Consider the following 57671-nt stretch of genomic DNA (forward strand, 5'->3'; position numbering starts at 1 on the left):
CGTGCCGCCCATGTCGCTCGAGGTGCTCGTGCGGGTCAGCTCGAAGCGGCCCCACTTCTCGTCGGCGCGGTGCGCGGGAGCGGGCAGGTACTCGTCCTGGAAGATCGTCCAGATCTGCTCGCTCGTGACCTCGCCGCCCTCGGCGTCGGTCTTGGCCTGCACGACGCCCGAGAACTCGATCTGGAGGCGGCGCGGCAGGTCCAGCGCGTGGTCCGTCTTGAGCAGGTACGCGACTCCGCCCTTGCCCGACTGCGAGTTGACGCGGATGACCGCCTCGTAGGAGCGCCCGAGGTCCTTCGGGTCGACCGGCAGGTAGGGAACGGCCCAGGTCAGCTCGTCGACGCCGCGACCGCTGCGCTCGGCCTCGGCCTCCATGGCCTCGAAGCCCTTCTTGATCGCGTCCTGGTGCGAGCCGCTGAACGCGGTGAAGACCAGATCGCCCGCCCAGGGGCTGCGCTCGGGCACGGCCAGCTGGTTGCAGTACTCGGCAGTGCGCTTGATGCCGTCCATGTCGCCGAAGTCGATCTGCGGGTCGATGCCCTGCGTGAACAGGTTGACGCCCAGCGCGACGAGGTCGACGTTGCCGGTCCGCTCCCCGTTGCCGAAGAGGCAGCCCTCGATGCGGTCGGCGCCGGCCAGGTAGCCCAGCTCGGCGGCGGCGACGGCGGTGCCGCGGTCGTTGTGGGGGTGCAGCGACAGGATGATGTTCTCGCGCTGCGCCAGGTTCCGGCTCATCCACTCGATCGAGTCGGCGTAGACGTTCGGAGTCGCCATCTCGACGGTGGCGGGCAGGTTCAGGATGACCTTGCGGTCGGGGGTCGGCTCGAAGACCTCGACGACGCGGTCGCAGATCTCGCGGGCGAACTCGAGCTCGGTGCCGGTGTAGCTCTCGGGCGAGTACTCGTAGTAGACGGTGGTCCCGGGGACCGACGCCTCCATCTCGCGGCACTTGCGCGCACCGGCGAGGGCGATGTCGATGATCCCCTGCCGGTCCTTGCGGAACACGACCTCCCGCTGCAGCACGCTGGTGGAGTTGTAGAGGTGAACGATCGCCTGGCGGGCGCCGCGGATCGACTCGTAGGTGCGCTCGATGAGGTGGTCGCGGGCCTGGGTCAGCACCTGGATGGTGACGTCCTCGGGGATCGCGCCCTCCTCGATCAGGCTGCGCACGAAGTCGAAGTCGGTCTGGCTGGCGCTGGGGAAGCCGACCTCGATCTCCTTGTAGCCCATCGAGACGAGCAGGTCGAACATGATCCGCTTGCGCTCGGGGCTCATCGGGTCGATCAGCGCCTGGTTGCCGTCGCGGAGGTCGACGGCGCACCAGCGCGGGGCCGTGGTGATCCGCTTGGTCGGCCACGTGCGGTCGGGCAGATCGACGGTGATCTGCTCGTGGTAGGGCCGGTACTTGTGGATCGGCATGGACGAGGGCTTCTGCGTGTTCTTCATGGGGTCTCCTGGCGCGGATGCGCGCCCGTGTCGGTCTCGCGGGGATCCGGTGTCGGATGCGACCTCGCGAAGGGAACTGCGATCAGGCGTCGACGGACTCCGCGACGAGGGAGGCCTGGGGGTTAGGACTCGTCGCGGCAGCTAAGAAGGAGCAGACCGAAGCGCACGCGGCCAGGCTAGCACTGCGCGGCGCCCGGGTCACCCGCGGGGGCTCAGGCGACGAGGCCGTTCTCGTAGGCGTAGACGACGAGCTGCACGCGGTCGCGGAGCCCGAGCTTGCCGAGGGTCCGGCTGATGTGGGTCTTCACCGTCGCCTCGCTGAGGAACTCGGCCGTCGCGATCTCGGTGTTGCTCAGGCCCCTCGCGGCGTGGTGGAAGATCTCGCGCTCGCGATCGGTCAGCGTCGAGAACGCGGCGGGCGTCTCGCGTCCGCTGCCCGGCGCTCCGAAGTGCTCGAACAGCTCCCGGGTCGCGGAGGCGGCCACGACGGCCGTTCCGGCGTGCACCGTCCGCACGGAGGCGAGGAGGAACCCCGGCTCGGTGTCCTTGAGGAGGAAGCCGCTCGCCCCGGCGCGGATGGCGCGGGCGGCCGCCTCGTCGAGGTCGAAGGTCGTGAGGACGAGGATGCGCGGCGGCTCGGTCCCCGTCTCGGCGGCCCGCGCGAGGATCCGCCGGGTGGACTCGATCCCGTCGACGCCGGGCATCCGGATGTCCATCAGCACCACGTCCGGTGCGACGCGGCCGACGAGCTCGGCGCCCTCCGCACCGTCCGACGCCTCGCCGACCACCTCGAGATCGGGCTGCGAGCTCAGGAGCATGCGGATGCCGGCGCGGAAGAGCGCCTGGTCGTCGACGAGGACGATGCGGATGGGATCGGTCATGACGGGGTGCCTCCGGAGGCGAGCGGCGGGACGAGCGGGACGGGTGAGGTGCGCGACGGGACGACGGGAGCGGGCAGTCGGGCGTCGACCACGAAGTCGTCGCCCACCGGCCCGGCCTGGAGGACTCCGCCCGCGAGGACGGCGCGCTCGCGCATCCCGATGAGGCCGTGGCCCTCCCCCGGCGTCGCGAGCGCGTCCTCGCAGCGGGCGTTGCGGACCGTGAGCACGACGTCGGCGCCGTCGCGGCGCAGGGCGACGTCGAGCGGAGCGCCGGGGCGGCCGTGGCGGAGGGCGTTCGTGGTCGCCTCCTGGGTGATGCGGTAGAGCGCCAGCCCGGTCGCACGCGGCACGGACTCGAGGTCGAGCCCGAGCTCCGAGCGCACCGGTGCACCCGTGCCGCTCACGCTCTCGAGCAGCGCGGGCAGGTCGCGCGCCTCGGGCTGGGGGCCGTCGGCCTGGCTGTGCCGCAGTTGCGCGAGGAGCTGACGGACGTCGCCGAGCGCGTCGCGCGCGACTCCCGAGATGGTGAGCAGCGCCGCATCGGTCTGCTCGGGGCTGCCCGCGCCGAGGTAGCGGGCGCCGTCGGCCTGGGCGATGACGACCGCGAGCGAATGCGCGACGACGTCGTGCATGTCGCGGGCGATGCGGTTGCGCTCCTCGACGGTGTCGAGCTCGCGCTGGGCCCGTGCCCGCTCGCGCTCGGCCTCGTCGCGGAGCGCCTGCCCTTCGCGGGCGCGTCGGGCGGCCCGGGAGAGCAGTCCGATCGTCCACGAGAGTCCGAGCGTCGCGAGGATCCCGCCGAACGACGCCACGAGGGAGATCAGATCCCTGGGTGAACCCTGCGCCAGCCCGAAGGCGACCGAGAGGTACGCCACCGCGACCATCGAGCCGGCGACGGCGGAGACCGCCCCTGCCGTGCGCACCCGCTTCGACGCGGCCGCTCCTGCACCGAAGAGCACCACGAGGATCGCCAGATCGGAGGGAGCGGGCTCCAGCCGGACGCTCATCTGCAGAACAGCGCCGATCCACGCGATGCCGAGGGCGAGTCCGGGCGCGCGGCGGTGCAGCACGAGCGCCACGGCCAGCACTCCGGCCACGAACGGGTGCAGCGAATCGACGTCCACCGAGTACGGGACGACCGAGATCGCGAGCAGCACGAGCGCCTGCGCACCGGCTGATCCGACCGCGAAGGCGTCCTGGGGCCCGGCGAGGCGGACCAGCAGGCGCTCGGTCGGGTCGTCGACGCCGACCGGCGAGCGGACCCCGCGGAGGAAGGACAGCACCGCGACCGCCGCAAGGACCGCGGCGACGAGCACGGCCACCGCGACCAGGACGAGGAAGTCGATGCTCGGCGACGGCTCCGGGGCGTCGATCGACGGTCGGAGCGACGCCGACGCGACGATGCCGCCGATCCCGGAGAGCAGGAGGGCGCCCACCAGTGTCAGCGACCGGGTCCACGGGCCGAGGCGGCGCGCCGTCGACCAGAGAACGACCACTCCGACGACGACGCCGTCGAGCGGCAGCCCGGCGACCGGGACCGCGCCGCCGAGGAGGATGCCCGAGGCGGCGAGGGTCGGCGCGAGCGCGGGCAGGTAGCCGGCCAGTGCGAGGGCGAGACCGAGCAGCAGGCCTGCGGACGGATGCGCGCTCGACACGCCGCTCGCCAGCGCCAGCAGGTGCGCGGCCGCGAGGAGCACCCCCGCGATCGGGAGCGTCGCCGGACGGTCCAGGAGCACGCGCATGCCTCTCACGCTAGACGTCGAGCGCGGCGGCGTCGTCGTCCCGGCGGCTGATCGGCGTGCGCCGACGGGATCAGAAGCCCAGTCGGCCCAGCAGCTTCGGGTCGCGCTGCCACTCCTTCGCGACCTTCACCCGGATCGAGAGGAACACGCGGCGGCCGAGGAGCCGCTCGATCTGCTCGCGGGAGACGGCGCCGACCTCGCGCAGGCGCTGGCCGCCCTTGCCGATGATGATGCCCTTCTGGCTGTCGCGCTCGACGAAGACGTTGGCGTAGATGTCGATGAACGAGCCGTCCTCGCGCTCGACCATGTCGTCGAGGGTCACGGCGAGCGAGTGCGGCAGCTCGTCCGAGACGCCCTCGAGGGCGGCCTCGCGGATGAACTCGGCGATGCGGGAGCCGAGGTCCTCGTCCGTCACGGCCTCCTCGGGGTAGAGGGCGGGCGACACGGGCATCAGGCGGAGGAGCTCCACGGCGAGCACGTCGAGCTGCTCGTCGGTCACGGCCGAGATCGGCACGATCGTGTCCCACTCCCGCAGCTCCGAGACGGCCAGCAGCTGCTTCGCGACCGACTTCTTCGACGAGAGGTCGACCTTCGAGACGATCGCGACCTTGCGGGCCCGCGGGAACGCGTCGAGCTGCTCGTTGATGAAGCGGTCGCCGGGGCCGATCGGCTCGTCGGCCGGGAAGAGCATCCCGATCACGTCGACGTCGCCGAGCGTGGAGGTGACGAGGGAGTTGAGCCGCTCGCCCAGCAGGGTGCGGGGGCGGTGGATGCCCGGGGTGTCGACCACGATCAGCTGGCCGTCGGGCCGGTGCACGATGCCGCGGATCGCGCGGCGGGTCGTCTGGGGCTTCGAGCTCGTGATGGCGATCTTCTCGCCGACGAGGGCGTTCGTCAGGGTCGACTTGCCGACGTTCGGGCGGCCGACGAACGACACGAATCCCGCTCGGAAGGGCGTCGTGGGCGGGCTGGTGTCGGTCATCGTGCGTCCTCGTTCTGTCTGTCCTCGGCGGGGGTGCCCGCTGCCCGGGCCCGGTCGGCACGTGCCTGGGCGGCCCGTCCGTCCCGCGCACGCGTGTCGCGCGAGCGGGGGTCCCGGCTCCGAGTATCCCCGGTCCGCGCGACCTCGGCGGCGTCCTCGCCGCCGTCGACCACGATCGGCACCGGGCCGGTGCCCGACTCGTTCGCGGGATCGTGGTCGGGATCGCGCCGCACCAGGACCGTCGAGATCGTGCCCCGGCGGGCGTCGGCCTGCTCCGCCTCGAGGATCACACCGCCGATCCGGGCGCTGGCTCCGCGATCCGGCAGTCGTCCGTAGGCCTTGGTGAGAAGTCCGCCGACCGAGTCGACGTCGTCGTCCTCGAGGTCGATCTCGAAGAGCTCGCCGAGCTCGTCGACCGGGAGGCGCGCCGAGACGCGGTACACGCCCGGCTCGATCTCCTCGAACAGGTCGACCTCGCGGTCGTACTCGTCCGAGATGTCGCCGACCAGCTCCTCGATGAGGTCCTCGAGCGTGACGAGTCCGGCGATGCCGCCGTACTCGTCGACGACCATCGCGAGGTGGTTCGACTCGAGCTGCATCTGGCGCAGCAGCTCGTCCGCCTTCTTCGACTCCGGCACGAAGAGCGCGGGCCGGGCGAGGTCGGCGACGACGTCGTCGTCGTCCGGGCGCTCGTAGGTGTGGCGGGCGACGTCGCGGAGGTAGAGCACGCCCAGCACGTCGTCGACGCCCTCGCCGATGACGGGGAGCCGCGAGATGCCGCGGCTGAGGAGGAGCCCCATGCCGGCTCCGATCGACGCGGTCGCCTCGATCGTCACCATGTCGGTGCGCGGCACCATCACCTCGCGGACGAGCGTGTCGTTGAACTCGAAGATCGAGTGGATGAGCTCGCGGTCGTCCTGCTCGAGGACGGACTGCTCGGTGGCCTCGTCGACCATGCTGAGCAGCTGCTCCTCGGAGGAGAAGCCCGCCGAGCGACCCGTTCCCGGAGTGACGCGGTTGCCGAGGGCCACCAGTCCGTGGGCCACGGGGCCCAGCGCGACCCGCAGGACGTGCACCAGGGACGCGCTCGTGGCCAGGACCGCCCGGGCGTGCGCACGACCGACGCTGCGCGGGCTCGAGCCCACCAGGACGAACGAGACGGCCGCCATGATCAGGATGGCCAGCAGCAGAGCGAGCCAGAGCTGGTCGACGACCACGACGAGCACCGTCGTGACGAACACGGCGGCGGTCGTCTCGGCGGCGATCCGCGAGAAGTTGACCACGTTGACGTGCGCGCTCATGTCGCCCGCGATGGCGCGCAGGGCGCGGGCGCTGCGGGAGTGGTTCGCCATCTCGAGCACGTCGCTGCGCGAGAGGACGCCCAGAGCGGCGTCGGTGGCGGCGAACCAGCCGCCGACGGCGACGAGCGCCAGAGCGGCGATGAGGAGCTGGAGGGTCAGCACGCCGAGGCCTAGCGGCGTCGCTCGCTGATGTGGAAGCCCACGAGGATGTCGCGCTGGATACCGAACATCTCGCGCTCCTCCTCCGCCTCCGCGTGGTCGAAGCCGAGCAGGTGCAGGAGCCCGTGCGCGGTCAGCAGCAGCAGCTCGTCGAGGACGGAGTGGCCCGCGGCCTCGGCCTGGGTCTGCGCGACCTGCGGGCAGAGCACGATGTCGCCGAGCAGGCCCGCCGGGGTCTGCTCGTCCTCGGTGCCGGGGCGCAGCTCGTCCATCGGGAAGCTGAGCACGTCGGTCGGGCCCGGCTCGTCCATCCACTGCACGTGCAGCTGCTCCATCGCGCCCTCGTCGACCAGGACGATCGCGAGCTCGGCGTCGGGGTGCACGTGCAGCGAGTCGAGCGCGTAGCCGGCGAGGCGCAGCAGCGCCGCCTCGTCGACGGGGACGCTCGACTCGTTGTTGATCTCGATGCTCACGGGGGCGGTGTTCCTCTTCGTCGGAGTGGGTCGGGTGCGCGGGTCAGCCGCGCGGGCGCTTGGGCTGCGCGTCGCCGGCGGAGCGGGGCGAGCCCGCGCGCCGCTCCGCGCGATTCGCGAACTCGCGTGCCTGCTCGCGCTCGTAGTGCTGCGCCTGCTTCTGCTGGTCGTACTCGGTGTACGCGTCCACGATGCGGCCGACGAGGCTGTGGCGCACCACGTCCTCGCTGGTCAGCCTCGAGAAGTGGATGTCGTCGATCCCGTCGAGCACGCGCGTGACGAGGCGCAGACCGCTGGCGCCGGTGGGCAGGTCGACCTGCGTGATGTCGCCGGTGATGACCATCCGCGAGCCGAAGCCCAGCCGGGTGAGGAACATCTTCATCTGCTCGGGCGTGGTGTTCTGCGCCTCGTCGAGCACGACGAACGAGTTGTTGAGCGTGCGACCGCGCATGTAGGCGAGCGGAGCGACCTCGATCGTGCCGGCGGCCAGGAGCTTGGGCACGATCTCCGGGTCCATCATCTCGTTGAGGGCGTCGTAGAGCGGGCGCAGGTACGGGTCGATCTTGTCGGTGAGCGAGCCGGGCAGGTAGCCGAGCCGCTCCCCCGCCTCCACCGCCGGGCGGGTCAGGATGATCCGCTCGACCTCCTTGCGCTGCAGGGCCTGGACGGCCTTCGCCATCGCGAGGTAGGTCTTGCCCGTTCCGGCGGGGCCGATGCCGAACACGATGGTGTTCTGATCGACGGCGTCGACGTACTCGCGCTGCCCGAGAGTCTTCGGGCGGATGCTCTTGCCGCGCGCGGTCAGGATCGCCTGCCCGAACGCCTCGGCCGGGCTGACCGGCCCGCCGCTCTCGAGGATGCGAGCGGACTCGCGGACTCCCTCGGGGTCGAGGTCGTGGCCGCCTGCTGTCATGGTCACCAGTTCTTCCACCAGTCGCGTCGCCGCGGAGACGGGTGCGCGCTCACCCTCGAGCGTCACCTCGTTGCCGCGCACGTGCACCTGGACGTCGGGGAATCGCGATTCGACTGCTCGGATGAGGCGGTCCTGAGGTCCGAGGAGGCGCACCATGGCGACTCCGTCGACGGCGACGACGCGCCGCGTCGGGCCGGGTGTCGTCGAGCCGGTCGCGAGCGACTCGGCGGTGGTCGGAGAGACGGGCTCGTCGCCCGCGTGGTCAACCGGTGGCAAGGGAGCCTTCCGTCAGGTGTCCGCCCAGGACGTGGGCGTGGACGTGGAACACGGTCTGGCCGGCCGCTTCGCCCGAGTTGAAGACGAGGCGGAACTGCCCGCCGCAGTGGGCGTCGGCCAGGGTCTGCGCGACCTGCACCATCTCAGCGAGGAGGGCCGGGTCGGCGGCGCCGAGCTCGGCGACCGTCGCGTACTCCTGGGTCTTGGGGAAGATCAGGAGGTGGACCGGCGCTTTCGGCGCGATGTCGGTGATGGCGAGAACCCGCTCGTTCTCGAACACCACGTCGGCGGGGATCTCGCCCCGGACGATGCGCGTGAAGACGGTGGGTTCGCTCATGCCTTCATCTTAAACGGCGGGCGGCCTCGAACGGGGCCCCGTTCGCCGTCAGCGCGCGCTCCGGCTACCAGCGGCCCAGCCTCGCCGAGAGCACGGCGATGGCCGCGGGGCCGGCGGTGGAGGTGCGCAGCACGGTGTCGCCGAGCGCGACGGCCTCGGCGCCCGCCTCCGCGAGCAGCCGCAGCTCCTCCGGAGCGACGCCGCCCTCGGGACCCACGACGAGCACGAGATCGCGACCGTCGGGCTCGATCGCCGACAGGCGGACCTCGGCCGACGGCTCCAGCACGAGGACGCGGTCGGTCGCCGCGCGGTCCGCGAGCGCGCGCGTCGACGCGAGCGGCGAGACCTCGGGCACCCGAGCACGGAGCGACTGCTTGCTCGCCTCGCGGACGATGCTGCGCCAGCGCTCGCGGCCCTTCTCCTCCTTGGGGCCGCTCCAGCGCGAGATCGAGCGGGCGGCCTGCCACGGCACCACTTCGTCGACCCCCAGCTCGGTCGCGGCCTGCACGGCCAGCTCGTCCCGGTCGCCCTTCGCGAGGGCCTGCACGAGCACGAGCCTCGGCGACGGCGCGGCCGCCTCCTCCACGGACTCGACGACGAGCACCACCCTCGACGGCTCCGAGCTCTCGACGACCGCCGTCGCGACGCGGCCGCGCCCGTCTCCGACGCGGATCGTCTCACCGGCGCGGATCCGGCTCACCGTGGCGGCGTGACGCGCCTCCGCGCCGGTCAGCGCGAGGCGACCGCCGACGACGACGTCGCCGGAGTCGAGCGATTCGTCGATGTAGTGGTGGGCCACGGCCGCGCTCCGATCAGCCGAGGAAGCGGTCGCGGAGCTTCGAGAAGAGGCCCTGCTGGAAGTGGGTCAGCGCGGGCTTCTGCGGCTTGTAGTGCTTTGCGAACTCCTGCACGAGCTCGCGCTCGCGGTGCCCGAGCTTGGTCGGGGTGACGACCTGGATGCCCACGCGCAGGTCGCCGCGGCCGTTGCCGCGCAGCTTCGTCACTCCGCGCCCCTTGATCGTGACGATCTCGGTGCTCTGCGTCCCGGGCTTGATCTCGATCTCGATGTCGCCGTCGAGCGCCGCGAGCGTCGTCGTGGAGCCGAGGATCGCGTCGGTCATCTGCACCTCGAGGGTGGCGAGCAGGTCGTCGCCGTTGCGGCTGAAGACGTCGTGGTGCTTGACCTTGATCTCGAGGTAGAGATCGCCGTTGGGGCCGCCCGCCGGGCCGACCTCGCCGCTGCCCGGCATCTGCAGGCGGAGGCCCGTGTCGACGCCCGCGGGGACGTCGACGGGGATCGTGCGGCGCGCGCGCACGCGACCCTGGCCCTGGCAGGTCGAGCACGGGGTGGCGATGACGGTGCCGTAGCCGCGGCACGTGCCGCAGGGGCTGGCCGTCATCACGTTGCCCAGCAGCGAGCGGACGGTGCGCTGGATCTGGCCGGAGCCGTGGCAGATGTCGCAGGTGACCGGCGAGGTGCCGGGCTGGCAGCACGAGCCCTGGCAGGTCTCGCAGAGCACCGCCGTGTCGACCTCGAGGTCGCGGTGCGTGCCGAAGATGACCTCGTCGAGCGACACCTCGACGCGCAGCAGAGCGTCCTGGCCGCGCTCGCGACGGGAGCGGGGCCCGCGGGACGAGCCCTGCGCACCCTGGCCGAAGAACGTCTCGAAGATGTCGCCGAATCCGCCGAAGCCCTGTGCGCCGCCGGGGAAGCCCTCCTGGGGTCCGCGGTCGTACTGCTGGCGCTGCTGCGCGTCGCTCAGGACGTCGTAGGCGTGCGTGACGAGCTTGAAGCGCTCGGAGGCGTCGGCGCTCGGGTTGACGTCGGGGTGGAGCTCGCGGGCGAGTCGGCGGTACGCCTTCTTGATCTCGTCGGCGGAGGCGTCGCGGGCGACGCCCAGCACTTCGTAGTGATCGGCCACAGGTGGCTTCGTCCTTCGTTCGTGGGTCGGTGCACCGGGCACGGCGGACCTGATGGGAGCCGGGGCGACCGGCGAGTCGGGAAGAGCGGGCTAGTCCTCGCCGAGGAGGCGGGAGAGGTAGCGGGCGACGGCGCGCACCGCGGCGATGTTGCCGGAGTAGTCCATCCTGATCGGTCCGAGGACCCCCAGGCGCGAGACCTGGCCGCCGGCGGTGTTGTAGCCGCTGGTGAGGACGGACGTCTCCTGGAGACCGAAGGGCGCGTTCTCGCGGCCGATGCGCACCGAGATGCCGCGCGGATCCGGGACCATCTCGGCGAACAGGCGCAGCAGCTCCACCTGCTCCTCGATCGCCTCGAGCACCGGGTAGATGCTGCCCGAGAAGTCCTCCTCGGTGCGGACGAGGTTGGCCGCGCCGGCCATCACCAGGCGGTCCTGGCGGTTGGCGCCGACCTGCTCGAGCAGGGTCTGCAGGATCGGGGCCAGGACGTCGCGCCGCTCGGGCGTGAAGCGCTCGGCGGCCGACTGCAGCGTCTCGGCGGCGGCCTGGAGCCCCAGGCCCAGGACGGCAGTGTTCAGCTTGGCGCGGATCTCGCCGAGGAACTCGTCGTCGATGTCGGCGGGGGTCTCGAGGACGCGCTGATCCACCCGGCCGGTGTCGGTGATGAGCACCGAGAGCAGGCGGCGCGGCGCGAGGGCGACGAGCTCCACGTGGCGGATCCGCGCGGCTCCGAACGAGGGGTACTGCACGAGGGCGACGCTGTTCGTGAGCTGCGAGAGCAGCCGCACGGTCTTCACCAGCACCTCGTCGAGATCGGGGCTCTGCCCGAGGAAGGTCTCGATGGCCTGCCGCTGCGCCGCGGTGAGCGGGCGCAGATCGGTGAGCCGATCGACGAAGAGGCGGTAGCCCTTGTCGGTCGGCACGCGCCCGGAGGAGGTGTGCGGAGCCGCGATGAGCTCCTCCTCCTCGAGCTGCGCCATCTCGTTCCGGATGGTCGCAGCCGAGACGCCGAAGGCGTGCCGCTCGACGATCGACTTCGAGCCCACGGGCTCGCGATGGGCCACGTAGTCCTGCACGATCACGCGCAGGACCTGGAGACCGCGCTCCGTCACCATACGACCGACCTCCCGCCGGGCTCCGCGTGCCTCGCGGCACGGACCACCGCGGCGCCGTCGCGCCGCTCGGAGCTTGGCACTCCGCAACTCCGAGTGCCAATCATACCCGCGAGCAGGGCCGCGGAGGGGTCCGACCGCGATCCGCGCGGTGGCGGGACAGCGCGCCGCACGACGTGCCACGATGGACGCCGTGCGCACGGGGGTCGCCCGGCGCGATCACGTCGGAATCAGGAGCCCACATGTCGACCACGCCGCCCCCTCCCCCGCCCCCCGCGTACAGCACTCCCGCGCCGCCGCTGAACCCGGCCGACGAGAAGACCTGGGCGATCGTCACCCACGTCCTCGGCATCTTCTTCAGCTTCATCCCGTCGCTGATCGTGTACCTGGTCTTCAAGGGCCGCGGGCCGTTCCTGGAGGCCCACGCGAAGACCGCGCTGAACTTCCACCTCACGACGCTGATCGCCTACGTGGCGGGCACGATCCTGTCGTTCGTGCTGGTCGGCTTCATCGTGTTCCTCGTGGTGCCGATCCTCGTGATCGTCTTCGCGATCATCGCCTCGGTGCGCGCGAGCGCCGGCGAGTACTACACGTACCCGCTGAGCATCCCGTTCTTCAAGTAGGTCCGGGAGTCGCGGGTCTCGAGACGCCCGCTGCGCGGGCTGCTCGACCGGTGGAGTGACGTCGCCCCCGCTGGTCGAGCAGCCGCCGCGGGCGGCGTTCCTCCTTGCTGGTCGAGTAGCCGCCGCGGGCGGCGTATCGAGACCCACGTCCTCTGCAGGGGTCGGTCTCGATACGCCCGCTGCGCGGGCTACTCGACCAGCAAGCACGAGATCACCGCACCCCCGCTGGTCGCGTCCCCGGGAACGGCGGGTCTCGAGGCGCCGGCTCAGCCGTCGGTCAGGCGTCGCACGACCGCGTCGGCCAGCAGACGGCCGCGCAACGTCAGCACCACGCGGCCCTGCAGTGCTGCGCGCCCCTCGATCAGCCGGTCGGCGATGAGGCCCGCGACCTCGCGGCGGCGCTCCGGATCGATGGAGTCGATCGGCAGCCCGTCCGACAGGCGCGAGCGCAGCAGCACGTCCTCGACTCCGCGCGTCGCCCCGTCGAGCGTCTCCCGGCCGGCCGCCGGGGAGGATCCCGCGCGGAGCCGGTCGGCGTAGGCCGCCGGGTGCTTCACGTTCCACCAGCGCACGCCGCCCACGTGGCTGTGCGCGCCCGGTCCGACGCCCCACCAGTCGTGCCCGAGCCAGTACGACAGGTTGTGCCGCGACCGGTGCGCGTCGTCGATCGCCCAGTTGCTCACCTCGTACCAGGAGTAGCCCGCACTCGCGAGTCGGGCATCCGCCAGCTCGTACATGTCCGCCGTCAGGTCGTCGTCGGGGGTCGCCACCTCGCCCCGCCGGATCTGGCGCGCGAGCTTCGTCCCGTCCTCGACGATCAGCGCATACGCCGAGAGGTGGTCGGGGCGGTTCGCCAGGGCGGAGTCGAGCGAGCGCTCCCAGTCGGCGAGCGACTCCCCCGGCGTGCCGTAGATGAGGTCGAGGCTCACCTGCAGGCCCGCCTCGCGCGCCCACTCGACCACCAGCGGGACGCGCTCGGGGTCGTGCGTGCGCTCGAGGGTCGCGAGCACGTGCGGCACGGCCGACTGCATCCCGAAGCTGACCCGCGTGAATCCCGCGTCGGCGAGCGTGCGCAGGTAGGCGGCGTCGACGGAGTCGGGGTTCGCCTCGGTCGTGATCTCGGCGCCCTCGGCGATGCCGAAGCGGGTGCGCAACCCGTCGAGCATGCGGACGAGGTCCTCGGCCGGGAGGAGCGTGGGCGTCCCTCCGCCGAAGAAGACCGTGGCGGCCGGCCGTTCGGGGAGCCCGGCACGCCGGAGCACCTCGGCGCCGAGGGTCATCTCGGCGACGGCCTGCTCGGCGTAGTCGGACTGCTTCGCTCCGCGCAGCTCGGTCGCGGTGTAGGTGTTGAAGTCGCAGTAGCCGCAGCGCACCCGGCAGAACGGGACGTGGACGTACAGGCCGAGGTCGCGCTGCTCCGCGCCCGTGGCGACGGAGGCGGGCAGGAGCCCGTCGAGCGGAGCGGGATCGGCGAGAGGGAGGGCGCTGCCCACGTCAGCTGACGCGCGCCGGGAGCAGGGCGCGCAGGTACTTCTTGACCTGCCTCTTCTGCACCGCGCGCAGCACGGGCGTGCCGAGCCGGTAGAGGCGGGTGGAGGGACGCGAGAAGACGCGGATGACGAGCCAGACGGAGTCGTCGGCCCGCTTCTCGACCACGAAGGACTCCTCGCCGCTCTCGGGATGCCCCTCGAGCGTGCCGTAGGCGAAGCCGACCTGATCGGGCTCGTCGACGACGTAGACGACGCGGACGGGGGCGTCGAAGGTCCGGCCGAGGAGGTCGATCTTGAGCACGGCGGTGACGCCGGCGGTGATGTAGGGGGTGCCGTCCGGGCCGAACCGCTCCTCCGTGGGGCGGCTCGTGAGGTCGATGGGGGTGCCGGCCGAATCGAAGTTGACGCCGGTGTACTGCACGCCGCTGCCGCTGGTGATGTCCTCGACGCGGATGCCGCTGCCGCGCTGCACGCCCCACGTCATGAGCGACGCGGTCGTGATGGCGAAGCGCTCGTCGCCCGAGCCCAGGCGCGCCTCGAACCGCTCCGCTGTGAAGCCGTCCGGCGGGTACTCGAGGAGGTCGGGGGCGAGGGTGCCGCCGACGGCCGCGTAGGTGACCTGCGGCTGCCCCTCGAAGCTCGAGCGCCGGACGCTCACTTCGCGGCCCCCGTCGCCGGTGCGGCCTCGCCGAGAGGTGAGGTCCTCGAGTCCGTCAGCATCGCCGATCCCGTCCCGCGGGCATGTCCGTCCATTCGACCCAGCGTATCCGACAGTGTGACGGGTGGGCCCGGTGCACGGGAAGAGCCCGGGCCCTCCCGCCGTCGGCAGGGAGGACCCGGGCTCCGGGGAGTCGACTCAGGCGCAGGGCGTGAGCTTCGCGACGGCGTCGGACAGGGTGCCCTCACCGCCGAGCAGGACGACCCGCGTCGTTCCCGCGTTCTTCAGGTCGTTCAGGACGGCCTGCGGGACGCAGTCCGGCCGGACGGCGAACAGGGGCGCGTTGGCGTAGCCCGCCGCAGCCGCTCCCGCGAGGGCGTCGGGGAACTTCTCACCGGTCGCGAAGAAGGCCGTCCTGGCCTTGCCGAAGGCCGCTCGGTTGAGCTGCTCCGACGTGTCGTAGCGGTCCGTTCCGCCGATGCGGGTCTTCTTCGCCACGGTGAGCGAGTTCTCGATGCCGGTGCTGACCGACAGCGCGCTGCCCGCGATGGTCAGATCGGTCACGCGCAGGCCCGAGACGATCCGCTGCGTCGTCACGTCGGCCGACGGCAGTCCGCCGTTGACGAGGACCACCGGGGCGTCGGACGAGCCGGCCGCCGCGCTGGCGCTCAGGGCGTCGGGGAACTTCTCACCCGTGGCGAGCCATGCGTCCGACGAACCGCCCGAGAAGACCCGCGAGATGAGCTGACGGGACGTGTCGTAGCGGTCCACTCCGCCGATGCGCACGGTCTTGCCGGCCGGCGCGTAGGCGGAGAGCTGGCCGAGGAGGCGGTCGCTGACGCTGAGCGCGGAGCCGACCACGACGATGTTCTTCGGCGCGAGGCGCGTCAGCTCATCCGTGACGACCTTGCTCACCGAGTCGGTGTCGACGAGCAGGAGCGGTCCGCCCTGCTTCGCCGCCGCCGGGCCGGCGCTGAGGGCGTCGGGGAAGTTCGAGCCGGTGGCGATGTAGACGACCGGGACGCCGGGGGTCCGGAAGACCGACTTGGAGACCTCGACGGCCGTTCCCTGGCGGTCGGTGCCGGCGAGGCGGGTGACGGTCGGGCCGCCGGCGGGCGGCGGGGTGACCGGCGTGCCGTCGACGGTGAGGGGTGCCCTGACTTGCACGACCGAGCCTGCCGGCTGCTCGTCGCCCTTGCTGACACCAGTGATCACGACGGAGGGCCCGGCGTCGGGCGTGCCCGTCTGACCCGCGTAGCTGTCGTAGAACGACTGCGGGGGGACCACCGAGATCGCCGAGGCGTCGCTGTTCGGAGTGATGGTCGCTGGGATCTCCGCGTTGGCGCCGGCGCCCACTCTCGCGCGGATGCCGGTGAGGTCGAAGAATCCGGGGACCCCGGACTCGAGCACGATGGCGTCGCCCGCGGCAACGGTCGACGGGCGTTCTCCGCCAGCCCAGAAGACGCCGGCGTTCAGCTTCGACTCGGCGACGGAGGTGGACAGATCGACGATGCTGTCGACTCCCGGGGCAGGGGCAACGATTCTCACGAAGGTGTCGACATCGAGGACGAAGCCGGTGTTGGTGAGAGTGGCGTTCTTCGGGATGACAGCGTCCTCGGCGGGTTGAACTGCATCGCCGAGGGAAATCCTGGCCCCGGGCACGTTGAAGGAGCTGAGCGGCTCGTCCAAGGCCAGGGTGACCGAGTTCGTCTTTTCGTTCAGTGTGGCATCGCCCGTGAGGAGGATGCCGTCGCCGTCCTGGATCTCCCATGCGATGGTCTCGTAGGCGGGGTGGGACCACTCGGTGAATGCCGCGGGCTTCGATGTCGACGGCAGGACGATCTCCAGCGTTTCTGTGTCCCCAGGCACGTCCTGCGCTTGCGCAATGGAGTACCGGTGCGCATCCGACCACTGATACGGCGCGGGCGAGACCGGCACCGTCCGGTTGATCGCGGCCGCCGGTCCTGCTGCGGCGAGCGTGCTCGCCGCCACTGCCGCGACTCCGGCGAGCGCTACTGCCGCTCGCACCCTGTTCCTGTTCGAGACTTGCGCGCGCGTGAGCTGCACGGTCCCCACCCTCCGTTTAATCGATGAAGGGCCGACCATCGACGCTCGAGCCCCCCGTGCAGATGACCTGCAGCCGCGTCTGGCGTCTGAAAGCTATCGGGGTATCCGGTGCGGCCGCAACGTCCCCCGTCCGGGGACGTCACACAAGCGGAGGGAGAACGCTACTTCTTGTCCTTGGTCTCGACGTCGCCCGAGAGCGCGGCGATGAACGCCTCCTGCGGCACCTCGACGCGGCCCACCATCTTCATGCGCTTCTTGCCCTCCTTCTGCTTCTCGAGGAGCTTGCGCTTGCGGGTGATGTCACCGCCGTAGCACTTGGCCAGGACGTCCTTGCGCATCGCGCTGATCGACTCGCGCGCGATGATGCGGGCGCCGATCGCGGCCTGGATGGGGACCTCGAACTGCTGACGCGGGATGAGCTTCCGCAGGCGTCCGGTCATGAGGACCCCGTAGGCGTAGGCCTTCTCCCGGTGCACGATCGCGCTGAACGCGTCGACCTGCTCGCCCTGGAGCAGGATGTCGACCTTGACGAGGTCGGCCTCCTGGTCGCCGGCCGGCTCGTAGTCGAGCGAGGCGTAGCCGGCGGTCTTGGACTTGAGGTTGTCGAAGAAGTCGAAGACGATCTCGCCGAGCGGCATGTGGTACCGGATCTCGACCCGGTCCTCGCCGAGGTACTCCATGCCGATCAGGGTGCCGCGCCGGCTCTGGCACAGCTCCATGATCGTGCCGACGTAGTCCTTCGGCGCGAGGATCGCGGCCTTGACGATCGGCTCGGTGACCGAGGCGATCTTGCCGCCGGGGAACTCGCTCGGGTTCGTCACGGTGACGGTCTTCTTGTCCTCCGTGGTCACCTCGTAGATGACGGAGGGCGCCGTGGTGATGAGGTCGAGGCCGAACTCGCGGTCGAGGCGCTCGGTCACGATCTCGAGGTGCAGCAGTCCCAGGAAACCGCAGCGGAATCCGAAGCCCAGCGCGACGGAGGTCTCGGGCTCGTAGACGAGCGCCGCGTCCGAGAGCTTGAGCTTGTCGAGGGCCTCGCGGAGGTCGGGGTAGTCGCTGCCGTCGATCGGGTAGAGGCCCGAGAAGACCATGGGGAGCGGCTCGGTGTAACCGGGCAGCGCCTGCGTCGCGGGCTTGGCCGCGGTCGTGACGGTGTCGCCGACCTTCGACTGGCGGACGTCCTTCACTCCGGTGATCAGGTAGCCCACCTCGCCGACCGCGAGGCCCTTCGTGGCGACCGGCTCGGGGCTGGAGACGCCGATCTCGAGGATCTCGTGCGTCGCCCGGGTCGACATCATCTGGATCTTCTCGCGCGGCGAGAGCTTGCCGTCGATCATGCGGACGTAGGTGACGACTCCGCGGTAGGCGTCGTAGACCGAGTCGAAGATCATGGCGCGCGCGGGGGCGTCGGCGTCGCCGACGGGCGGCGGGATGAGCTGCGTGACGCGGTCGAGGAGGGCCTCGACGCCCATGCCGGTCTTGCCCGACACGCGCAGCACGTCGTCGGGGTCGCCGCCGATGAGGCTGGCGAGCTCCTTCGCGTACTTGTCCGGGTCGGCGGCGGGGAGGTCGATCTTGTTCAGGACCGGGATGATCGTGAGGTCGTTCTCGAGCGCGAGGTAGAGGTTCGCGAGGGTCTGCGCCTCGATGCCCTGCGCAGCGTCGACCAGGAGGATCGCGCCCTCGCAGGCGGCCAGCGAGCGGCTCACCTCGTAGGAGAAGTCGACGTGCCCGGGGGTGTCGATCATGTTGAGGGCGAAGGTCCGGCCCTCGTGCTCCCACGGCATGCGCACGGCCTGCGACTTGATGGTGATGCCGCGCTCGCGCTCGATGTCCATCCGATCGAGGTACTGCGCGCGCATGGCACGGTCCTCGACCACGCCCGTGATGCCCAGCATGCGATCGGCGAGGGTGGACTTGCCGTGATCGATGTGGGCGATGATGCAGAAGTTGCGGATGGACGCCGGATCGGTCGCGGCGGGCTCGAGCCCGAGGTGTGCACGTGGAGACATCGTGGGGCCATTGTCCCACGGCCGGGGTGCGGCGGCGGGCGGGCGCCGTGACGGGCTCCCTCGATGGTCTACAGGTCGAGGCCGTAGGTGCGCGTCGGCTCGACGCCCGGCGGGTTCTCGCGCTCGGCCAGGCGGACGAAGCCCATGCTCTCGTAGAGGGCGTGCGCGGCGACCATGTCGGTCCCGCTGTTCATGACGACGCGCTCGAGGCCGCGCTCGCTCGCGAGCATCACCACGAACTCGGTGAGCAGGCGCCCGAGGCCGCGCCCGCGCGCCTCCGGGGCGACCGCGAGCAGCCGCCAGTCGAGCTCGCCGGGGCGGCCGAGGGAGTAGAGGTTCGCTCCGGGGGCCGCCGTGGTGACGGTCGCGAGGATCCGGCCGTCGGGGTCCTCGGCGACCCAGACCTCGCCCTCGCGGTCGTGCCGGGCGACGTCCGCGACGTCGGCCGCGTACTCCTCCCCCAGCGCGTAGTCGTGGGCGTACGCGGCGAGGCGGAGTCGCGAGACCTCCGCGTGCTCGTCCTCGCGCACGCGGCGCACGAGGATCCCCTCCGCGCTCACGGGCGGACCGGAGCAGGCAGCGTGCGCAGGCCGTGCTCGATGTCGGCCGGATCCGCCGCGAGGCAGATCCGGATCCAGCCCTCGCCCGTGCGACCGAAGGCGCTGCCCGGAGCGACGGCGACGAGCGTCTCGAGGAGGAACGCCTCGACCCACGAGGCGACGTCTCCGCCGGTCGCGTGCGACATGTCGATCCAGAGGTAGAAGGCGCCCTCGGGCTCGCGGAAGCGGATACCGCGCTCGTCGAGGATCGCCGTGGCGAGCCGCAGGTTCGCGAGGTAGTGCGCGGAGGCCTCCGCCACCGCCTCCTGCGGACCGGTCAGGGCGGCGAGTGCCGCGCGCTGATCGGGAGAGGCGACGCAGCTGATCGCCGCCTCCTGCACGGTGACCATCGTCGCGGTCATCCCGGGCGGGGTGACGAGGTAGCCGACGCGCACGCCGGTCATCGCGTACGACTTCGAGAACGAGAAGACGCTGAAGACGCGGTCGTCGTCGTGGCCCAGCTCCTGCGCGATGCTCGCGAGGCTCGTGTGCGGGCGTCCGTAGGTGAAGTACTCGTAGACCTCGTCGCTGATGATCCACAGGTCGTGCCGCCGGGCGAAGTCGAGGAGGCGCTCGAGCAGCGGGCGCGGGAGCACGACTCCGAGCGGGTTCGACGGGCTGTTCACGATGATCACGCGAGTGCGATCGGTGACGATGCGCTCGAGCTCGTCGAGGTCGGGGAGGAAGCCGTTCTCGGGACGGAGCGTGTACGGCACCGGGACGGCCTCGATCATCCGCGCATTCATGGTGAACGTGGTGTAGCCCGGATCCGGGACGAGGACCTCGTCGCCCGCGCGCAGCGTCAGCGTCATCGCCTGGTAGAGCGCCTGCGTGCCGCCGACGGTGAGCCAGACCTGCTCGACGTCGGCCGTGATCCCGTTGTCGCGGGCGAGCTTGTCGACGATCGCGCGCCGCAGCTCGGGGATGCCTCCGTTGGGGCCGTAATCCGTGTCGTCGGCCGCCCACGCGGCGCGCGCGGCCTCGATGATGTGCGGAGCGGTCGGCACGTCGGGCTCGCCGACGCAGAGGAAGGTGACGCCCTCGAGACGGAGGGCGATCTCGAAGAGGCGGCGGATGCCGGACGGCGGCACCGCGGGGATGTGATCGGCGAGACGTGGCATCGCTGATCACCGTATCGCCCGAGCGCGCCCCTGCCCGCTTCCGCCCGGCGGGGCGCGGTTGAAGCGGGAGGACGGGTGCGCTAAAGTTCCTTGTTGGCTTGCGCTCCACCACCGGCACGTGTGTGGAGTGATCAGAAGCCGGCGACCTCCAGTCGCACCGGGACGGCCCGCGCCGCCCGGAAGGGGCACTCCGACGAGTAGCCGGCTGCACACACGCACATTCGAGAAAAGGTAATCCACGTGGCAAACATCAAGTCGCAGATCAAGCGCAACCTCACCAACAAGAAGGCGAACGAGCGCAACAAGGCCGTCAAGAGCCAGCTCAAGACCGCCGTCCGCTCGGTGCACACCGCCATCGCCTCCGGCGACGCCGCCCAGGCCGCGACCGCCCTCGCGTTCGCCGCCAAGAAGCTCGACAAGGCCGCCAGCAAGGGCGTCATCCACAAGAACCAGGCCGCGAACCGCAAGTCGGCCATCGCGAAGCAGGTCGCGGCGCTGTAACGCTGCGCTTCGCTGCAACGACGAAGGGTCCGGCCGATGGCCGGGCCCTTCGTCGTTTCCGCTTCGCGGTCGACGAGCTCCTCGTTCCTCGTCGCTCGTCGCGCGGTCGGCTCTCGCAGGCGGTCGCGGTGGGAGGAGCGGTCTGCGTTCCGCGTACCTCGATCCGCTCGCACGCGGATCGAGGGTGACGCTGCGGGGACGCAGGCTGGTTGAGGAGGGCTCCCGCTGCGCGGGTCGGGTACGCCTGCGGGGGCGTGGGGTGATTCGGAAGTCGAGGGGGGCTCCCGCTGCGCGGGTCGGGTACGCCTGCGGGGGCGTGGGGTGATTCGGAAGTCGAGGGGGGTGAGTTCGATGGACGACGCGGCCGCCCTTCGGCTGGTCGAGTAGCGCCGGAGGCGCGTATCGAGACCCGACGAGTCCGGGAGGACGGGGATCTCGATACGTCCGCTGCGCGGACCACTCGATCAGCAGAAGAGGGGGACGGAGCAGCGCCTCGCCGGGCCTCCGCCTCCGGACCCGGTGGTCGAGTAGCCCCGCAGGGCGTACCGAGACCCCTCGTCAGTTGTGCAGGCCGCGGGCGGAGATGACGGAGACCATGCGCTCGAGGGCGTAGACGGGGTCGCGGCCGCCGCCCTTGACGTTCGCGTCGGCGTCGGCGACGGTCTCGATGGCGGTGCCCAGTCCGTCGCCGGTCCAGCCCTGCAGGTCGCGGCGGGCGCGGTCGACCTGCCAGGGGGCGAGGCCGAGACGCGAGGCGATCTGGCCGGAGCCCTCGCGGGAGCCGGCCACCTTCGCCATGGTGCGGAGCTTGCTCGCGAAGGCGGCGACGATCGGCACGGGGTCCGCTCCGGACGCCAGCGCGTGGCGCAGGCCCAGCAGCGCTTCTCCGTGCCGCCCCGCGATCGCCGCATCGGCGACGGTGAACGCGGTCGTCTCGACACGGCCGCCGTAGTACTGGGCGACGGTCGCCTCGGTGATCTCGCCCGAGGCGTCCGAGATCAGCTGCTGGCACGCGGACGCGAGCTCGTCGAGGTCGTCCGAGAAGGCCGACACGAGGGCGCGGACCGCGCCGGTCGTCGCTGTTCGACCGGCGGAGCGGAACTCGGCGACGGCGAAGTCGACCTTGTCGCTCTCGCGCTTGAGCTCGGCGCAGACGATCTCGATGCCGCCGCCCGCGCCCGAGCGGATCGCGTCGAGCAGCTTCTTGCCGCGGTTGCCGCCGCCGTGCCGCAGCACCACGGTCGCTCCGTCTGCGGGCGACGACAGGTACTCCACCGCCTCGATCAGGAAGGCGTCGGTGCACTTCTCGACGTTCGAGACGCGCAGCAGACGCGGCTCGTCGAACAGGGAGGGGCTCGCGAGCGTCAGGAGCTCACCGGGAGCGTAGCCTCCGGCGTCGATGTCGCTGACCTCGAGGCTCGGATCCTCGGCGCGGAGGAAGTCGCGGAGGAAGCGCAGCGCGCGATCGGCGAGGAACTGCTCGGGTCCGGTGATCAGGACGACGGGGGCGGGCCTCGTCTCGTTCCAGGCGAGCTGCGGGATCGCCGCCTTCGAGGGCGCCGCCTTCGCGCGCGCGGGGGCTCTGCCTGCCATGCCGTCGTCCTTCCGTCGCCCGCCCGATCGAGCGCCCTCCACCCTACGGTCTGCCCGTGCCCGCCCGAGGCGGCGGGGACGGCCGTCGGACCGCTCGCCCACACCGCGATCCCGTCGCTGCGCGAAGCCAGGACGACCGTACCCTCGACGTCCGACCTCAGCGCCTCGACCCCGCGTTCGGCGAGGAGGGTCAGCAGCGAGGGCGCCGGATGCCCGTAGTCGTTGTCGGCGCCGACGGAGACGAGACCGGCACCGGCGTCGAGTGCGTCATAGAGGGCGGGCGCCTGATCCGCCGAGCCGTGGTGCGCGACCTTGACCACGTCGACCGGTCCGATCGGAAGCCGCGCGAGGCGCCCCTGCTCCTCCGCACCCAGGTCGCCCAGCAGGGCGATCGACAGGGGCCCGCCGACCGAATCGGGGCCGATGTCGACGCGCAGGGTCACGCTGGCCGCGTTCCCCCGCAGCGAGCTGCCCCGCTCGGGCCACAGGACCCGCCAGCGGAGCGACCCCAGGGCGCCCTCCTCGCCCCGCTCCGTCTCGCGCACCTCCGCCCCCGCGTCGCGGAGGACGCTCCGGTCGCGCTCGTCGCCGATCTCGGCGGAGGGACCGACGATCGCGGAGTCGACCCGGTGGGCCGCGGCCTCGAGCCCGCCGACGTGGTCGAGGTCGTAGTGCGTCAGCACGAGCAGGGCGATCCGGTCGACTCCGAGGAGGGACAGGCAGGCGTCGAGACGCTCCGGGAGCGGCCCTGTGTCGACCAGCAGCACTCCCCCGTCGCCCCGGAGGAGGATCGCGTCGCCCTGGCCCACATCGCACATCGCGACCCGCCAGTCCTGGGGAACGGACCCGGAGCGCAGCAGCGGCGTGGCCACTCCGGCCGCCGCCGTGCCCGCGAGCAGGGCGGCGAGCGCGGCCGCGACCGCGCGGCGCAGCACCGCGAGGCGACGCGTCCGCGTCAGCAGGAGCAGCGCGAGGACGGTCAGCACGGTGAGGGCGAGCACCCCGGCGAGCCCGGGCCACCAGGCGAGCCGGGGCATCGGCCAGCTCGACACCGCGCGGGCGATCGACGCGATCCACCAGGTCGGAACCGCGGCGAAGCGGATGGCCGCATCGGCCCCCCACGGCCACCACGGCGCGAGCAGGCACCCGATCAGTCCGAGCCCCGTCGCGAGAGGAGCCGCCGGTTCGGCGAGCAGGTTCGCCAGGACGCCGTAGACGGGGACGGTGGGGTCCACCAGCAGCACGACGGGCTGGCAGGCGAGCTGGGCGGCCGTCGGCACTGCGAGCACGAGTGCGAGGGGCCGGGGCAGCACCTCGCCGAGTCGGCGCGCGATCGGCTCCGCGAGCAGCAGCAGACCGGCCGTGGCCAGCACCGACAGCACGAAGCCGAGCTTCCCCGCGATGGCCGGATCGGCGATCACGAGCAGGACGACGCTCGCCAGCAGCGCCGGCACCGCGGCTCCCGACCGCCTCCCCAGACGGGCCAGCAGCACGACGGTCGCCATCGTCGCCGCGCGGACGACGCTCGGCTCGGGGGTGACGAGGACGACGAAGGCGGCGAGGGCGAGCAGGGCGCTGAGGGTGCGGAGGAGCCGGTTCACGCCGAGCAGCGACGCCAGCAGCCAGCCGGCGACGACCACGACCGCGCAGTTCGCGCCGGAGACCGCGGTCAGGTGGGTGAGGGAGGCCGTTCGCATGTCCTCCTCGAGGTCGGCGGTGAGCGCGGTCGTGTCACCCGTCGCGAGACCGGGCAGCAGACCCGCCACGTCACCGCCGAGGACGGCCGTGCGCTCGAGGAAGCTCGAGCGCAGCACTTCCGCGACGGCGGCGATCCCCGTCGGCGCGCTCCGGTCGAGGATCCCGGACGCCGTGACGAGCGTGCGCTCCCCCACGGGGTCCCGGGGTCCGCCGTCGGCCCGTGCCTCCAGCAGGAGCTCGGAGCCGACCGGGACGCGCCCTCCCGGCTCCGCCAGGAAGACCCTCACGGGCGCGGCGATCTCCTCGGCGTCGATCGAGAGCGCGACGGCGTCGAACCAGACGCCGCCCGTCGCGAGCGGGCGCGCCGCGGTCTCGACCCGGATCTCGAGCGCGATCCGGGTGCGCCGTTCGGCCGCCTCGACGAGCGGCTCCGGATGCGCCCCCGGTGCCGAGAGGACGACCGCGGTGATCGCGAGGGCCGCTCCCGCCGCCGGGACCGCGACGACGGCGAGGAGCGTCCGCCGACCCGGGAGGAGGACGAGGAGCGCGAGGAGGAGGGCGACGGCGGCCCAGGCCGCGAGCAGCATCCCCGGACCGGCGGCCGACACGACCGAGACGGGCAGCAGCCCGCAGAGCGCGGCCGCCGTCCAGGTCAGCACCGCCACCGGGAGCAGCCGCAGATCCGCCGCCCTCACGGCGCCACCTGGTCGCGGAAGCCCTCGAGCGTCTTCTCGCCGATCCCGGGGACTTCGAGCAGCTGATCGACGGACGCGAAGGGACCGTTCGCCTCGCGGTAGGCGATGATCTTCGCCGCGGTCGCCGGACCCACCTCGGGCAGCTCCTCGAGCTGGGCGGCCGTCGCCGTGCTGAGGCTGATCGGGCCCGAGCCGGCGACGGCACCGGGAACCGCTCCCGGCGCGGGGGCCGCACCGACCTCGGGCACGATCAGCTGCTCCCCGTCGACGATCCGTCGCGCGAGGTTCACCGCGTCGCTCTCCGCCGCCTCGGTCAGCCCTCCGGCCGCCGCGAGCGCGTCCGCGACGCGTGCTCCCTCCTTCATCAGGTAGAGCCCCGGAGCGACGACCTCCCCCGCGACGTGCACGTAGAGCGTCGGCGGACCGGTCGTGGCCGCCGCGGAGGGCGGCGCGGTACCGGCGGACGACGCCACCGGCAGCACGCGGCTCCTGCCGCTCGCCTGAGCCCCGGCCAGGAGCACGGCGATCACGGCCGCCGCGAGGACGAGCACGACGGCGGCGCCCATCCCCATCCGCCAGCGCGCCCGGGGACGCCGCGGGCGCAGCAGGAGGGCGAGGTCGTCCGTCTCGTCGCTCGTCCGCATCCGAGAACGGTAGGAGCGCGACGCGGCCCGGAGCGGCGGCACCGCGACGATCCGTGGACGACGAAGGGGCTCCTCCGCTGTGGAGGAGCCCCTTCGAGAGGACGGGCTACACGGCCTTCGTCACCAGGTTCACCAGGCGCGGAGCCCGCACGATCGCCTTGACGACCTCGCGGCCGACGAGAGCACGCGCGACGCCGGCCGTGGCCCGCGCCTTCTCCTCGAGCTCGTCGGACGAGATCTTGGGCGACACCTCGAGGCGGTCGCGGACCTTGCCGTCGACCTGGAGGATCGCGGTGACCTTCTCCTCGACGAGCAGCGTCGGGTCGGCCTTGCGCCAGACGACGTGCGCGACGGGGCCCTGGTAGCCCAGGCGGCTCCACATGTCCTCGGCCGTGTAGGGCGCGAAGAGGTTGAGCGCCATCGCGATGACCTCGGCGGCCTCGCGCACCGCGGCGTCGCCGCCTCCGGCACCCGAGTCGATCGTCTTGCGGGTCGCGTTGACGAGCTCCATCAGTCGCGCGACGACGACGTTGAACTTGAACGCCTCGATCAGCGACGGCGACTCGGAGAGGAAGCGGTGCGTGTGGCGGCGGAGCGCCGCGTCTCCGTTCTTCCACTCGATGTCGGGCTTCGAGGTGACGTCCTTCGCGAGGCGCCAGGCGCGCGCGAGGAACTTCGCGCTGCCCGACGGCGAGACGTCGGCCCAGTCGATGTCGTCCTCGGGCGGGCCGGCGAACGCCATGGTCAGGCGCACGGCGTCGACGCCGTACTCGTCGAGCTGCTCCGACAGGCGCACGATGTTGCCCTTGGACTTCGACATCGCGGCGCCGTCCATCTGCACCATGCCCTGGTTGAGCAGCGCCGTGAACGGCTCGGTGAAGGACACGTAGCCGAGGTCGAAGAGCACCTTGGTGATGAACCGCGCGTACAGCAGGTGCAGGATCGCGTGGGTCACGCCTCCGACGTACTGGTCGACGGGCGCCCATTTCTCGGCGAGCTTCGGATCGAACGCCTGCGTGTCGTCGTTCGGAGACAGGAAGCGGAGGAAGTACCAGGAGGAGTCGACGAACGTGTCCATCGTGTCCGGGTCGCGGCGCGCGGGGCTGCCGTCGACCGGGTTGGGCACGTTCACCCAGTCCTCCGCCGCGCCCAGCGGCGACGAGCCCTTGGGCTGCAGGTCGAGTCCCTCGGTCGGCGGCAGGACCACCGGCAGCTGGTCCTCGGGAACGGGGATCAGCTCGCCGTTCTCGCCGTGGATGATCGGGATGGGCGTGCCCCAGTAGCGCTGGCGCGAGATCAGCCAGTCGCGGAGGCGGTAGTTCTTCGCCGAGCGGCCGCGGCCGCGCTCCTCGAGCAGCTTGATCACGCGCTCGATCGCGGTGCGCTTGGAGAGGCCGTCGAGCGGGCCGGAGTTCATCAGGCGGCCGTCGCCGGTCAGCGCCTCGCCGGTGATCGCGGGGTCGGCCGAGTAGCGCGCCTCGAGAGCGGCGAGCTCCTCCGGGTCCTCGGGGATCACGGGGATCGCACCGGTGACGGGCGCGGAGGTGTCGACCACGACTCGGACCGGCAGGTCGAAGGCGCGGGCGAAGTCGAGGTCGCGCTGGTCGTGCGCGGGCACGGCCATGACCGCGCCGTGGCCGTAGTCGGAGAGCACGTAGTCGGCGGCCCAGATCGGCAGGCGCTCGCCGTTCACCGGGTTGATCGCGTAGCGGCCGAGGAACACGCCGGTCTTCGGACGGTCGGCCGTGAGGCGCTCGATCTCGCTCGACTTCTGCACCTTCTCGAGGTACGAGCGGAACGCGTCGCGCAGCTCCGGCTCGGAGCCCTCGACCAGCTCGGTCGCGAGATCGGAGTCGGGGGCGACGACCATGAACGTCGCGCCGTAGAGGGTGTCGGGACGCGTCGTGAACACGGTGACGCGCTCGTCGCGGCCCTCGATCTCGAACTCGACGTCGGCGCCGATCGAGCGGCCGATCCAGTTGCGCTGCATCGCGATGACCTTCGACGGCCACGAGCCCTCGAGCTGGTTGAGGTCGTCGAGCAGGCGGTCGGCGTAGTCGGTGATCTTGAAGTACCACTGGGTGAGCTTCTTCTTCACCACGACGGCGCCCGAGCGCTCGGACGTGCCGTCGGCGAGGACCTGCTCGTTCGCGAGGACGGTCTGGTCCACCGGGTCCCAGTTGACCCAGCTGTCCTTGCGGTAGGCCAGGCCCTTCTCGTACATCTTCAGGAACAGCCACTGGTTCCACTTGTAGTAGTCCGGGTCGGACGTGTGGATGACGCGGTCCCAGTCGAAGGACGCGGCGTAGCGCTTCATCGAGCGCTTCTGCTGCTCGATGTTGTCGTAGGTCCAGGTGCGGGGGTTCAGGCCGCGCTTGATCGCGGCGTTCTCGGCGGGCAGGCCGAAGCTGTCCCAGCCGATCGGGTGGAGCACGTTGAAGCCCTGCTGGCGCCAGTAGCGCGCGATGACGTCGCCGAGCGCGTACGCCTCGGCGTGGCCCATGTGCAGGTCGCCCGAGGGGTACGGGAACATGTCGAGCACGTACTTGCGGGGGCGCTTGTCGTCGGGGAGGTCCGTCGAGAACGGACGGGTCTCCTCCCAGATCGGGAGCCACTTCTCTTGCAGTGCGCGGAAGTCGTAGCGGTCCTCGTCGTTCGCGCCGGTCTGCTGGGAGGTCTCGTCTGCCACAGGTGTGTCCTACTTCATCAGGGTGGGATCGGACGCGCAGCGCCCGTCGGGGGCGGCGTCCGACGAACAACCCTACTGGCCCTCAGCGACCGGGCGACGAATCCTCCGCGACCTCGCGGGGCACTCCGAGCACTGCCAGCAGGGCGCGCGCCTTGAGCAGCGTCTCCTCGACCTCCTCCTCGGGCACCGAGAGTGCGGTGATGCCGCCGCCGGTGCCGAGGCGCGCTCGCTCGGGCTCGATCACGAGGCTCCGGATGGTCATGGCCAGGTCGATCGAGCCGTCAGAGCCGAGGCGGCCGAAGGCTCCGGAGTAGACACCGCGCGGTCCGCCCTCCCACTCGCGGAGGAGTTCCACGGCCCGCCGTTTCGGCGCCCCCGTCATCGAGCCGGCCGGGAACGTCGCGGCGATCAGAGCGGCGACGCCGATCCCCTCCGCGGGCAGCGCCGACACCTCGCTGACGAGCTGGTGCACGTGCGGGTAGGTCTCGACCTCCAGCAGCCGGTCGACGCGGACGGAGCCCGGCTCGGCGATGCGCGCGAGGTCGTTGCGGACGAGATCGACGATCATGACGTTCTCGGCGCGCTCCTTGACGCTCGCCAACAGCTCGGCGCGCAGGGCCTCGTCCTCCGCGGTGTCGCGGCCGCGGGGCCGGGTGCCCTTGATCGGATGCGTGGCCGCGCGCCCGCCGGCGTCACGCGTCAGGAAGCGCTCGGGCGACGCGCTCACGAGCGCCCGGCCCCCGAAGCGGATCAGCCCGCCGTGGTGGCTGGGGCTCGAGCGGCGCAGGCGCCGGTAGCACTCGACCGGGTCGAACCGGCCCTCCACGACGACCTCGTTCGTGAGGCAGAGCTGGTAGGCGTCGCCCGCGTGGATCGCGGCCTGGCAGCGCGCGATGAGAGCGGAGTAGGCGGCCCGGTCGTGCCGGCGCCGCACGGAGGCCACGGGCTCGGCGGGAGCGGGATCCCCCGGCGGCTCGTCGGCGAGCGCCGCCAGGGCCGCGACCAGGGGGTCCGCCTCCCTTCGCCGCTCCGCCGTCGCCACGACGCGCAGCGTGCGGGCGGCGTGGTCGAACTCGAGCACGGGGTCGCCGCGGAGCAGGACCAGCGCGGGCGGATCGCCCTCGGTCGCTCCGACGGCGGGCAGGGACACGAAGGGCGCACCCGCCTCGTAGGAGAGGTGGCCGTAGCGCCCGAGCGCGCGGTCGCGACCGGTGGACTCCGCCTCCACCCGGGCGAGTGCCGCGGACACGTCGTGGCCGGCCTCGACGACGATCGCGTCGGAGGGGCGGCAGGACCCGAGGTAGGAGCGACCCGCCACCGCGTCGGGGCCGGAGTCGAGCCAGAAGGCGGCGTCCGCCTCGCGGTAGAGGGCGAGGAACGCCCGCTCGGGGTCGACCCACGGCAGGACGACCTCGTGCAGGCCATCGGGGAGCAGGGCGCCGACCACTGGGCTAGCGTAGGCCGTCGTGGACGGCGAGCAGGTGCGGGACTGGAACGGGCGGGAGCTCGCCTCCCCGCGCGAGCCCGGCACGGCGGCGCTGCTGGCCGCCGACTCGTGGCTCGTCTCGGACGGCCGCGTGCGCGGTCTCGAGCTGCACCGCGAGCGCTTCCTCGACGCCGTCCGGGCGGCGGACGGGCCGGACGACGCGGGCGCGTTCTTCGACGCTTCCGTCGCCGCGCTCCCCCGCACCGGCGACCACTTCCCCCGCGTCGAGCTCGACTCCGCCGGACTGCACCTGCGCCTGCGATCGGCACCGCCGCGCACCCGCTCGGTCGTGCTGTGGACGAGTCCCGTGGATCCGCGGCGGGTGCCGGAGTGGAAGGGACCCGACATCGCCCGTCTTGCGCTGCTGCGGCAGCGGGCGATCGCGAACGGAGCCGATGAGGCGGTGCTCCTCGACGCGGACGGCGCGATCCTCGACGGCGCGACCAGCGCGGTCCTGTGGTGGCTCGGCGACACCCTCGTCCTCCCTCCGCCCACGAGCCCCCGGGTGCGCAGCGTCACCGCCCGCACGATCTCGGTGCTCGCGGGCGCGCTCGGCGTCGACGTGCTCGAGGCGCCGACCGAGCCGGAGTCGCTCGACGGCCGCGAGGTCTGGGTCGTCAACGCGCTGCACGGCGCGCGCCTGGCGACCTCGTGGGTCGGCGGACCGGCGCTCGCCGCGGAGCCGGGCCGGCTCGACTCCTGGCGCCGTCGCCTGGACGCACTGCGTCGCCCCCTCCCCTGACGTCGAGGACCGTGCCGCCCTCGGGCGACGACATCGCCCCGGTTCCCGCGCAGCGCTCGTCCCCGCGGGCCGCGTGTGGCAGTCTGCGCAGGACCCACCCGCCGTCTTCCGAGAAGGACCGTCGATGACCCCTGCACCTTCCGTCCGTACCCACGCCTGGAGGATCACCGCCATCCTCGCGAGCGGGGCTCTGCTCCTCGGCGCCCCTCCCGCGCTCGCGGCGGAGTCCGGTCCGCTCTCCTACTCCCACGACGCTCCGGCCGTCCCCTCGACGGGCGACTCGGCCGTGGTGGCGGACGCCGAAGCCGCACGCGCCTCCGAGACCGTCGTCAACGCGCTCGTGGGCGGCGAGGAACTCGCTCGCGGCGAGCGCCTCGTCTCGACGAACGGGGTGTTCGAGTTCGTCTTCCAGACCGACGGCAACGCGGTGGTCTACCGCATCGGCGCCGGCGCGATCTGGAGCAGCGGCACCCAGGGGCGCGGCGATCACCTCGCGATGCAGAACGACGGCAATGTCGTGGTCTACGACGCCGACGACCGCCCCGTCTGGTTCACGGGGACGAGCGGACTGCCGGGCGCCGTCCTGACGGTCCAGGACGACGGCAATCTCGTCGTCTACCGCGCGGACGGCTCTCCTGCCTGGGCGACCAGCGTCGGCGGCCTGATCGCCGCACCGGCACTCGACCGGCTCGAGGGCGGCGACGTCCTGACGTCGGGCACACGGCTCTCGTCGCCCGACGGCCGGTTCGAGGCCGTGATGCAGGCGGACGGCAACTTCGTCGTCTACGGCCCTGGGGGTCCGCGATGGTCGACGGGCACGTCCGGGTCGGGCAGTCGGCTCGCGATGCAGACCGACGGCAACGTCGTGATCTACGGAGCGGACGGCTCGGTGAGGTGGACCACCGTGACCAGCGGCAATCCGGGCGCCGTCCTGATCCTGGGGAACGACGGCGCGCTCGTTCTGCAGGGCGCAGCAGGAGTCGTCTGGACCAGTCGGCCGCCGGTCACCACCGACACCCTCTCGGGGTCGGGGGCGCTGGGGAAGGACGAGGCGCTGGTCTCCTCCAACGGCGCCTGGCGCTCCGTGATGCAGGCCGACGGGAACTTCGTCGTCTCCGGACCGGGTGGCCCGACCTGGTGGACCGGGACCCGATCGGCGAGCGACGCTCTCTCCCCGTCGCGGTTCGTGATGGGTGCGGACGGCACCCTCACGGTCAGTGGATGGGGCCCGAACGCGTTCTGGCTGGCGTCCCCGCGCTACTTCGTGAACGTGGGCCCAGCACTGGCGCCGTTCCGCCTGGTCATGCAGAACGACGGCAACCTCGTGCAGTACGACGGCCGGAACCGGGCGGTCTGGGCGAGCCGCGGTCTCTGATCCCGACACGGCGGGCTCGGAGTGCCGGGCCCGCCGTGCCGCGCGTCCCTCGGGCAGGATGGAGGTGTGGCACGCTCCTCCCCGACGACGTCCGTCCGCGGCGTCCCGGCCGCGGGCATCCCGAGGCGGGTCCTGCGATCGACCGCGTGCGCGGAGGTGCCGGGAACTCCTCCGGCCCGGGCGCGATGAGCGGGCCCGGTGACTTCCTCCGCCAGGTGCTCGCCTACGAGGGCGATCAGTGGCGGGCGCAGGACGTGCGCGAGCGGCTCGGTCACGGCCTCGACGCGACCGGGGCGTCCGTCGGCGCCGTCCGCGGCGGCGTCCGCGACGCGCTGAACAAGTTCCGCGGCCTGACGCACGACGACGTCACCGCGCTCTCCTCGGAGCTCTGGGACCCGCCCGTCTTCGAGCACCGCCTCGCGGCCGTCGTCCTGCTCCAGACGCGCGTCGCGCTCCTGCGCGCGTCGGACCTCACCCGGCTCGAGGGCTTCGTCCGCGACGGGCGCGTGCCCGAGCTCGTCGATCCTCTCGCGGCCGACGTCGTGCGCCCGCTGCGCGCCGCCCTCGACGACCGAGCACGACGGCGGATGGACGCGGTGCTCGACCGGTGGGCCGACGAGGGCGGGATGCTCGCCCGAGCTGCGGCGCGCGTCAGGAGCTGACGGCGGTCCCGTCGGTCACGGCGACGCGCCGGTCGAACACGAACGACGGATCCACGCGGTGCGCGATCAGGACGACCGTGCGGCCCCGCGCCGCGGCGAGCAGATCGGCGAGCAGCGCATCCGCGACCGGAGCGTCGACCGAGGCGGTCGGCTCGTCCAGCACCAGCACGGGGAAGTCGGCCAGCAGCGCCCGCGCGAGGGCGAGGCGCTGCGCCTGCCCGCCGGACACGAGGGAGCCGCGCTCCCCCACCCGTGCGTCGATCCCTCCGCGGGACGCGGTCCACCCACCGAGCCCGACACGGTCCAGCACCGACAGGAGCTCCTCCTCGTCGGCGGCGGGCCGCGCGAAGAGCAGGTTCTGCCGGATCGTGTCGTCGAACAGGTAGGGCTGCTGCTCGACGAGGCCGACCAGCCGGCGCACCCGGGCCTGCGGGAGCGTCCGCGCCTCGACTCCGCCGACGAGGTACGAGCCGGAGTAGTCGAGGAAGCGCACGAGGGCGTGCGCGAGCGTGGTCTTGCCGGATCCGCTCGCGCCGGTCACGAGGATCCGCTCGCCCGCTCGCAGCTCGAGCGACACGTGCGCGAGCGCCGGGGCCGGGGAGCCGGGCCAGGACACCGAGAGGTCCTGCAGCACGAGATCCGATCCGTGCGGGTCGGGGGCGAGCGGATCGACGTCAGCGTCGGCCGCGAGGGCGGGTGACGACGCCTCGCGGTCGAGGTCCGCGAGGCGCTGAGCGCTCGAGCGCGCGGTGCGCGCCGACTGCACGGCGAGCGGGGCGGCGGCGGCCACCTCGAAGACGGCGAGCGGCACCAGGGCGAGGACGCCCAGCGCCGGCCCGCCGAGGGCGTCCATCGAGGGGATGCCGAGGGCCAGCGACGCCCACACCGCGCCTCCCGAGCAGAGCGCGAGCACCGCGGCGGCGAGGCCCGCCGACGCGGCCCGGCGGCGGGCGGCACGGGTGAGCGCCTCCTCCGCCTCCGCCACGTCGGCCACGGCCCGGTCGGCCGCATCGAACGCGATCAGCACGTCGAGACGGGTGACGAGGAGGTTGAGGCGCTCGGCCAGCTCTCCGCGCAGCGGCGCGAGCTCGCGGTCGGCGCGCGCCGACACGAGACCGGAGCCGACCGCTCCCGCCCCGAACGCCAGCAGGAGGAGCGCGAGGAGCACGACCCCGGCGGCCGGGAGCAGGAGCCAGACGCCCACCACTGCGAGAGTCGACACGACGAGCGCCACGACGAGCGGCTGCACGATCCGCAGCGGCACGTCCTGCTGCGCATCGACGTCCGCGACGACCCGCGAGACGAGGTCTCCGCGGCGCACGCGGCCGAGTCCGTCGGGAGCGACCGGGACGAGCCGCTCGTAGACGCCCGCCCGCAGCTCCGCGAGCGCGCGGAACGCCGCGTCGTGGCCGCTGAGCCGCTCGAGGTAGCGGAAGAACGCGCGCGCGAGCGCGAAGGCGCGCACCCCGACGACCGCCATCGACAGGAAGAGGATGGGCGGCTGCTCCGCCGCGCGGACGATCAGCCAGGCCGAGCACGCCAGCAGGGCGACGACCGAGGCCGAGGAGAGCAGTCCGAACGAGAGTCCGGGGAGGAAGCGGCGGGCCGGCGGCATCGCGGCGCGGAGGACGTCGGCGCGCCTCACCGGAGCACCGCCTCGGCACTCGAGAGCGCGAGCACGGCGTCGGCGGCGGCGATCGTGGCGGGGCGGTGCGTGGCGACGATCAGGGTCGCGCCCTCGTCGGCCAGCGCACGGAGCCCCGCGAGGAGCCGCCGCTCCGTCGCGTCGTCCAGCGCCGCTGTCGGCTCGTCGAGCAGGAGCAGCGCGCCATCGCGCTCGAGCAGCCGGTGGATCGCGCGGGCGACGGCGACGCGCGCGCTCTGACCCCCCGAGAGCCCGGTGCCCTCCGCGTCGACGCGGCGCGTCGGATCGACGTCCACGGCGGCCAGCCGGAGTGCGCGGTCGAGGAGCGCGGGATCGACCGATCGCGCGCCCAGAGTGACGTTCGAGGCGACCGTGCCCGGCAGCAGATCGGCGCGCTGCCCCGCCCAGGCGATCCGGTCGCGGACGGCGGCGGGCGCGACCGGCTCCCCGCCGAGCAGCACGGTCCCCTCGGCGGCCACGAACCCGGCGAGGACCGCGAGGAGGGTCGACTTGCCCGAGCCGCTCGCTCCGGTGACCGCGGTGATCGTGCCGACGGCGAAGGTCGCGTCGACCCGCGCGAGCACGCGGCCCGAGCCGTCGTCGATCGAGACGCCGCGCACCTCGAGGTCGCCGCGCGTCGCCGTGCCTCCGGCCACCGCGGGCAGCAGTGCCGCCCGCTCGATCACCGCGAACGCCTCGTCCGCCGCCTGCACGCCGTCCGCCGCCGCGTGGAACTCGGCGCCGACCTGGCGGACCGGCAGGAACACGTCCGGCGCCAGCACGAGCACGAAGAGCCCGACCGCCAGCGCCAGCGAGCCGTCGACCAGCCGCAGGCCGATCGAGACCGCGACGAGGGCGACCGAGAGAGACCCGGCCAGCTCGAGCACGAATCCGCTCACGAAGGTCACCCGCAGCACCTTCATCGTGTGCACGCGGTAGTCCTCCGTCAGCGTGCGGATCCGCGCCGACTGGCGCTCGGCCCGGCCGAAGATCTTGAGCGTCGCGAGTCCGCCGACCGTGTCGACGAACCCCGACGCGAGCGCCTGGAGCCGATCCCACTGGCGCTTCTGCACCGCCTGCGTCGCCCAGCCGATCAGGATCATGAAGACCGGGATGAGCGGCAGCGTCACGATCAGGAACAGCGCGCTGAGCGGATCCGCGAGCAGCACCACCCCGACGAGGATCGGAGTCGTGACCGCCGTCGCGATCAGCTGCGGCAGGTAGCGGGCGAAGTAGCCGTCCAGCGCGTCGAGCCCGCCGCCCAGCAGCGCGACGACACCGCCGGAGCCGCCGGCCGGCCGCCCCGACGGACCGAGCGCCACGAGGGCCTCGAGCACCGCCGCGCGCAGCTGCGCCTTGGCCCCCACTCCGCCGCGCACCGCGTTCACCTCGGTCGCCCACGCCAGGGCCGCCCGCGCGGCGATCACGGCGAGCAGCGCGCCGAGCAGCGGAGCGAGCTCCCGGGCCGAGCGCCCGTCGACCGCTCCCGACACGAGCTGCGCGACCAGCCACGCGAACGCGATCGTGCCCAGCGTGCGGGCGAGCGCGAGGGCGCCGCCGAGCACGAGGAACAGGCGTGCGGCGCGGGCGTAGCGGAGCAGCCGCGGATCGAGGGGCTTCACGGACGAGGGGCGGTCACGTCAGTGCGCGTCCACCGGGATCTGCGTCCGGGTGATGCGCTTGCGGAAGATCCAGTAGGTCCAGGCCTGGTAGCCGACGATGAGCGGCACGAACACCAGGGCGGTCCAACTCATGACCGTCAGCGTATACGGGGTGCTCGAGGCGTTCTCGATCGTGAGGCTGTTCGCGATGTCGTTGGACGCGGGCATGACCGCCGGGAACAGCGTGGTGAACAGCGCGAGCACCGCGAGGGCGATCGTGCCGGCGAGCAGCGCGAACGCGCGTCCCTCCCTTCCCCGGATGTTCGCGAGCCACGCCAGGATCAGCGCGCCGGCAGCGGCGAGGGAGAGCAGCCACGAGGGGCCGTTGCCCGACTGCAGGTTCGTCCAGGCGAGGAACACCGCCGCGACCACGATGGTCACGAGCCCCGCCTTCGTCGCCAGCCGTCGCGCCCGCTCGCGGATCTCTCCGTCCGTCTTGAGCGAGACGAAGACCACTCCGTGGGTGAAGAACAGCAGGAGGGTCGTCAGTCCGCCCAGGAGCGCGTACGGGTTGAGCAGGTCGAAGACCGTGCCGATGTAGTTGTGGTCGGCGTCCAGCGGCACGCCCTGCACGATGTTCGCGAAGGCGACTCCCCAGAGGAACGCGGGCAGCGCCGAGCCGACCACGATCATCCGGTCGAACCGCGACTTCCACTGCGCCTCCGGACGCTGGTGGCGGTACTCGAACGAGACGCCGCGCGCGATCAGCGCGAGCAGGATCAGCAGCAACGGCAGGTAGAACCCGCTGAAGAGCGTCGCGTACCACTCCGGGAACGCCGCGAACATGGCCGCGCCCGCGACGATGACCCAGGTCTCGTTGAGGTCCCAGACCGGGCCGATCGTGTTGATCAGCACGCGGCGGTCGGTGTCGTCGCGACCGAGGAACGGGAGCGACATGCCGACGCCGAAGTCGAAGCCGTCGAGGACGAAGTAGCCGATGAAGAACGCGGCGACGATCCAGAACCAGAGTGTGGGGAGATCCACGGGTGCCTCCTAGTAGACGGTGCCGACGAGCTGCGGGCGACCGCTCTCCTCGTCGACCTCGGGAGCGTCGTCGGGTCCGGCCTGGGCCGCGCGCTTGATGAGCCGGAACTCCACGACGGCGAGAGCGCCGTAGATGGCGGTGAAGGAGAGGAGCGAGATCAGCACCTCGACTCCGCTGACGCCGGGAGAGACGCCGTCGGCCGTCTTCAGCAGGCCGAAGACCAGCCACGGCTGGCGGCCCATCTCGGTGAAGACCCAGCCGACGATCATCGCGAAGAGGGGCAGCGGAGCGGCCCAGATCGCGATCCTCCACATCCACTGCTTCGGCTCGCGGCCCTTGCGGGTGAACCAGAGGCCGGCGGCGGCGACGCCGATGGCGAGGACGCCGAGCGCCATCATCCAGCGGAACGACCAGTAGGTGACCCAGATGATCGGCGTGTAGTCGCCGGGGCCGTAGACCTGCTCGTACTGCGCCTGCAGGTCGTTGATGCCCTCGACGGTGCCGCTGAAGGTGTGGGTCGAGAGGAAGGAGAGCAGGTAGGGGATGCGGATCGAGAACAGCTCGCTGGAGCCGTCGGGCGTGCCCCAGGTGAAGACCGAGAACGAGGCGTCGACGCCGGTCGAGGTGCGGTAGAGCGCCTCGGCCGCGGCCATCTTCATCGGCTGCGTGTCGACCATGGCGAGGCCGAGCTGGTCTCCGGTGAGGAGGGTGAGTCCGCCGCTGACGAGCATCATCCAGGCGCCGAACTTCAGCGCCGGGCGCATGGTCTCGAGGTGCTGGCTGCGCGAGAGGTGGTAGGCGGCGACGCTGATGATGACCGCGGCCGAGACCATGAAGCAGGCGAAGATCGTGTGCGGGAACGCGGCGAGCGCGACCTTGTTCGTGAGCAGCGCCCAGATGTCCGTCAGCTCGGCGCGGCCCTTCGCCTCGTTGATCCGGAAGCCGACCGGATTCTGCATGAACGCGTTCGCGGCGATGATGAAGTAGGCCGAGAGCGTCGTGCCGAGCGAGGTGAGCCAGATGGTCGCGAGGTGGAGCTTCTCGGGCAGCTTGTCCCAGCCGAAGATCCAGAGGCCGATGAACGTCGCCTCGAGGAAGAACGCGAGCAGCCCCTCGAAGGCCAGCGGAGCGCCGAACACGTCGCCGACGAAACGGGAGTAGTCGCTCCAGTTCATGCCGAACTGGAACTCCTGGACGATGCCGGTGACCACGCCCATGGCGAAGTTGATCAGGAAGAGCTTCCCGAAGAACTTGGTGAGCTGCAGGTAGTGGATCTTCGAGGTGCGCACCCAGGCGGTCTGGAAGATCGCGACGGTGAGCGCCATGCCGATCGTCAGCGGCACGAAGAGGAAGTGGTAGATCGTCGTCAGGCCGAACTGCCACCTCGACAGCAGGAGCGGATCCAGGAGTTCGTTCACGGCCCCGAGCCTAGGTCGGCGACGAGGGCCGGACGGCCTCGGATCCCAGTACTGGAGCGGATGTGCGGCCCCTGGGCCCCCTCCGACGACACCCTTCCGCGGGCCGTCGGCGAGCCCGTCTCGACGCCCGCGTGCAGGAGGTCTGTCGACGTCGAGAGGGAGTGTCTCGACGTCGAGGGACACCACCGCCGGGCGACGGGCGAACGGCCCTCCCCGCCGTCGGAGCCGCTGCCGCACTCCTCTCGACGGCGAGCGACTCCGCTGGATCGTCGAACCTGAGGAACCCGCTCATTCAGTCTCGGTGGATTCCCAGGTTGCACGAACCGCACGGGAGCGGTGAACATCCGTTCGCCGCACCTGATGCCGGCACCGGCGCCCGCGCACCGCTCGCCCTGCGACGCCCCGTACGCTTTAGCCATGCCGAGCAAGGGGAGCTACGCCAAGGGTGTCGCCAAGCGCGAGGAGATCCTGCAGACCGCACTCGAGGTGTTCTCGCGCCAGGGGTACCGGAAGGCCTCGCTGCGAGAGATCTCGGAGGCGGTGGGCCTCACGCAGGCGGGTCTCCTGCACTACTTCGACTCGAAGGAGGAGCTCTTCGCCGAGGTCCTCCGCAAGCGCGACGAGCTCGACAGCGCCGCCTACGACCTGGGGCGCACCGGCGATGCCGCGATCGAGCAGCTGGTGCGGCTCATCCGGCACAACAGCGACGTGCCCGGCCTCGTCCACCTCTACGCCACGCTCTCGGCCGAGGGGACGGACCAGTCCCACCCCGCGCACCCGTTCTTCCTCGAGCGCTACCGCACGGTCACCGAGACGCTCGCGTCACGGGTGCGCGAGGACCAGAACGAGGGCCTCATCGCCGAGGACGTCGACCCCGAGACCGCCGCGCGCATGATCATCGCCCTGTCCGACGGACTGCAGGTGCAGTGGCTCCTGGACGACTCGGTCGACATGGGCTCGATCGTCGAGACCTTCTGGGCGCTGCTCAAGCGCGTGCGCTGAGGCCCGGGTCCGGATGAACGACGCGCTGAGTGCGATCCTCGACTTCGTCGTCGCGGTGCCGCCCGTGTGGCGCACGCTCCTGGCGGGCCTCGCCATCTTCCTCGAGACGACGATCCTCGCGGGGCTGATCGTGCCCGGCGACACGGTCGTCATCGTCAGCGCGACCGGCGTCACCACTCCCCTGCAGTTCCTGGCGCTCGCCCTCACGGTGATCCTCGGGGCGCTCGGAGGCGAGTCGGTCGGCTTCGCGCTCGGCCGCTTCTTCGGGCCGCGGATCCGCGCCTCGCGCCTGGGGCGGCGCCTCGGCGAGAAGAACTGGCTGCGCGCCGAACGCTACCTCGCGCGGCGCGGCGGGATCGCGGTGTTCCTCTCGCGCTTCCTCCCGGTGCTGCACTCGCTCATCCCCCTCACGGTCGGGATGAGCGGCATGTCGTACCGCACGTTCATGGCGTGGACGACGCCCGCGTGCGTCATCTGGTCCTTCGCGTACGTCGGGGTCGGCACGGCCGTCGCCGGCGGGTACCGCGAGCTCGCGGACACGCTCCACTGGGCCGGCTACCTCTTCGTCGGCGTGATCGTGCTCTTCGTCCTGCTCGTCGTCGGCGGCAAGAAGCTGCTCTCACGAGCAGAGGCGCGCCACCTCGACGAGTGACGCGCCTCTGCGCGGTGCGATCGGCCGGAGCCGATCAGGGCATCGTGCCCCGGGTCAGCCCAGCAGGCCGGCCGAGGTGAGCCACTCGGTCGCGATGGACGCGGCCGACTTCTGCTCGTTGACGCTCTCGGAGTTGAGCGAGACCAGGTCCTCGGCGGTCAGCTTCGCGCTGACCTCGTTCAGGACCTCGGCCGCGTCGTCCTCGACCTTGTCGGAGACGATCGGCACCACGTTGTCGGCCACGAACAGGCCGTCCGGGTCCTCGAGGGGCAGCAGGTCGTTCGACTCGATGTTCGGGTCGGCGGTGTAGATGTTCGCCAGCTGGATCTGGTTGCTGGTCAGCGCGTCGACGGTGGTCGATCCGCCGCTGTCCTCGATCGCCTGGAAGGTGGTCTCCACGCCGTACTTCTCGAGCAGCGCGTCCGGTCCGTAGGGGCGGGTCTGCAGCTCGGAGTTGCCGCCCAGCACGATCGGGTCGGTCACCGAGGAGAGCGAGGCGATGTCGGTGAGGCCCCACTGGTCGGCGAAGGCCTGGGTCACGGTGTACGAGTTCTGGTCGCTGGCGTCGGCCGCGTCCAGGGCGCGCAGGCCGTCGGGCAGCGCCTCGGTCAGAGCCGAGTACACGTCGTCGGCCGTGGTCGCGGTCGTGTCGGGCTCGAGCGCCTGGAGCAGGCTGCCGCCGTACTCGGGGAAGACGTCGATCGATCCGCTCTCGATCTCGGGGAGGTAGATCTCGCGCTGGCCGATGCGGAAGTCGCGCTGCACGGTGAAGCCGCCGTCCTCCAGCGCCTGCGCGTAGATCTCGGCGATGATCTCGTTCGAGTAGTAGTCCTGCGAGCCGATGACGATCGTGTCGCCGCCCTCGGCGGCACCCGATCCCTCGTCCAGCGGATCGCTCGAGGAACACCCTGCCAGTGCCACGACGGCACCGACCGCGAGTGCGCCCAGCGCGACACGGCCCTTCGTGAAGTGTGCTGTGAACATTGCTATTTCCTCTCCTCGGTGGGATTCCCCACCACCGCGCGTCGTCGGGGCGACGAGGCGCGGATGCTCGAACGGCCGGCGGCGCTGCCGGCGAGACCCAGGACCACTCCGCGCGGGACGGCCACCCGCTGGAGGACGGCGTAGACGACCTCGCTGATCAGAGTGAGCACGATGACGATGATCGACCCGGCGAGCATCTGCGGGTAGTCCCCCGCCTTCACGCCCTGGAAGATGTAGCGGCCGAGGCCGCCTGCGCCGATGAAGTCGGCGAGCGTGGCGGTGGCGATGATCTGCAGCGTCGCCGAGCGGAGGCCGCCCATCAGCAACGGCAGCCCGAGCGGGATCTCGACCTTCGTCAGGATCTGCCACTCCGTCATGCCGACCGAGCGGGCGGCGTCGACGGTGCGCCGGTCGACCGCCTCGAGGCCGGAGTAGGCGCCGGCGAGGATCGACGGGATCGCCAGGATCACGAGCGCGATCAGCGGCGCGCCGAGCCCGAGTCCGAGGCTCATGGCCGCGAGCACCAGGACGCCCAGCGTCGGCAGGGCGCGCAGTCCGCCCGCGACCGGGACGGCGATGCCCTTGCCCTTGCCGGTGTGGCCGATGAGGTAGCCGATCGGGATCGCGATCACCGCGGCGATCACGAGCACGAGCAGGCTGATGCCCAGGTGCTGCGCCACGCGGGTGGGGATCCCGTAGATCCCGGTCCAGTGCTCCGGGTCGCCGATCCAGGCGAACGCGTCGAGGATGAGGTTCACGCCGACACCGCCGTCCGGTCGGCCGGCGCCCTGCGCGCCGAGCGGGTACGGTCGGCCGCGGTCCACGGCATCAGCAGGCGGCCGAGGAGGACCAGGAGCGCGTCGAGCGCGAGCGCCAGCGCGATGGTGAGGACGATGCCCGAGACGATCTCTCCCGTGATGCCGCGCTGGAAGCCGTCGGTGAAGAGGAGCCCCAGGCTCTGGATGCCGAGCACGGCGCCGACCGTCACGAGGCTGACCGTGCTGACGGTGACGACGCGCAGTCCCGAGAGGAGCACGGGGCCGGCGAGCGGGAACTCGACCTTCCAGAACCGGGCCCAGGCGGAGTAGCCCATCGCCGTCGCCGACTGGATCACGTCCTCCGACACCGCCGAGAGCGCGTCCGCGGTCGTGCGGACCATGAGGGCGATGCCGTAGAGGGTCAGGCCGATGATCACGTTCGCCGTCGAGCGCAGCGGGATGCCCAGCACGGCCGGCAGCAGGATGAACATCGCCAGCGACGGGATCGCGTAGAGCACCCCGAGCGCGGTGAGCAGCGTGCCGCGACTCCAGCGGTACCGGTTGGCGAACCAGCCGAACGGCACCGAGATCACGAACGACAGCAGGATAGGCGGCACCGAGAGGACCAGGTGCGCGATCAGGTTCGCGACGATCGAGTCGACGTTGTTGACGACCCAGTTCACGCGGTGCCGCCGTCCGCGGGCCGGAGCACCCCGGTCGCCCGCCCGTCGCCGTCGACGACGAGTCGCGCGCCGTCGCGCTCCTCGATGTGCAGCGAGCGCTTGCCGCGGTCGGCGCCGATGAACCCGGCGACGAAGTCGCTCGCAGGGGCGGCGAGGATCTCGGCGGGCGAGCCCTTCTGCGCGATCCGGCCGCCCTTCTCGAGGATCACGACCTGATCGCCGAGGAGGAACGCCTCGTCGATGTCGTGGGTGACGAAGACGACGGTCTTGTCGAGCTCGCGCTGCAGGCGGAGGGTCTCGCGCTGCAGATCGGCGCGCACGAGCGGGTCGACGGCGCCGAAGGGCTCGTCCATCAGCAGGATGTTGGGGTCGACGGCGAGACCGCGGGCGACTCCGACGCGCTGCTGCTGGCCGCCCGAGAGCTGGCTCGGGTATCGCGCGGCGAGCGCGCGGTCCAGGCCTACGGTGTCCATCAGCTCGAGTGCGCGGTCGTGGGCGGTGCGCTTCGCGACCCCGTTCAGCCGCGGCACGGTCGCGATGTTGTCCACGACCCTCCTGTGCGGCAGGAGGCCCGAGTTCTGCATGACGTAGCCGATGCGCCGGCGCAGCGCCACGGCGGGCAGCGTCGAGATGTCCTCGCCGTCGATCTCGATCGTGCCGCCGGTGGGCTCGATCATGCGGTTGATCATCCGGAGGATCGTGGTCTTGCCGCAGCCGGACGAGCCGACGAAGACGGTGGTGCGCCGCGACGGGAGGACGAGCGAGAAGTCGTCGACCGCCCGGGTGCCGTCCGGGTACTGCTTGCTCACTCCGCGGAATTCGATCACGCCTGTGCCTGCCCTCGCTCCGCTGTACCGAGCCCGTCCCGGACCGAGGCCCCCTGGGAACCCGGCAGTCAGCAAAACATCATTCGGAGACGGCCGCCAACCGGATGGCGGAGTGTTGCGATCCGGCCCCGGAGGGACTAAGCGCCGAAGGGACCGGGCCGCGTCAGCCCTCGACGGGCCCGTAGTGCATCGACAGGTAGTTGCGCAGCAGCGCGCGGCTCTCGTCGATGAAGCGCTGGTCGCCGTTCGGGTCGATCAGGAACGCCCGGGTGAGCAGGGCGTCGGCCACCTCGACGGTGACCTCGAGGCGGAACGAGAGCTGGGCGCCGCCCGGCAGTCCGTACTCGGAGGCGAGGATCTCGGCGAAGCGGCGCGCGAAGAACCCGGCCTCGAACGCCTCGCCCGCGACCTCGGGGGCGTGGATGGTGTCGACGAACCGGATCGAGCGGAAGCCCGCCTCCGTGCGGTGCATGTCGCAGAAGGCGTCGACCGCGCAGTCGACGGCGCCCCACCAGTTGTCGGGGTGGGTGTCGCGGATCTCGGTGATGACCTTCTTGCGGAAGCGCTCGAGCGCGCGCTCGCGCAGGGCCTGCAGCACCGCGATGCGGTCGGGGAAGTAGCGGTAGACGGTGCCGATCGCGGCACCGGCGCGCTCGGCGACCATGGCGGTCGTCAGCCGGTCGAAGCCGACCTCGTCGACGACCGCGGCGGCGGCGTCGAGGAGGGAGGCGAGGCGCGCGGCGCTGCGGACCTGGACGGGCTCGTTGCGGACCTGGGGGGATTCGCCGAAGGGTCGATCCACGAGATTTCCTAGAGGCACGGCGGGCTCCTTCGCTGACGGTTCCTACAATCGTACGCACGCGGACACGCCGTCCGCGTCACTTCGCCGAATGTCCCTCGTGTTTGTCGCCCCCCGAAGGGCGACGCCGCGGACGGACGGACCGCCCTCATCAGGAGGACCCATGTGCGGACGCTTCGTCCTCTCGCAGACCACGGCCGACCTCGTCGCGCTCTTCGACATCGACGATGTCGGGGAGGACCTGCCCGGCCCGTCGTGGAACATCGCGCCCACGCAGCGGATCCCGGTGGTCGCCGAGTCGATGAAGGGCGTCGAGGAGGGCAGCCCGCCGAGGCGGCGCCTGGCCGGAGCCCGCTGGGGCCTGGTGCCCCGCTCCGCGGCCGATCCGTCGGCCGGGGCGCCGCTGTTCAACGCACGGATCGAGTCGGTCGCCGAGAAGCCGGCCTTCCGCGAGTCCTACGCCGCCCGCCGGGCGATCGTTCCCGCCTCCGGCTGGTACGAGTGGCGCGTCGGCGCCGACGGCGCGAAGACCCCGGTCTTCGTCTCTCCCGGCGGCGACTCCGTGGTGCTCTTCGCGGGCGTGTACGAGTGGTGGCGCGCGGCGGCACCCGGCTCGCCGTGGCTGCTGTCGGCCACGATCCTCACCCGCCCCTCGGCGGGTGCCCTCACCGACGTGCACGAGCGGATGCCGGTGCTGCTGCAGCCGGAGCTCATCGAGGACTGGCTCGACCCGCTGGCGGAGCCCGACGGCTCGCTGCTGCGCGCGGCCGCCGACGGCGCGGCGGAGCTGGCGGAGGAGCTCGGGATCGCGGAGGTCGGCCCGGCGGTCGGCACCGTGTCGAACAACGGCCCGGAGCTCATCCGCCCCGTCTGACCGGGCCCAGCCGGGAGCACTCGGCGGCGGGAGGCACCGTCTGCCAGACTGGGCGGATGCCGCTGACGCCTGCAAGCAAGCCCATGAGCGCGGGAGCGGCCGAGGTCATGCACCGCGCCGCACGCCTCGAGGACGCGATCCACCGCTTCCGGATGCGCCGCGTGAAGCGCCGCGGCTACGTCGCCCGCGTGATCCCCTACACCGGCTACGGCTCGACCGGGCAGCTCCGCGTGCTCGCCCGTGTCCTCTACACGCGGCCGACCCCTCCCGGATCCGAGGAGGTGCGGCCGGTCGAGGGCGTGCGCGGCTGGCGGAGCTTCACGAGCGTCTTCGTGAGCGGAGCCGTCGTGTCCGTCGAGGTCGACGGGCAGCGGCACGACATCGTGGCCGACCGCGGCGGCGTGGTCGACTCTGATATCCCGATCACGCTCGAGCCCGGCTGGCACACCATCACCTTCACCACGGCCGACGCGAAGCCGGTCGAGGCCCCCGTGTTCATCGTGCGGCCGGAGGCGCGCATCGGCGTCGTCTCGGACATCGACGACACGGTCATGGTCACCGCGCTCCCCCGCCCCTTCATCGCCGCGTGGAACACCTTCGTGCTGAACGAGCACGCGCGGATGCCCACGCCGGGCATGGCGGTCTTCCTCGACCGCTTCTCGCGGCAGAACGACGGCTCGCCCGTCATCTACCTCTCCACGGGGGCCTGGAACGTCGCTCCGGCGCTCACTCGCTTCCTCTCGCGCCACCTCTATCCCGCAGGCGCGCTGCTGCTGACCGACTGGGGGCCGACGCACGACCGCTGGTTCCGCAGCGGCAAGCAGCACAAGGAGCAGAACCTCCGCCGCCTGGCCGCCGAGTTCCCGGACGTGCAGTGGCTGCTGGTCGGCGACGACGGCCAGCACGACGAGGAGATCTACTCGGACTTCGCGAGCGAGCACCCCGACAAGGTCGCGGCGATCGCGATCCGGCAGCTGTCGACCGGTGAGGCCGTGCTCGCGGGTGGACGCTCGAAGGCGGCCGACCGCTCCGAGACCAGCGGCACCCACTGGGTCTACGCGCCGGACGGCGCCGGCATCGCCGAGCAGCTGACGGAGCTCGGACTGCTCTGACCGATCGGTCGCGCTCCCCCGGGAACGCCGACGCCGTCCGACTCCCGAGGGAGCGGACGGCGTCGGAACGGACGGAGCGGACTACGCCTGGTGCGCGGCCTGCAGGTCGAGGGTGATGGTGACCTTCTCGCCGATGAGGACGCCGCCGGTCTCGAGCGCGGCGTTGTAGGTGAGGCCGAAGTCGGTGCGGTCGATGGTGGTCTTCGCGGTCAGACCGGCCTTGTAGTTGCCGTAGGGGTCGGTGCCGAAGCCGCCGAACTCGACCTCGAACGTGACGGGCTTGGTGACGCCCTTGATGGTGAGGTTCCCGTCGACGAGGAAGTCGTCGCCGTTCGCGCGCACGCCGGTCGAGGCGAAGTGGATCTCAGGGTAGGTCTCGGCCTCGAAGAAGTCGCCGGTGCGGAGGTGTCCGTCGCGGTTGGGCTCGTTGGTGTTGATGGAGGCGACCTCGGCGGTGGCCTCGACGGTCGAGTCGAGCGGGTTCTCACCGGTGGTGAACGTCGCGGTGAAGCGCTCGAACTTGCCCTTGACCTTGCTGATCATGAGGTGGCGGACGCTGAAGGCGACCTCGCTGTGCGTGGGGTCGATGACCCAGGAGCCGGCCTTGTAACCGGGGATGGAAAGCGTGTCGGTCATGATTACTCCTCGAGGATGTGGTCGATGCGGAGAGCTGCTCCCCGTCCGATACATGCAAGCGTATCGAGGATCCGGCTATTCCATGTAGCTACAACTAATTTTCCGACGGCCCGGGCGTGGCGGATGCGGGCTCGCGCGCCGGGTTCCGGATCCCCAGCAGCGAGACCAGTCCGCCGAGGATCAGCAGGACCGCTGTCGCCAGCGCCGCGCGCGAGAAGCCGCCGTCGTCGAGGGTGTCGCCGACCACCAGGGTGGTCGCTGCGATCGCGACCAGCCCCGCGATCCGCGAGACCGCGTTGTTCACGGCGGAGCCGACTCCGCTGTGCTCGCTCGCCACCGCGCCCAGGATCGTCGACGTCAGCGGAGCGACCGTGACCGCGAGCCCGAGACCGAACAGCAGGATCCCCGGCAGCAGCTGGGTGAGGTAGTCCGCCGGCTCGCGGACCCCGACCATCAGGAGGAACCCGCCGCCGGCGACGAGCGGCCCGAGCCCCATGAACAGCCGAGGTCCGAAGCGGGCCGACAGCGATCCGGACACCTGCGAGAAGAGCAGCAGCAGGATCGTCGGCGGCAGGGTGGCGAGTCCGGCGAGCGTGGCCGAGAAACCGAGGCTCTGCTGGAGGAACAGTCCGAGGGCGAAGAATCCGAACGAGAGCGCGCCGTAGACGAACGCGGTCGCGACGTTGCCGACGGTGAAGTTGCGCGAGGCGAACAGCGAGAGGGGCAGCATCGGATGCGGTGCCCGCCGCTCCCAGACGACGAACGCCACGAGCGCCGCGAGCCCGACGACGAGCGCTCCCAGCACGAGCGGATCCGTGGCGCCGAGCCGCTCCTGCTCGATCAGCGCGAAGACCGGACCGCCGAGCCCGACGATCCCGAGGACCGCGCCCACCCCGTCGATCGGCACCCTGCTGCCGGTGTCGACGTGCCCGAGGCGGCGCAGGAGCACGATCGTCACGAGGATCGGGAGCACGTTGAGCGCGAAGACGTAGCGCCAGGAGCCCGCGTCCACGAGCAGTCCGCCGAGCACCGGGCCCGCGATCGTGGCGGTCCCGGTCCACGCGGTCCACGCGCCGATCGTCGTCGCCTGCGCGGCACCGCGCACCGTGGCGATGATCAGGGCCAGCGAGCTCGGCACGAGGATCGCGCCGGCCGCGCCCTGCAGCATCCGCGCGACGATCAGCACCTCCGCGGTCGGGGCGACGGCGCAGAGCAGCGACGTGACTCCGAAGCCGACCAGGCCGATCATCATGCTGCGGGCCCGGCCGATGCGGTCCGCGAGCGACCCCGCGACCAGGATCAGCGCGCCGAGGGTGATCAGGTAGCCGTCGACCACCCACTGCTGGACGGCCAGCCCGCCGCCGAGCTCGTCGGTGATCGCGGGCAGGGCGACGTTGACCACGGTGCCGTCGAGGAAGGCGACGAAGGAGGCGAGGATCGCGACGACGAGGACGGCCCGGCGGCGGCGCTCCTCCTCGGGCGAGGCGGGTGCGGCGGCGGTCACGTGCGGGTCCGGCTCATCCGCTCACGCTACTCCCGGGCGCTCCGGCGAGCGCTCCTCAGGCTCGTCGCCTACTCTCGTAGCCATGTCTGCGCAAGGAACCGCCCGCGGCGGCGTGCTCGCCCGCGTCCTCGGGATCGTCGGGGCGAGCGTCGCCGGTGGTCTGCTGATCACGGTCGGCGTCACCCCCGCTCTCGCCGTCACCGGTCTCGCCTCGAACAATCCGATCGGCCTGTTCGAGACGGTGCCCGAGTACCTCGAGCTGGGCCAGCTCGCCCAGAAGACCGAGATCTACGCGAAGAACGCCGACGGCACCGACGGCCTCCTCGCCTCCTTCTACGCGCAGAACCGCGAGGAGGTGGCCTTCGACCAGGTCGCCCAGTCCGTCAAGGACGCCGCCCTCGCGACCGAGGACCCGCGGTTCTACGAGCACGGCGGAGTGGACCTGCAGGGCACCATCCGCGCCGTCGTGAGCAACGTGATCGGCGGCGACCTGCAGGGCGGCTCGTCGATCACGCAGCAGTACGTCAAGAACGTGCTCATCCAGCAGGCCGAGGCGCTGAGCGACCCGGCGGCCTCGCAGGCGGCGTACGACGAGGCCACCGCCACCACTCCGGCGCGCAAGCTCAAGGAGATGAAGCTCGCCGTCGACCTCGAGAAGAAGTACAGCAAGGACGACATCCTGCTGGGCTACCTCAACATCGCCGGCTTCGGCGGTCAGGTGTACGGCATCCAGGCCGCGGCCGAGTACTACTTCTCGACCACCGCCTCCGCTCTCACGCTCGCGCAGTCCGCGAGCCTCATCGCCACGGTCAACAACCCCAACGGGCTCCGCATCGACGTGCCCGAGAACATCCCCGCGAACAAGGAGCGCCGCGACTACGTGCTGGGCCGCATGCTCGAGGAGGGGAAGATCTCGCAGGCCGACCACGACGCCGCGGTCGCGGAGGAGGTCGTGCCCGCGATCAAGGAGACGCCCACCGGCTGCCAGACCGCCGGGAACGCCGCCTTCTTCTGCGACTACGTCTCGCGGGTCATCCAGAACGATCCGGCGTTCGGCGCCGACGAGGCGACGCGCCTGGCGAACTTCCAGCGCGGCGGCTACAAGATCTACACGACCCTCGACCGCGATCTGCAGGACGTCGCCACCGCCGCGACGAACGAGTGGGTGCCGAAGACCCCGATCGACGAGGTGAACATCGGCAGCTCGACGGTCTCGATGGAGGTCGGCACGGGTCGGATCCTCGCGATGGTGCAGAACAAGGACTACGACGCGGCCGGTTCGGTGAACGGCGAGAACTTCTCGGCCATCAACTTCAACACCGATACGGCGTACGGCGGCTCGAACGGGTTCCAGGTCGGATCGACCTACAAGGTCTTCACGCTCGCGCAGTGGATCGCGAACGGTCACACCATCTACGAGACGGTGAACGGCCGCGAGCGGACCTTCGAGGAGTTCCCCGCGTCGTGCGCTCCCGACGGCGAGTGGTACGGCGAGTTCCCGGTGAGCAACGACGACGACGAGACCGGCGTCTTCAGCGTGCTGCAGGGCACGATGCGCTCCATCAACACCGTCTACGTGGCGATGGCCCAGCAGCTGGACCTGTGCGCGATCCGCGACCAGGCGGCCGCCTTCGGCGTGAAGACGGCGTCCGGTGCGCAGCTGCAGTACCTCCCGTCGGCCATCCTCGGCTCGGCCGACCAGATCGCCCCGCTCTCGATGGCGACCGCCTTCGCCGGCTTCGCCAACAACGGCGCCGCCTGCACCGCGATCGCGATCGACACCATCACCGATGCGGCGGGCGCGCCCGTGCAGGCGCCCGTGTCGACCTGCACGCAGGCCCTCTCCCCCGAGCTCACCGCGGTAGCGAACGACGCGCTGCAGGACGTGGTGACCGGCGGCACCGCCGCCGCGTCCGATCCCGACGACGGCATCGAGCACATCGGCAAGACCGGCACGACCGACGACGCGATCCACACCTGGATGGACGGCGCGTCGACGAGGGTCGCCACGGTGGTCTGGGTCGGCAACATCACCGGCGACGCCTCCATGCGCCAGGTGCGCGTGCGCAGCACCGAGACCGGGAACCGCGCCTACGCCTCCAACCTCCGCCACTACATCTGGAACGCGGTGATGACCCGGGCCGACGAGAAGTACGGCGGCGACGACTTCGCCGACCCCAGCTCGGCCCTGCTGAACGGCCGCCAGGTGACCATCCCGAACGTGACCGGCCGATCGGTCGACTCCGCGACGGACGTCCTCGAGGACCTCGGGTTCGACGTGGAGGAGGGCGCCACCGTCGACTCGGCCGCTCCCGCCGGCACGGTCGCCGGAACGGACCCCGCCTCGGGCACCGCCATCGCGCGCTACTCGAGCATCACGCTCCTGATCAGCAACGGCTCCCAGGTGCCCGCCCCGGCGCCCGAGACGCAGGAGCCGACGCCGACCGCCACCGCGACGGCTCCGGCCGCGACCGGGACGCCGGTGCCGGAGCCCACCGCCACGGCCACCGCGGTCCCGACGGCGACCGCGACCCCGGACGTCGACGGATGAGCACCGGATTCGACCCGGCGTTCCTCGGTGCGCCGCTCGTCGCGCCGGCTCCCTCGGCCGACCGCCCGGTCCGCGTGCTGGCGTACACGCACTTCGAGGTCCTGCTGGATCCGGTGCGGCGCCTCGCGCTCTCGACCGCGGTGAACATCGACGGGGCGGCGCTGCTCGACCTCGGGCGCGGCGACGACTGGCACCTCGACGACCGGGTGCCGGAGTCGGAGCAGACCGGTCCCGAGGTCTACGCCCGCAACGACCTCGACCGCGGGCACCTCGTCCGTCGCCGCGATCCGGTGTGGGGCGCGCCTGCCGAGGCCCGCGCGGCCAACTACGACAGCTTCTGCTACACGAACGCGGCCCCGCAGGCGAGCGGTTTCAACCAGTCGAAGGAGCTGTGGCTGGGGCTCGAGGACTTCGTGCTCGAGTACGCGCAGACCTCGCGGTCGCGACTGAGCGTCTTCACCGGCCCCGTGCTGGCCGACGGCGATCCGGTCTACCGCGGTGTCGGCATCCCGCGTCGGTTCTGGAAGATCGCGGCCTGGAGTCCGGACGGCGAGGGCCTCGCGACGAGCGCGTACCTCCTCGATCAGTCGGAGCTCGTCGAGACCGTCCGCGAGAGCGCGGTCCCCGGCCCCGGGGCGTTCAGGACGTTCCAGGTGCCGGTCGCCGAGATCGGCGCCCTCACCGCGCTGGACGTCTCCTCGCTCGCTGCGGCGGACGTCCTCGGCAGCGCGCGCGTGCGGCCAGAGGAGCTCCGCCGCGAGCTCTCCTCCCCCGAGGACGTCCGCGAAGGACTCGACGGGCGCTGACCGGGCGCGCGGGCCAGGATGGGGGAATGACCTCCCCCGTCCTCGTCGAGATCGACGACTCCGGCACCGCCGTCCTGCGCGATCCCTCGAGCGGACTCGTCGCGGTCGACGAGCCCGGCTACCTGCGCGGCGACGGCGTCTTCGAGACCCTCGCCGTCATTCGGGGCCGCCCGCACGGTCTCGACGAGCACCTGAGCCGACTGGAGGCGTCCGCGGCGGCCGTGGACCTCGCCCTGCCGCCCCGGGCGGCCTGGACAGCGGCGGTGGCGCTCGCGGTCGCCGAGCACGACGCCGTCGACGATCTGTCGGTGCGCCTGGTCGCGAGCCACCGCGCCTCCGCCGCCCGCTGCACAGTGCGCGCCGAGCCCACCGCCGACGCGAGCGCCCTCCGGCGCGACGGGGTCGCCGTCGTCGTGCTCGACCGCGGCTACCCGAGCGGCGCGCAGGAGTCGGCTCCGTGGCTCCTCGGCGGCGTCAAGTCGACCTCGGGCGCGGTGACCCGGGCCGCCCTGCGCGAGGCGCACCGCCGCGGAGCCGACGACGTCGTCTGGCGCACGAGCGACGGGCTGCTCCTGGAGGGAGCGACGTCGAGTCTGGTGCTGCTCACCGGAGGTGCGCTGCTGACGCCCTCTGCGGGCTCCGGCATCCTCGACGGCACGACGGTCGCCCGGATCCTGGCGATCGGTGCCGGTCGAGAACTCGAGACCGCGCGACGGGAGCTGCCCGCCGCTGCCCTCGGCGCTGCCGACTCCGCGTGGCTCGTCTCGAGCACCCGCCGCGCCGTGCCGATCCGCTCGGTCGACGGAGTCGGGCTGCGCCTGGACCGCGAGCTCACGGACGCGTTCGAGCAGGGCCTGCTCGCCGACTGAGCTCAGGCCGCCGCCGCGAGCACGAGCGCGGTCCGGGGGCCGACTCCGACCGCCTCCGCGTCCCGCAGGTCCTCGAGGGTGTCGACGTCGAGTCGCAGGGTCGACCCGACGGGGACGTCGAGGACGCGGCAGCCCGCCGCCCGGTGACGGGCGAGGGATCCGGGTCCGAAGGCCGGGTCGACGCGCTCCGTCGTCCCGACCAGGAGCGCCGTGGTGCCGGTTCCCGCGCGGTCCGCGACGACGGCGGGCAGCGGTGCGGCCGCCGCGAGCACCTCGTCGAGCGCCGCGGGATCGAGCGCCGGCAGGTCGCCGGTCAGGGCGACGACGGACGCGGAGGGATCCAGGAGGAGGGCTGCCTCGATCCCGGCCGTCACCGCCGGGTTCAGCGCGCCGGGATCGGGCACGACGACGAGCCCGGGGGTCTCGTGCCGGGCGAGCGAGGCGGCGGCCTCGTCCGAGGTCACGAGCACGATCGTCCCGACGCGCTCCGCGGCGGTGACTGCCGCGAGCGTGTCGAGCAGGAACGCCTCCGCGAGCGCCGCCCTCCCCTCGAGCTCGAGGCGGGTCTTGGACGTGCCGCGGCCCTTGAAGACCACGACGGCACTCCAGCGGCCGGTCACTCCGGAGCCGCCCCGAGCTCCGCGCGAGCCGCCGCCCGGCCCTCGGCGTACGCCTCGTCGGCTCCGAGGCGGAACATGTCCTCCGGCCCGGTCCGGGTGAGACTCCGCGCGCCCGGCGCCTCCAGCCCGGTCACGTAGCGCCCGAGCCCCCGCACGACCGCCACCGGGCGCCCGCTCGACTTGCCCTTCACGAGGTCGCCGAGCGCGGCGATCTCGTCCGCGACGGCGGGCATCGTGACACCGAGGGTGCGGCCGAGCGCGTCGACGGCGCCGCGCAGATCGTCGATCACGTGCAGTCCCGCCGCGCCGATCGCGGCGTCGGTCTGCCCGACCCGCCACGCGCGGCCGAGGGTGTCGCTGACGACGACCCCCACCTCGACTCCGAGGCGCTCGCGGAGGCCCCCGCACAGAGCCCGCGCCGAGGCGTCGGGATCGACGGGGAGCAGCAGCACGGTGCCCTCGGCGACGTTGCTGGCGTCGACGCCGGCGGCGGCCTGCACGATGCCCAGCCGGTTCTCGACGATGCGGGTGATCCCGTGCGCGTGAGCGCGGGTGGCGACGACGCGCACGGTCTCGGCGGTGATCGCCTCCTCGCGGTCCTCGGCGGCGACGACGCGACCCTCGGCCTTCGAGACGATCTTGCTCGTGACGACGAGCACGTCTCCGCCCCGCGGGCGGTCCTCCTCGGCGGCGCCGGCGACGGCCGCGAGGATCAGCTCGAGCAGGTCGTCACCGGGCGAGACCTCGGGGATCCCGTCGAGGGCCCAGGCCTGGACGCGTGTCGCACTCATCGCTCCATTCTCCCCCGCCCCGAGCGCTCGCCCGACGCGGCGCTCAGGCCGAGAGGTACGCCGCGACCGCAGGAGGCACGTACGGGGAGACGTCGCCGCCGAGCGAGGACACCTGCCGGACGAGGGAGGAGGAGACGTGCGCGTGCGCCGGGTCGGGCAGGAGGAAGACGGTCTCGACGTGCGCGAGGTTGCGGTTCACGATCGCCATCGGCGTCTCGTAGGCGACGTCGACCTGCGAGCGGATTCCCTTCACCAGGATGCTCGCGCCGACGTCGACGCAGTAGTCGACCAGCAGCCCCATGCTCCACGACGCGACGACGATCGAGCCCTCGATCCCCGCCTCCCTGATCGACTGCTCGATCAGGGCGACGCGCTGGGCGATGGGCAGCAGCGCGGTCTTCGACGGGTTGTGGACGACGACCACGTGCAGCTCGTCGACCAGCCGGGCGGCGCGCTCGATGACGTCGAGGTGGCCGAGGGTGACGGGGTCGAACGAGCCGGGGACGACGGCGATGCGGGCCATGCCGACAGCGTACCGGCCGACTCCGGCGCCCTCCCGGGAGCGGATGCCACCCGTCCGGGGTCAGCTCTTCGCGAGGAACTCGCGGTCGCGGTCCTGCACGCGGCGCTCGAGCGCGGCGCGGAGCCGGTCGTGCGCCGAGAGCGAGGGGTCCTCCTCGAGCAGCCGCTCGGCGAGGGCACGGGCCTCGACGATCAGGTGCGCGTCCTGCACGACGCGCAGCAGGCGGAGGGAGGAGCGGCCGCCGGACTGCGAGTCGCCCAGCACGTCGCCCTCCCGCCGCAGCTCGAGGTCGACCTCGGCGAGCTCGAAGCCGTCGAGCGTCGCGGCGACGGCCTCGACCCGCTCGCGGGCCGTAGTGCCCGCCTCCGCCGCCGTGACGAAGAGGCACACCCCCGGTACGCCGCCGCGCCCGATGCGCCCCCGCAGCTGGTGCAGCTGCGAGACGCCGAAGCGCTCGGCGTCCAGCACGATCATCATCGACGCGTTGGGCACGTCGACCCCCACCTCGATCACGGTCGTCGAGACGAGGACGTCGATCTCGCCCGCGGCGAAGGAGCGCATGACCGCGTCCTTCTCCTCCGCGCTCATCCGTCCGTGCAGGGCGGCCGAGCGGCGGTGCTTGAGGAGGGCGTGCGACCGCACGCCCTCGAGCGTCTGCGCGACCGTCGACAGCGGGGTGGCCGCCTCCTCCGGAGCCGTCGCCGCGGCGCCCTCCGCGACCTCGCCGGGCTCGATGGCCGGGCAGACGAGGTACACCTGGTGGCCCTGCCGGATCTCCTCCTCGGCGCGCTCCCACGCCCGGGCGATGAGGCCCGGCTTGTCGGTGAGCGGCACGACGTGGCTCGTGATGCCCGGGCGCCCCGCCGGCAGCTCGCGGATCGTGGACGTGTCGAGATCGCCGAACACCGTCATCGCGACCGTGCGCGGGATGGGCGTGGCCGTGAGCACGAGCACGTGCGGCGGCTGCGCCCCCTTGCGCCGCAGAGCGTCGCGCTGGTCCACTCCGAAGCGGTGCTGCTCGTCGATCACGACCAGCGCCAGATCGTAGAACGAGACCTTGTCGCCCAGCAGCGCGTGGGTGCCGACGACGATCTTCGCCGTGCCCGAGACGATCCGCAGGAGCGCCGCGCGCCGCTCCGCCGCTCCGAGACCGCCCGTCAGGAGGGTCGGCACGAGCGCGGTGGACAGCTCGGGCCCGAGCGTCCGCACGATCGAGCGCAGGTGCTGCCCGGCGAGCACCTCGGTCGGCGCGAGCAGCGCGGCCTGCCCGCCGCTCTCGGCGGCCGCGAGCATCGCCCGCAGCGCCACGAGGGTCTTCCCCGAGCCCACCTCGCCCTGCACGAGTCGCGACATCGGGCTCTCGCCCGCGAGGTCGGCGGCGATCTCGGCGCCGACCGAGCGCTGGTCGCCCGTGAGCGAGAACGGCAGCGCCGCGTCGAAGCGCTCGAGCCAGCCTTCCGGCCCGGGCACGCGAGGGGTGGCGGGGGTCGCCCTCGCGGCGGCCCGGCGCTCGAGGAGCGCGAGCTGCAGGAGGAACGCCTCGTGGAACCGCAGCGTCTCGCGCGCCCGCCTCTCCTCGCCCTCGCGCGCGGGACGGTGGATCAGCTCGAGCACCTCGCCGAGCGGCATCAGCGAGCGACTCGCGCGCACCGACTCCGGCATCGGATCGGGCACGTCGCGCAGACCGTCGAGGATCACGCCGATCGCGGCCTGCAGCTGCCAGCTCGAGATCGCGCTCGTCGCCGGGTAGATCGGGATCGGGCGCTCGGCCCAGTCCTTCGCCAGCGCCGACCCCTTGTCGGCCTCGGCGGTCGCGGCCTCCTCGTCCTCGAAGAGCCGGTAGTCGGGATGCGTGAGCTGCACCGTCTCGCGGAACATCGAGACCGTCCCCGCGAAGATCCCCCGCACGCCGCGGCGGAGCTTCGCCGCCCGCCACGGCTGCCCGAAGAACGTCAGCGACAGCGTGCCCGTGCCGTCCGAGATGACGACCTCCAGGAGCGAGCCGCGGCGGTTGCGCAACGGCCGCTCCCGCACCTCGCGCACCTCCGCCACGATCGTGACGCTCTCGCCGACCGGGAGCCGCGAGAGCTCCGTGAGCTCGCCGCGCTGCGCGTAGCGGCGCGGGTAGTGGCCGAGCAGCTCGCCGACGGTGCGGTACCCGAACGCCTTCTCGACCGCGGTGGCCGTGCGCGGGCCGATCACCGGCGCGAGGGAGGCGTCGAGGGGGTCCGGGATCACCCGTCGATCATAGGTCGGAGCTCGGACGTCCGACGTGGGAGAAGGCGCCGAGCGCGGAGCGCGGGAGCACCGCGGCGAACGCGCGGCGCGGAGTGCCCGCCGCGATCCGCAGCGCCCGCACCACCCGCGCGCCGGCGGCCCAGCCCGCCGCCTCCGCTGCGGGCACGGGGGCGTAGCGCGCCCGCTCGACCGTGTCGCGGAGGAGCGACAGGTCGTTCCGCGCGGCCGCGTCCTCGCCGAGGGCGTCGCGCAGCAGCGCCTCCTGCGCACGCGGGGAGTCGGTCTCCTCGACCGGCACGCCGAGATCCCTGGCGCTCGCCAGCACCTCCGCCCAGGCGGCCTCCGCCGACCCGGTCGCGGCTGCACGCCGCCGGAGCGAGCGCTGAACGAGGCGGAGGAGCCACGGGACCAGCAGGAGGAGCAGCAGGAGCACCCACGCGGTGACGACGGGCGCCGTCGCCGCCGTCGAGGAGCCGACCGCACCGGGGGTCGCCGTGGCGGAGGACGCGGTCGGCGTCGGGGTCGCCTCCGCCTCCTCGGACTGCTCGGGAGCGGCACCGGCCGACGCCCCGGGCGTCGCGCCGGCCGAGGACGTCGCGCTGGGCAGCGTGTACGACGCCGGAGCGCCCCGGCTCGGGGTGGGCTCGAAGGGCAGCCAGCCGACGCCCTCGAAGAACAGCTCGGGCCAGGCGTGCAGATCGGACGAGAGCAGGCGGTAGTCCGTCAGGTCGCTGCCCGAGGAGGGCACCACGGATCCCGGCTGGTAGCCGATCGCCAGGCGGGACGGGATCCCGAGCTCGCGCGCCATGACCGCCATCGCCGAGGCGAAGTGCACGCAGTAGCCCTCGCGCACCTCGAGGAACGCCTCGAGGACGCCCACGCCGTCGCCGTCGTAGCCCTCCTCGGCCGGGGTGTCCTCGGAGTAGGTGAACTCGGAGGAGCGGAAGAACGACTGCAGCGCGCGCGCCCGGTCGTACGCGTTCCCCGCCTCGGCCGTGACGTCGGCCGCGGTGGTGCCCACCACGTCGGGCACGTCGGCCGGGAGAGCCAGGTAGCGCTCGAGAGCGTCGCCCGACGCCGGTGCGGCGAGCAGCTGCTGCGGGTCGGGCGCGAGGCGCAGCGCCTCGACCCGGTACTCGTCGCCGGCCCGGGTGGTCGCGTCGCCGCGGATCGAGCCGTCCTGCACGTCCTGCAGCCAGCCGTCCCCGACGCCCTCGAGGGAGGAGACCGGGTAGGGCACGGGCAGCCACTGGCTGCGGAGGGTCTCGACCTCGACCTCGACCTGCTCGGTCTCGCGCGGCACGCTCTCGGCGAGGCCCTCGGGAGCGATCGGCTCCTCGACCGGGGCCGTCGCCTCCGTGCCGCTCGGCGCCCAGTTCTCGCCGTCGAAGTCCGAGACCGTGAGCACGCGGAGGTACACGGGCAGATCGGAGTCGGTGGAGTAGCGCAGCACCGTCACCGGGTTGGGCCGGCGCAGGTCGTCGCCCAGCGCCACGACGGGATCGATCGACCCGTTGAACAGGGTGCCCGAGACCC

The 57671-nt window shown here is 72.2% G+C and carries 50 protein-coding genes (2 of these 50 cut by a window edge); 12 read left to right on the plus strand and 38 right to left on the minus strand.

The features are described 5' to 3' along the window. The 11 genes from leuA to hrcA all read right to left on the minus strand — a co-directional run. A protein-coding gene (leuA, locus tag ASF48_RS14040) for a 2-isopropylmalate synthase (RefSeq protein WP_055792873.1) crosses the window boundary here: on the minus strand, positions 1 to 1446 show its 5' portion. 327 nt of this gene lie to the left of the window's left edge; the window shows 1446 of its 1773 coding nt (coding positions 1-1446); its start codon is at positions 1444 to 1446; its stop codon lies beyond the left edge, outside the window. A 212-nt stretch (positions 1447 to 1658) separates the two neighbouring features. Further along, positions 1659 to 2327: a response regulator gene (locus tag ASF48_RS14045; protein WP_055792875.1), complete on the minus strand. Its 669-nt coding sequence runs from the start codon at positions 2325 to 2327 to the stop codon at positions 1659 to 1661. After that, positions 2324 to 4069, minus strand: a complete 1746-nt coding sequence (locus ASF48_RS14050) for a sensor histidine kinase (protein ID WP_055792878.1) — start codon at positions 4067 to 4069, stop codon at positions 2324 to 2326. The genes ASF48_RS14045 and ASF48_RS14050 overlap by 4 nt, the downstream gene beginning before the upstream one ends. A 70-nt stretch (positions 4070 to 4139) precedes the next feature. Next, positions 4140 to 5051 carry a GTPase Era gene (gene era, locus ASF48_RS14055; protein WP_055792880.1) on the minus strand — a complete coding sequence of 304 codons (912 nt, stop codon included), beginning with the start codon at positions 5049 to 5051 and terminating at the stop codon, positions 4140 to 4142. Next, positions 5048 to 6514, minus strand: a complete 1467-nt coding sequence (locus ASF48_RS14060) for a hemolysin family protein (RefSeq protein ID WP_082481493.1) — start codon at positions 6512 to 6514, stop codon at positions 5048 to 5050. Before ASF48_RS14060 ends, era begins: the two co-directional genes overlap by 4 nt. A gap of 8 nt (positions 6515 to 6522) precedes the next feature. Further along, complete coding sequence (gene ybeY / locus ASF48_RS14065) at positions 6523 to 6984, minus strand: rRNA maturation RNase YbeY (protein WP_055792884.1); 462 nt, start codon at positions 6982 to 6984, stop codon at positions 6523 to 6525. 43 nt (positions 6985 to 7027) lie between these two features. After that, on the minus strand, positions 7028 to 8053 hold the full coding sequence (locus ASF48_RS14070; RefSeq protein ID WP_082481536.1) for a PhoH family protein: 1026 nt from the start codon (positions 8051 to 8053) through the stop codon (positions 7028 to 7030). Positions 8054 to 8159: 106 nt separating this feature from the next. After that, positions 8160 to 8510: a histidine triad nucleotide-binding protein gene (locus ASF48_RS14075; protein WP_055792890.1), complete on the minus strand. Its 351-nt coding sequence runs from the start codon at positions 8508 to 8510 to the stop codon at positions 8160 to 8162. 64 nt (positions 8511 to 8574) lie between these two features. Next, positions 8575 to 9309, minus strand: a complete 735-nt coding sequence (locus ASF48_RS14080; RefSeq protein ID WP_055792894.1) for a 16S rRNA (uracil(1498)-N(3))-methyltransferase — start codon at positions 9307 to 9309, stop codon at positions 8575 to 8577. Positions 9310 to 9322: 13 nt separating this feature from the next. Continuing rightward, on the minus strand, positions 9323 to 10432 hold the full coding sequence (gene dnaJ, locus ASF48_RS14085) for a molecular chaperone DnaJ (protein WP_055792897.1): 1110 nt from the start codon (positions 10430 to 10432) through the stop codon (positions 9323 to 9325). 90 nt (positions 10433 to 10522) lie between these two features. Then, a complete protein-coding gene (gene hrcA, locus ASF48_RS14090) occupies positions 10523 to 11545 on the minus strand; it encodes a heat-inducible transcriptional repressor HrcA (protein ID WP_055792900.1) in 1023 nt (340 codons plus the stop codon). Positions 11546 to 11784: 239 nt separating this feature from the next. On the opposite strand from hrcA, the gene ASF48_RS14095 reads away from it, so the two are divergent. Then, entirely contained in the window at positions 11785 to 12165 is a 381-nt protein-coding gene (locus tag ASF48_RS14095) for a DUF4870 domain-containing protein (RefSeq protein ID WP_055792903.1), read from the plus strand. A gap of 266 nt (positions 12166 to 12431) precedes the next feature. Here ASF48_RS14095 and hemW read toward each other — a convergent pair whose 3' ends face one another. The 6 genes from hemW to ASF48_RS14125 all read right to left on the minus strand — a co-directional run bounded on the left by hemW (position 12432) and on the right by ASF48_RS14125 (position 20112). Continuing rightward, positions 12432 to 13658, minus strand: a complete 1227-nt coding sequence (gene hemW, locus ASF48_RS14100; RefSeq protein WP_055792906.1) for a radical SAM family heme chaperone HemW — start codon at positions 13656 to 13658, stop codon at positions 12432 to 12434. A 1-nt stretch (position 13659) separates the two neighbouring features. Continuing rightward, positions 13660 to 14313 (minus strand): DUF1990 family protein, encoded by a 654-nt coding sequence (locus ASF48_RS14105; RefSeq protein WP_055792909.1) that lies wholly within the window; start codon positions 14311 to 14313, stop codon positions 13660 to 13662. Between the two features lie 198 nt (positions 14314 to 14511). Then, positions 14512 to 16341, minus strand: a complete 1830-nt coding sequence (locus ASF48_RS14110; protein ID WP_157603171.1) for a cell wall-binding repeat-containing protein — start codon at positions 16339 to 16341, stop codon at positions 14512 to 14514. A 200-nt stretch (positions 16342 to 16541) separates the two neighbouring features. Continuing rightward, entirely contained in the window at positions 16542 to 18392 is a 1851-nt protein-coding gene (gene lepA / locus ASF48_RS14115) for a translation elongation factor 4 (protein ID WP_055792916.1), read from the minus strand. Between the two features lie 68 nt (positions 18393 to 18460). After that, complete coding sequence (locus ASF48_RS14120; RefSeq protein ID WP_055792917.1) at positions 18461 to 18952, minus strand: GNAT family N-acetyltransferase; 492 nt, start codon at positions 18950 to 18952, stop codon at positions 18461 to 18463. Then, positions 18949 to 20112 carry a pyridoxal phosphate-dependent aminotransferase gene (locus ASF48_RS14125; RefSeq protein ID WP_055792920.1) on the minus strand — a complete coding sequence of 388 codons (1164 nt, stop codon included), beginning with the start codon at positions 20110 to 20112 and terminating at the stop codon, positions 18949 to 18951. Before ASF48_RS14125 ends, ASF48_RS14120 begins: the two co-directional genes overlap by 4 nt. Before the next feature lie 240 nt (positions 20113 to 20352). On the opposite strand from ASF48_RS14125, the gene rpsT reads away from it, so the two are divergent. Continuing rightward, on the plus strand, positions 20353 to 20613 hold the full coding sequence (gene rpsT / locus ASF48_RS14130; RefSeq protein ID WP_055792923.1) for a 30S ribosomal protein S20: 261 nt from the start codon (positions 20353 to 20355) through the stop codon (positions 20611 to 20613). A 558-nt stretch (positions 20614 to 21171) separates the two neighbouring features. On the opposite strand, the gene holA is transcribed toward rpsT, so the two are convergent. From holA to ASF48_RS14155, 5 genes are all read right to left on the minus strand, one after another. Then, positions 21172 to 22206 (minus strand): DNA polymerase III subunit delta, encoded by a 1035-nt coding sequence (holA, locus tag ASF48_RS14135; RefSeq protein WP_055792927.1) that lies wholly within the window; start codon positions 22204 to 22206, stop codon positions 21172 to 21174. Further along, a complete protein-coding gene (locus ASF48_RS14140) occupies positions 22107 to 24599 on the minus strand; it encodes a ComEC/Rec2 family competence protein (protein WP_055792929.1) in 2493 nt (830 codons plus the stop codon). The genes holA and ASF48_RS14140 overlap by 100 nt, the downstream gene beginning before the upstream one ends. Further along, positions 24596 to 25243, minus strand: a complete 648-nt coding sequence (locus ASF48_RS14145; protein ID WP_055793217.1) for a ComEA family DNA-binding protein — start codon at positions 25241 to 25243, stop codon at positions 24596 to 24598. Before ASF48_RS14145 ends, ASF48_RS14140 begins: the two co-directional genes overlap by 4 nt. Before the next feature lie 106 nt (positions 25244 to 25349). Next, positions 25350 to 27932, minus strand: a complete 2583-nt coding sequence (gene leuS, locus ASF48_RS14150) for a leucine--tRNA ligase (RefSeq protein WP_055792932.1) — start codon at positions 27930 to 27932, stop codon at positions 25350 to 25352. An 82-nt stretch (positions 27933 to 28014) separates the two neighbouring features. Next, on the minus strand, positions 28015 to 29379 hold the full coding sequence (locus tag ASF48_RS14155) for an anthranilate synthase component I family protein (RefSeq protein ID WP_235577257.1): 1365 nt from the start codon (positions 29377 to 29379) through the stop codon (positions 28015 to 28017). Between the two features lie 19 nt (positions 29380 to 29398). Between ASF48_RS14155 and ASF48_RS14160 the strand changes: the two genes are divergently transcribed. The 3 genes from ASF48_RS14160 (at position 29399) to ASF48_RS14170 (ending at position 32197) form a co-directional block, all read left to right on the plus strand. After that, positions 29399 to 30160, plus strand: coding sequence for an aminotransferase class IV (locus ASF48_RS14160; RefSeq protein ID WP_235577258.1), 762 nt, complete (start codon positions 29399 to 29401; stop codon positions 30158 to 30160). Positions 30161 to 30284: 124 nt separating this feature from the next. Continuing rightward, a complete protein-coding gene (locus tag ASF48_RS14165) occupies positions 30285 to 31535 on the plus strand; it encodes a hypothetical protein (RefSeq protein ID WP_055792935.1) in 1251 nt (416 codons plus the stop codon). A gap of 185 nt (positions 31536 to 31720) precedes the next feature. Then, positions 31721 to 32197: a DNA alkylation repair protein gene (locus tag ASF48_RS14170; RefSeq protein WP_055792938.1), complete on the plus strand. Its 477-nt coding sequence runs from the start codon at positions 31721 to 31723 to the stop codon at positions 32195 to 32197. Here the strand turns inward: ASF48_RS14170 and cydC are convergent. From cydC to ASF48_RS14190, 4 genes are read right to left on the minus strand one after another with little or no spacing between them, the layout of a single operon-like run. Beyond that, entirely contained in the window at positions 32187 to 33842 is a 1656-nt protein-coding gene (cydC, locus tag ASF48_RS14175; RefSeq protein ID WP_268788520.1) for a thiol reductant ABC exporter subunit CydC, read from the minus strand. The genes ASF48_RS14170 and cydC overlap by 11 nt on opposite strands. Beyond that, a complete protein-coding gene (cydD, locus tag ASF48_RS14180; RefSeq protein WP_055792941.1) occupies positions 33839 to 35464 on the minus strand; it encodes a thiol reductant ABC exporter subunit CydD in 1626 nt (541 codons plus the stop codon). The genes cydC and cydD overlap by 4 nt, the downstream gene beginning before the upstream one ends. 18 nt (positions 35465 to 35482) lie before the next feature. After that, positions 35483 to 36487 (minus strand): cytochrome d ubiquinol oxidase subunit II, encoded by a 1005-nt coding sequence (gene cydB, locus ASF48_RS14185; protein ID WP_055792944.1) that lies wholly within the window; start codon positions 36485 to 36487, stop codon positions 35483 to 35485. A 9-nt stretch (positions 36488 to 36496) separates the two neighbouring features. Further along, on the minus strand, positions 36497 to 37906 hold the full coding sequence (locus ASF48_RS14190) for a cytochrome ubiquinol oxidase subunit I (RefSeq protein ID WP_055792947.1): 1410 nt from the start codon (positions 37904 to 37906) through the stop codon (positions 36497 to 36499). Positions 37907 to 38323: 417 nt separating this feature from the next. Here ASF48_RS14190 and ASF48_RS14195 point away from each other — a divergent pair, with 417 nt between their 5' ends. Together ASF48_RS14195 and ASF48_RS14200 are read left to right on the plus strand one after the other, a co-directional pair. Beyond that, on the plus strand, positions 38324 to 38908 hold the full coding sequence (locus ASF48_RS14195; protein WP_055792949.1) for a TetR/AcrR family transcriptional regulator: 585 nt from the start codon (positions 38324 to 38326) through the stop codon (positions 38906 to 38908). A 13-nt stretch (positions 38909 to 38921) separates the two neighbouring features. Beyond that, entirely contained in the window at positions 38922 to 39560 is a 639-nt protein-coding gene (locus ASF48_RS14200) for a DedA family protein (protein WP_055792952.1), read from the plus strand. A gap of 54 nt (positions 39561 to 39614) precedes the next feature. Here the strand turns inward: ASF48_RS14200 and ASF48_RS14205 are convergent, their stop codons facing one another. From ASF48_RS14205 to ASF48_RS14225, 5 genes are all read right to left on the minus strand, one after another. Continuing rightward, positions 39615 to 40544, minus strand: a complete 930-nt coding sequence (locus ASF48_RS14205) for an ABC transporter substrate-binding protein (RefSeq protein WP_055792956.1) — start codon at positions 40542 to 40544, stop codon at positions 39615 to 39617. A 2-nt stretch (positions 40545 to 40546) separates the two neighbouring features. After that, entirely contained in the window at positions 40547 to 41302 is a 756-nt protein-coding gene (locus tag ASF48_RS14210) for an ABC transporter permease (protein WP_055793228.1), read from the minus strand. Then, positions 41299 to 41985 carry an ABC transporter permease gene (locus ASF48_RS14215; RefSeq protein ID WP_055792959.1) on the minus strand — a complete coding sequence of 229 codons (687 nt, stop codon included), beginning with the start codon at positions 41983 to 41985 and terminating at the stop codon, positions 41299 to 41301. The genes ASF48_RS14210 and ASF48_RS14215 overlap by 4 nt, the downstream gene beginning before the upstream one ends. Continuing rightward, a complete protein-coding gene (locus ASF48_RS14220; RefSeq protein WP_055792961.1) occupies positions 41982 to 42812 on the minus strand; it encodes an ABC transporter ATP-binding protein in 831 nt (276 codons plus the stop codon). The genes ASF48_RS14215 and ASF48_RS14220 overlap by 4 nt, the downstream gene beginning before the upstream one ends. Before the next feature lie 163 nt (positions 42813 to 42975). Beyond that, on the minus strand, positions 42976 to 43614 hold the full coding sequence (locus ASF48_RS14225) for a TetR/AcrR family transcriptional regulator (protein WP_230671281.1): 639 nt from the start codon (positions 43612 to 43614) through the stop codon (positions 42976 to 42978). 160 nt (positions 43615 to 43774) lie between these two features. On the opposite strand from ASF48_RS14225, the gene ASF48_RS14230 reads away from it, so the two are divergent. Both ASF48_RS14230 and ASF48_RS14235 read left to right on the plus strand, forming a co-directional pair. Further along, positions 43775 to 44485, plus strand: coding sequence for an SOS response-associated peptidase (locus tag ASF48_RS14230; protein WP_055792967.1), 711 nt, complete (start codon positions 43775 to 43777; stop codon positions 44483 to 44485). Between the two features lie 56 nt (positions 44486 to 44541). After that, positions 44542 to 45597, plus strand: coding sequence for an App1 family protein (locus ASF48_RS14235; protein WP_055792970.1), 1056 nt, complete (start codon positions 44542 to 44544; stop codon positions 45595 to 45597). Between the two features lie 81 nt (positions 45598 to 45678). Here the strand turns inward: ASF48_RS14235 and ASF48_RS14240 are convergent, their stop codons facing one another. Next, complete coding sequence (locus ASF48_RS14240; protein ID WP_055792972.1) at positions 45679 to 46233, minus strand: YceI family protein; 555 nt, start codon at positions 46231 to 46233, stop codon at positions 45679 to 45681. Between the two features lie 94 nt (positions 46234 to 46327). Further along, a complete protein-coding gene (locus ASF48_RS14245) occupies positions 46328 to 47737 on the minus strand; it encodes a DHA2 family efflux MFS transporter permease subunit (protein WP_055792979.1) in 1410 nt (469 codons plus the stop codon). Positions 47738 to 47819: 82 nt separating this feature from the next. On the opposite strand from ASF48_RS14245, the gene ASF48_RS14250 reads away from it, so the two are divergent. Genes ASF48_RS14250 through ASF48_RS14260 form a run of 3 tightly spaced genes read left to right on the plus strand, consistent with a single transcriptional unit; the run spans position 47820 to position 51963 of the window. Then, positions 47820 to 50288, plus strand: coding sequence for a transglycosylase domain-containing protein (locus ASF48_RS14250; protein ID WP_082481495.1), 2469 nt, complete (start codon positions 47820 to 47822; stop codon positions 50286 to 50288). Then, complete coding sequence (locus tag ASF48_RS14255) at positions 50285 to 51094, plus strand: DNA/RNA non-specific endonuclease (RefSeq protein WP_055792985.1); 810 nt, start codon at positions 50285 to 50287, stop codon at positions 51092 to 51094. The genes ASF48_RS14250 and ASF48_RS14255 overlap by 4 nt, the downstream gene beginning before the upstream one ends. 26 nt (positions 51095 to 51120) lie before the next feature. Further along, positions 51121 to 51963, plus strand: coding sequence for an aminotransferase class IV (locus tag ASF48_RS14260; RefSeq protein WP_055792987.1), 843 nt, complete (start codon positions 51121 to 51123; stop codon positions 51961 to 51963). Between the two features lie 2 nt (positions 51964 to 51965). Here ASF48_RS14260 and cofC read toward each other — a convergent pair whose 3' ends face one another. The 5 genes in view from cofC to ASF48_RS14285 are tightly spaced (at most 60 nt apart) and all read right to left on the minus strand, a layout consistent with a single transcriptional unit that may run on beyond the window. Further along, entirely contained in the window at positions 51966 to 52583 is a 618-nt protein-coding gene (gene cofC / locus ASF48_RS14265) for a 2-phospho-L-lactate guanylyltransferase (RefSeq protein WP_055792990.1), read from the minus strand. Continuing rightward, positions 52580 to 53374, minus strand: coding sequence for a coenzyme F420-0:L-glutamate ligase (locus ASF48_RS14270; RefSeq protein ID WP_055792994.1), 795 nt, complete (start codon positions 53372 to 53374; stop codon positions 52580 to 52582). Before ASF48_RS14270 ends, cofC begins: the two co-directional genes overlap by 4 nt. Positions 53375 to 53417: 43 nt before the next feature. Next, positions 53418 to 53897 (minus strand): pantetheine-phosphate adenylyltransferase, encoded by a 480-nt coding sequence (gene coaD / locus ASF48_RS14275; protein ID WP_055792997.1) that lies wholly within the window; start codon positions 53895 to 53897, stop codon positions 53418 to 53420. A gap of 60 nt (positions 53898 to 53957) precedes the next feature. Next, positions 53958 to 56135: an ATP-dependent DNA helicase RecG gene (locus ASF48_RS14280; protein ID WP_055793000.1), complete on the minus strand. Its 2178-nt coding sequence runs from the start codon at positions 56133 to 56135 to the stop codon at positions 53958 to 53960. Positions 56136 to 56142: 7 nt separating this feature from the next. Then, positions 56143 to 57671, minus strand: partial view of a DUF3488 and transglutaminase-like domain-containing protein gene (locus tag ASF48_RS14285; protein WP_055793003.1) — the 3' portion only. 724 nt of this gene lie beyond the right edge of the window; only the last 1529 of its 2253 coding nucleotides appear in the window; its start codon lies off the right edge, out of view; its stop codon occupies positions 56143 to 56145.

Source organism: Rathayibacter sp. Leaf299, assembly GCF_001423055.1.
In the GTDB taxonomy this organism is placed as follows: domain Bacteria; phylum Actinomycetota; class Actinomycetes; order Actinomycetales; family Microbacteriaceae; genus Rathayibacter; species Rathayibacter caricis.

What these genes read in the sequence shown, in the direction of transcription:
- ASF48_RS14045 (WP_055792875.1), bottom strand. Translation starts at nt 2,327, where the DNA reads ATGACCGATCCCATCCGCATCGTCCTCGTCGACGACCAGGCGCTCTTC.
- ASF48_RS14050 (WP_055792878.1), bottom strand. Translation starts at nt 4,069, where the DNA reads ATGCGCGTGCTCCTGGACCGTCCGGCGACGCTCCCGATCGCGGGGGTG.
- era (WP_055792880.1), bottom strand. Translation starts at nt 5,051, where the DNA reads ATGACCGACACCAGCCCGCCCACGACGCCCTTCCGAGCGGGATTCGTG.
- ASF48_RS14070 (WP_082481536.1), bottom strand. Translation starts at nt 8,053, where the DNA reads ATGGTGCGCCTCCTCGGACCTCAGGACCGCCTCATCCGAGCAGTCGAA.
- ASF48_RS14075 (WP_055792890.1), bottom strand. Translation starts at nt 8,510, where the DNA reads ATGAGCGAACCCACCGTCTTCACGCGCATCGTCCGGGGCGAGATCCCC.
- hrcA (WP_055792900.1), bottom strand. Translation starts at nt 11,545, where the DNA reads ATGGTGACGGAGCGCGGTCTCCAGGTCCTGCGCGTGATCGTGCAGGAC.
- ASF48_RS14095 (WP_055792903.1), top strand. Translation starts at nt 11,785, where the DNA reads ATGTCGACCACGCCGCCCCCTCCCCCGCCCCCCGCGTACAGCACTCCC.
- lepA (WP_055792916.1), bottom strand. Translation starts at nt 18,392, where the DNA reads ATGTCTCCACGTGCACACCTCGGGCTCGAGCCCGCCGCGACCGATCCG.
- ASF48_RS14125 (WP_055792920.1), bottom strand. Translation starts at nt 20,112, where the DNA reads ATGCCACGTCTCGCCGATCACATCCCCGCGGTGCCGCCGTCCGGCATC.
- holA (WP_055792927.1), bottom strand. Translation starts at nt 22,206, where the DNA reads ATGGCAGGCAGAGCCCCCGCGCGCGCGAAGGCGGCGCCCTCGAAGGCG.
- ASF48_RS14145 (WP_055793217.1), bottom strand. Translation starts at nt 25,243, where the DNA reads ATGCGGACGAGCGACGAGACGGACGACCTCGCCCTCCTGCTGCGCCCG.
- ASF48_RS14165 (WP_055792935.1), top strand. Translation starts at nt 30,285, where the DNA reads ATGACCCCTGCACCTTCCGTCCGTACCCACGCCTGGAGGATCACCGCC.
- ASF48_RS14170 (WP_055792938.1), top strand. Translation starts at nt 31,721, where the DNA reads ATGAGCGGGCCCGGTGACTTCCTCCGCCAGGTGCTCGCCTACGAGGGC.
- ASF48_RS14195 (WP_055792949.1), top strand. Translation starts at nt 38,324, where the DNA reads ATGCCGAGCAAGGGGAGCTACGCCAAGGGTGTCGCCAAGCGCGAGGAG.
- ASF48_RS14200 (WP_055792952.1), top strand. Translation starts at nt 38,922, where the DNA reads ATGAACGACGCGCTGAGTGCGATCCTCGACTTCGTCGTCGCGGTGCCG.
- ASF48_RS14205 (WP_055792956.1), bottom strand. Translation starts at nt 40,544, where the DNA reads ATGTTCACAGCACACTTCACGAAGGGCCGTGTCGCGCTGGGCGCACTC.
- ASF48_RS14230 (WP_055792967.1), top strand. Translation starts at nt 43,775, where the DNA reads ATGTGCGGACGCTTCGTCCTCTCGCAGACCACGGCCGACCTCGTCGCG.
- ASF48_RS14235 (WP_055792970.1), top strand. Translation starts at nt 44,542, where the DNA reads ATGCCGCTGACGCCTGCAAGCAAGCCCATGAGCGCGGGAGCGGCCGAG.
- ASF48_RS14240 (WP_055792972.1), bottom strand. Translation starts at nt 46,233, where the DNA reads ATGACCGACACGCTTTCCATCCCCGGTTACAAGGCCGGCTCCTGGGTC.
- ASF48_RS14250 (WP_082481495.1), top strand. Translation starts at nt 47,820, where the DNA reads ATGTCTGCGCAAGGAACCGCCCGCGGCGGCGTGCTCGCCCGCGTCCTC.
- ASF48_RS14255 (WP_055792985.1), top strand. Translation starts at nt 50,285, where the DNA reads ATGAGCACCGGATTCGACCCGGCGTTCCTCGGTGCGCCGCTCGTCGCG.
- ASF48_RS14260 (WP_055792987.1), top strand. Translation starts at nt 51,121, where the DNA reads ATGACCTCCCCCGTCCTCGTCGAGATCGACGACTCCGGCACCGCCGTC.
- ASF48_RS14270 (WP_055792994.1), bottom strand. Translation starts at nt 53,374, where the DNA reads ATGAGTGCGACACGCGTCCAGGCCTGGGCCCTCGACGGGATCCCCGAG.
- coaD (WP_055792997.1), bottom strand. Translation starts at nt 53,897, where the DNA reads ATGGCCCGCATCGCCGTCGTCCCCGGCTCGTTCGACCCCGTCACCCTC.